This is a genomic window from Bradyrhizobium sp. LjRoot220, from assembly GCF_964252915.1.
GTDB lineage: Bacteria > Pseudomonadota > Alphaproteobacteria > Rhizobiales > Xanthobacteraceae > Bradyrhizobium.
Genome location: NZ_CAXUPS020000002.1, coordinates 1002985 through 1060655, shown reverse-complemented (window position 1 = coordinate 1060655; position 57671 = coordinate 1002985). Strand labels below are relative to the sequence as shown.

The following is a 57671-nucleotide window of genomic DNA, read 5'->3' as shown; positions in this document are numbered from 1 at the left end:
GAGAATCAGCGGGCGCCTGACAGCAAATCGTGAGGGTGATTCGGTCCGTCAGCCCCGGCGGGCCGAATCGCACTCCGCTTCTTTCCGTTTTTCGGAATTTTATCTTGACTTCTTCTCATTTTCCGAAATACAATGGCTGTAGGCTCAACAAATTCGGGCAGATTGAGAAGTATGCAGTATTTCGTCGTGATGATCGATTACGGCCGGCGCGGCCGCGAAGCTATTGTCGATCCTGAGATTACCCGGCGCGAGGTCATCTCGCGGATCGAGTCGGGCGAATACAAGAACATCAGCTTTATCCATGAAATCGTTGATTCCTCCGTCGAGGATATCACCGCGGACATTCTCGGCGAGGCCACCCTTCCCGATATCGGCACGTCGGGCGCCGATCTACAGGCCGACCAGTTCGATCGCCTGCGCGATTTGCGCAAGCACGAGACGGCATGAACTCTGGGCGGCATCAACCTCCGCTTTCAAAAGATTGTGATTGTCGACCAGGTTTAATTGCCGGAATCTTCCCTAGCTGTACTTCACGCAAAGTCTATTCGGACAGTGCAGACGATCACGCTACATAATCAATTCGATTCTCTCCGGCCTGCAAAGTTTTTACACTCCATGTATCCGTCAATGAAGGCCGAGATTGCCGCTCGCGATGGCGATCCCCGGCTTAGTCTGCTGCTTGGCATCGCGGCCTGGTTTCTATTTCTGGATCACATTCCGCATAACGTGGTCAGCGCGTTGACGCTCCGGAATTTTGGGTTCAGCGGCGCAACCGACTTGTTCGTGTTTGTCGGCGGCTATACCGCCGCGACCCTCTATGGAAAAATGATGCTGGAGCGTGGTTTCGTGGTCACCGCTACGCGCATCTTCAGGCGCGTATGGCAGCTATACGCCGCCTATGTCGTCCTGTTCGTGATCTATATCGACTTGATCGGATATGTCGCGAGGCAATCCGCTGCGCCCGAGCTCATCCACGAATTCAATGTCGCCGGCATCCTCGGCCATACGATCCGGACATTGATCTACGGCTTGCTGCTCCAGGCCAAACCGCTCAACCTCGATGTGTTGCAGCTCTTCATCGTCTTGATGGCATTTTTCCCAATCGTGTTGCTCGGAATGTTGCGCCGGCCGAACCTGACGGCAGCCGGATCAATCGCACTTTACCTCGCCGCCGGCAAATTCGACTGGAATCTGTCCTCATATCCGGACGGGCACTGGCACTTCAATCCGTTCTCCTGGCAGTTGCTGTTTGTGCTGGGCGCCTGGTTCGCTTTGGGTAGCGCGGGGCAAATGCGGGCAATTCGTTTGCTCCAGGATAGTCCGATCCTGCGCATGACGGCTTTGCTCTATCTGCTGTTCGCCTTGGTAGTGACCGTAGCGGGAAACTTGCCGCAGTTGACCGGGATCGTTCCGAACGCCTTGCTCCACTTTATCCTCCCCATTGAAAACGAAGATCTCGCGCCTTACAGGGTGCTTCACTTGCTGGCTCTTGCCTTTCTCTTCTCGTTTCCAGTCCCGAAAGATTGGCGTGGATTTCAGCGGCCAGCCCTGCGGCCGATTGTGAAGTGTGGCGAAGAATGGTTGCCGGTCTTCTGCGCCGGCGTATTCCTTTCCTTTGCCGGGCATTTCATCCTGATTACGGGGCCGAATTCAGTTGCAATGCATTTTCTGGTCAGTTTTGCCGGAATCGCAATCATGGTGGGCGTTGCCTATTATGCATCTTGGTCGAAACGGCAGGACTACAAGCCCGCATTTAGCTCGCGATATTAACCGGCGCGATACCCACATCGTTATGATGCGGCCATGAATAAATTGATTGGCATGCAAAATCGCGTTGCTCGACTTCCCAACGGATAGCGCCAGCCTCAATCCAGCGTCAACCCACGCGTCAGCCGCGCCTCGCTGTCGCGCAGCATCGCCGGATCGAGTTTCCCCTGAGAATACGCATCCTTGGCGCAAGCAAAGATACGGTAGAACTGCACACCGTCGAAGGCGACCAGCAGCAGATCGACGCCGGCGTTGAGCGCTTCAACCACTGCCGTGCAGACATTGTTCTGATAGATCGCGCCCATCACCAGATCATCGGTCATGATGACGCCCTGATAATTCCATTTCTTGCGAACGATCCCGTCAACGACAAGCCGGGAATGCGACGCCGCGCGGTCGGGATCCACAGCCGTCAGCGTCACATGGCCGATCATTAACTGCGCCCTGGAGCCCGCCAGCACATCCCGAAACGGCCGCCAGTCGGACGCCTCAAGCTCTGCCAGAGGTGTGTCCAGACCAGCACTGAAGTGATGGGTATCGGCACGAACCCGTCCCAGTCCCGGAAAGTGCTTGACGGTCGCGCCGACGCCGGAGGCCTCGAGCCCACGGACATACGACAGAGCGATGTCGGCCACGATGGCCGGATCATCTGAAATCGCGCGGTAGCCGATCAGCGTGTTGAAATCGAACCGGTTGCGCTTCGTGTCGGGTCGCAAATCCAGCACCGGCGCCAAATTGAGGTTGATGCCAAGCGCCGTCAGTTCCTGTCCATGAATTCGTCCGAACGCCCCTGCTTTCTCGGCGCGAGCATCCGGCGGAAGGGCTGCCAGCGTCGATAGCGCAGGCAATTTGGTCAAGGGCGGCGACAGATGCGAAACGATGCCGCCTTCCTGATCGGCCGCAACGATCAGAGGTGGCAGGCCGGCAGCGCGGCGTCTGTCCTGAAGCGCCGAAATTTCGGATCTCAGCGCCTCCGGTGCGCTTCGGACATTGTGTTTGGTGATGTAGATGCCGGCAATCAGGCCTCTCTCGGCCAAGGCAACCACTTCGGGGAATGACGAATACCCCACCATGAAATGCTGTCCGAGGTGTCGCGCCTGCGCGACGTCAGTCTGCAGAACGTTTCGCTTGCGCAGCTCGAATGAAGTGTGCGCGCACAGCATTGACAGCGAGGGCAGACACCACAGCAGGACCAGCAGCTTTCCCGCAATGCCGGGCCGGCGCCAGAGACCGCCACGAATCAGACAGGCGAGAACGGTAACGCTCACCACGACGAGAACGATGTTACCCGCACCACGCAGTGCAATCAGGTAGGGGTCGTTCTTGTTGGCTGCGGCAAAAACGAAAGCCGGCCCCGCGAACCAGACCAGAACGACGCCGAAACGTTTGATGATTTGCATGAAGGACGATGCCGCGCGTGTGACAAGGTGGGATCACCGCGTATTAAACTTGTCCATCCCGCGCGAGCGCATAAACGCTGCTGCACAGAAACTGCATAAAAATCCTGAACTCTTGCAGACGGCCTTCCCGGCATTTGCACAGCTGCCGCGCATAGTTCGGCCTGCAAACCGGTGACGCCTCGAATGTCCATTCCCTCACGTTTAGCCAATGATGGTTGGTGGCTCTGTAAGCCCCGTTCGGCGGCGCTGGTGTGCAATGTTTCCCTCCAGACAGGCAGCGCAACGATGGCTGAATCCTCTACGCCGGCACCCCATGCAGGCTCCATTCAGGAAAATGCTTTCCCGATGAGGCCGGCAATTGCGCTGGCTCTCGCGGCGTTGGCCGACTGGCTGTTCTACGGGCAGCGAACCGGAATATCCGCCGTCATTTTTGCCCTTGCGTTGACCGGCGCTGCGTTCCTCGCCAATTTCGCGAGGCTGAACAAAGCGCAGGTTCTGCCTGCGGGCCTCCTTGTGCTGTTTGGCGTCGTCCCGGCGGTCGAGGAATTCAACGCCGCTTCACTTTTCTTCATGGTCCTGGCGCTCGGTGTCGGCCTCTCGTTGGCGACAGATCGCAAACTGACCGGTGTCGGCGAGCAAGCCGCAGCGCTCCGCGAGCTTTATCTGATCGGTCCATTCAGATTGCTGCGGGACGCCATCGGCGCCTTCAATCTCCCGGCGCTGACGGCAGGTTTCGCCGTGTGGTTCGTTCCGGTGGCTCTCGGCGGCATCTTCGCATTGCTGTTCGTATCGGCCAATCCGCTGCTTGAGAAATGGATCAGCTTGCTGAACCCCGGCAGCGCCACCTCCTATATCAGCCCGGGTCGAGTGATGTTTTGGGCGGCCGCGTTGTCGCTCGTTTGGCCCTTTATCCATGTGCGATGGCGCCGCAAGTCCGAGGTGACGCCCGACTTGGCCGTGACGGTAACCGCGGCGCACGAGACGCCAGTTCAAGGCCTCGATTTCTTCGGTGTGGCGACCATCCTGCGTTCGCTGATCCTGTTCAATCTGCTGTTTGCGGTTCAAACCGCCATGGATGTATTTTTTCTCTGGGGCAACGCAGCGCTGCCGGCCGACATCAGTTATGCCGCCTATGCGCATCGCGGCGCCTATCCCCTGATTCTTACGGCGTTGCTGGCTGCGGGATTCGTACTGATCGCAATGAGACCCGGTGGCCCCGCCGAGCAGTCGAAGGTGATCCGGCCGCTCGTCTATCTGTGGGTCGCGCAGAACGTCCTGCTCGTTGCGTCATCGATCCTGCGACTCGATCTCTATGTGCAGATCTACCTGCTGACCTGGTGGCGCGTCGCGGCCTTTATCTGGATGCTGGTTGTCGCCTTCGGACTGCTGCTCATCGTCGCCCGCATCAAATTCAACCGTTCGAACGATTGGCTGATCCGCGCGAACCTCATCACTTTGACAGCAACGCTCTATGTCTGTTCGCTGGTCAATTTTCCCGCCATTATCGCCGACTACAATGTCGGCCATAGCCGGGAAGCCACGGGCAAGGGTGTCCCGGTCGACATGAATTATCTATTTCATCTCGGGCCCCAGGCCCTGCCGGCCATCGACAGGGCGATCGCCCTCCGCAGCTTCGATCCAAACCTTGTTTTCCGCCGCGACTACCTTGTAGAACAGCAACGTAAAGATGTGGCTTCCTGGCGCAGCTGGGGTTTTCGGAGCTGGCGGCTCCAGCGTACTCTGGACGCCCAACAGAAGAGCTCGGCCGCAAGCTGACGACGACCATTGTCCGGAGAGATGTTTGACGCACCGTATCCTCATTGTTGATGACGACCTGCACATTCGCGAGGTCATCCGGGTCGCGCTCCGGAAGGCCGGGATGACGGTGTTCGAGGCGCGCGACGGCAAGGAAGCCTTGACCCGCTTCGCCGCCGACAGGCCGGACCTCATCATTCTCGACATCGGCATGCCGGAGTTCGATGGACTGGATGTCTGCCGGGAGGTGCGAAAGTCATCGGACGTTCCGATCCTGTTTCTTTCAGCACGCGACGACGAAATCGACCGCGTGCTGGGTCTCGAGATCGGCGGCGATGACTACGTGACCAAACCCTTCAGCCCGCGCGAACTCGTCGCGCGGGTGAATGTCATCCTGCGCCGCACCTCCCTGCGCGGGTCGGACCCGAAGGCAATTGCGGCGCTTTCCCAGGGCGAACTCCTGGTCGATCCGGAACAGCATGTCGCGGCGTTCGCCGGCACACCACTTCGTCTCACCGCCATCGAGTTCGGAATCCTCCGGGCATTTCTGACCAGGCCGTCGGTGGTCTTCAGCCGCGAGCAGATCATGAATGCCGCCTATCAGCTCAATATCCAGGTGTCGGACCGCACCATCGACAGCCATATTCGCAATATCCGCGCCAAGCTGGCCGCGGTGAATTGCGACAATGTCATCGAGACCATCCACGGCGTCGGCTTCAAGCTCGGGCGATGCGAGCCGCAGGCATGATACCGCGGACCGGCGAGAAATGGCGGCCGTCGGTCGGAATGATTATTTTTGCCGCGCTGGCTGCCGTGGCCGCATTGCCTTTGGTCGGGCTGTTCTTCTTTCGGCTCTATGACAACCAGCTCATTCACCAGACCCAGGCCGAGCTGATCGCCCAAAGCAGGGTACTGGCCGCGGTCTACGCGCGGGAAGTGGAAGCCCGCCTCGATGCCGGGGTCGTCCTTGGCGCCGAACTCCCGCCCGAGGCGCGTCCTGTTCCGGAGGACCGGATGACGCCCATCCGCCCCGCACTCGACCTTGCCGCCGGCGCCGACCTGCTGCGACGGCGACCCGATGCACTTGCCGCCGGTGCGCCCGCATCTCAGGCCTATGTCGAGATCGGCGCGCGGCTGTTGCCGATCATCCTGGATACGCAGAAGGTGACACTGGCTGGATTCCGGATCCTCGATCCCCGCGGCGTCGTGATCGCCGGCCGCAACGAAGTAGGCCAATCGCTGGCCCACATCGAGGAGGTGGCGGCCGCGTTGCAGGGACAGTATCGCGCCGCGCTGCGGATTCGCGTCCCCGACAAGCCGCCGCCGCCAATCTACTCGATCAGCCGCGGCGTCGGCGTTCACGTGTTTTCGGCCATGCCCGTCGTCGTCAACAACCGCGTTGCCGGCGTCATCTACACCTCGAGGACGCCGAGCAACATCTTCGATCATCTCTATCAGGAGCGCGGCAAGTTCATCCTTGCGGGCTTCGCCGTCATCTTCGCCACTGTCATCATTGGCCTGGTGTTTTCCCGCACCATCACCCGGCCGATGCGCGAACTGGTCGATCGCGCCGCCCGTATCAGCCGCGGCGACCGCGACGCCTTTCAGCCCCTCGCCCATTACGGCACCCGCGAGTTTGCCCAGCTGTCGCACAGCTTTCTCGATATGGCCGAGCAACTGTCCCGGCGATCGGATTACATCGCGACCTTCTCGTCGCATCTCACCCATGAGCTGAAGTCGCCGCTGACGTCGATCAAGGGTGCCGCGGAACTCTTGCTGGATTCGCTGCAAAGCAAGACCGACAATCTCACGCGGATGGAGCAGAAGAATTTCGTATCGAATATTCTGGGCGACACCGAGCGCCTGGAAGCGATGACACAACGGCTGCGCGAACTGGCGCGCGCCGAAACCGCGCCGCAAAACGACCACACCGAATTGAGCCAGGTCGTCAGTGGATTGAGGAGCCGGTTCCCGACCCGCGCGATCGACGCCTCCGGCTGCCTGGAGCGCTCGATTGGCATGTCCAGCGAGAAGGCGCTGATCGTCCTGTCGCATCTGACCGACAACGCCATCCGCCACAATGCCCGGAACGTGCGGCTGGAAGCGTTCGATGAAGCTGCCACCATCACGATGACCGTGAGCAATGACGGCGACCCGATATCGGAAGCCAACCGGGAGAAGATATTCGACGCCTTTTTCACCACCCGCCGCGACACCGGCGGCACCGGAATGGGGCTCGCGATCGCCCAGGCCGTGATGAAGAGTCACGGTGGATCGATCCGGCTGTTGCCGACCGACAAGGGCGCCGCGTTCGAGCTGCAGTTTCCGGCAGCTTAAACCCGCTCGATAATAATCGCCGGCGCCATGCCGCCCGCCGCGCACATCGTTACCAGGCCGCGCTTGAGATCACGCCGCTCCAGTTCGTCGAGAACGGTGCCGATCAGGATCGAACCGGTCGCGCCGATGGGATGCCCGAGCGCGATCGATCCACCGTTGACATTGACCTTGTCGCGGTCGAGCTTGAGATCGCGGATGAATTTTTCGGCGACGACGGCAAAGGCCTCGTTGATCTCGAACAGATCGATATCGTCGAGCGTGAGGCCTGCCTTGGCCAGTACCTTGCGCGCCGCCGGCACCGGCGCATTCAGCATCAAGGTCGGGGAATCCCCCATGTTCGCCATCGCAACGACGCGCCCCCGCGGCTTCAGGCCGTATGCTTTGGCGTAATTCGGCGAAGCCAGCAAGATGGCTGCCGAGCCATCGACGACGCCGGAGGAATTGCCGGCATGGTGCATGAAGTTGATATCGAGATCGGGATATTTGTCGAGAATGAGGTTGCGATAGGTGGTGCCCTTGTCGTCGAGCGGATAGTCCGCGACCGCGGTAAAGGCCGGCTTCAGTTCCGCAAGTCCCTCGAGCGTGGTCTGCGGCCGCGGATATTCCTCGCGGTCCAGCGCAAGGCTGCCGTCCTCGCGATAAACAGGCACAAGGCTCTTGTCGAAATGACCGCCCTTGATGGCGGCGGCCGCGCGCTTCTGGCTCTCCACGCCGAGGGCATCGACATCCCGCCGCGAAATGCCCTCCAGCGTCGCCACCGCATCGGCACAGACGCCCTGATGCGACTGCGGGTGCCGGGCACGCAGACGGAGGTTGCCGTTGTCCATCATGAACGGCCCTTCGCCGCGGCGGCCCTCCATGGACATCATTTCGGTACCGCCCGCGATCACGAGATCTTCCGAGCCCGACATGATGGAATTGGCCGCCATGTTGACGCTGGTGATGCCGGAGCCGCAGAACCGGTCCAGCGTGACGCCGCTGGCGCGCACGTCATAGCCGGCGTCGAGCGCCGACATCCGGCCAAGGTCACCACTCTGCGCTCCGCGCTGCGAACTGGTGCCCCAGATGATGTCGTCGACATCTGCGGTATTGATGCCGGTGCGATCGGCCAGCGCCCGCAGCACCGTGGCGCCGAGTTGCTGCGGATGGATGCCGGCGAGTGCGCCCTTGCCGGCCTTGCCAATGCCACGCGGCGTCCTGCAGGCGTCGATGATCAGCGCGTCAACCATGGTGTTTTCCCTTGCGACTGTTGGTTGGCGCATTTGCCGCCGGTCAAGCCTCGGAGTCAATTCACTCCGTATACCCAGACCCATGCACCTCGGGCAGAGGTGGTCCATTCTAGCGCTCACGCTCTCTCCACGCGTCGTCCCGGCGAACGCCGGGACGCATAACCCCGGTCATCTGTTGTTGAAGGAAGTCGTCCACCATCGTGCTCAACAATTTCCGCCGCGGCGTATGGGTCCCGGCCTTCGCCGGGACGACGTGGATAGGTCATCGCAAATACAGCTTCACGATCTCGCGGCGCATCGCGCCCGAGGTTTGCCAGAAACTTCCCGCCCTCGAAGATAGAGGGCGCAGGGAAGACCGGGTGCGCGCTGCACCCGCGGTCTCGTGTGCGATTGTGCAAAACAAAAATGCACACGAGCATACAGGGCAGCGGTGAACACCCGGCCTTCCCTGCGCAATGGCTTTACGGCTTATAACGAGCTCTCCCCGGAGAACGGCTCTTTTGCCTCCGTAGCGCCCTGGGAGCTATTGCCTCCAGGTGCATTGACGCCAGCACCGCGGCGTCAGGACCACACGTCTTCGCCGTACGCTCCAGCACCTTTCGTCAAGGGCACCTTCGCGTCCACCGCAACCCGTCCAACGTCCGTGACGACGGCCGACGCCCTTCTGAGTAGGACGGGATGGCCAAGGATGTACCCCTGATTTGGCTTTCCGTAAAAGCGAAATTTTGCCCGACGGGCCAATTTGTCGCACGAAGAGTCATTGCCGCACAGTTTGTTGCCGTAGGGTAGGCAAAGCCACCGGGTCGCGCGAACGCGCGCCCGATGACAGGCTCCGCGTGCCCACCATTCGGACCAACGGTCGGATTAGATGGTGGGCACGGCGCAAGAGCGCCTTTGTCCACCCTACTTAACCCGCAGCGCAAGAATCTTCTCAGCCGCGCGCAGATGCGGCTTGTCGATCATCTTGCCGTCGATCTTGACCACGCCGGATGTTGGATTGTCATTGAAGGCTTTCACGATCTTCTCCGACCAGGCGATCTCTTCATCCGTCGGCAGGAAGGCGGCGTTGACGACGTCGACGTGCTTGGGGTGGATCACCGCCTTGGCGAGAAATCCATCCTGACGCGCGACAATCGATTCCTGCCGCAGGGCATCGAGGTCGTTGATGTCGGTGGCGATGGTATCGATGGCGACGACGCCGACGGCGGCGGCGCTGATCAGGCAGAGGTCGCGCGCCAGCAGAAACGGCCCGTGATAGCGGCCCGCGGTCCGATTGCGCGAGGCGCCCAGCGACGCCGCGAGATCCTCGGCACCCCACATCATGCCCCACAGCCGCGGGCTCATGTTCTCGAAGTCGAGCAACTTGAGCACGGCGCGCGCGGTCTCGGTTGCGACCGTCACGATCCGCGTGGTTCCCTGTTCGATACCAGCGGCGGCTTCAAACGCATCGAGGTACAGCGACAGTTTATTGACATCGGCAGCCCCGGCGCATTTCGGCAGCACCACGCCGTCGGGCCGCCCCGGGATCACGGCGGCGAGGTCGCCCAGCGTCATACCGGTATCGAGCGCGTTGATACGGACGTAAACCTTTTGCGCCGGGTTACGCGCGTCCAGCATCTCCCGCACGGTGCGCCGGGCACCGGCCTTCTCATCCGGCGCGATCGAATCTTCGAGATCGAGGATCAACGCATCCGCGGCGGTCTTCTTGGCATTTTCAAACTTGCGCAGGCTGTCGCCCGGAACGAACAGGAACGATCGCATCATCATGCCTTCGGTTTGCAATGCATCAGGCCGGTGCGGCGGCAACTGGCGACCACCTCCCCGCGCTGATTGGTCATGGTGTGTTCGAACTCGACGATCCCCTGCGCCGGCCGCGACTTGCTGGCGCGCTTGGAGACGATCCTGGTATGGGACTTCAGGGTGTCGCCGTGAAAAACCGGCTTTGGAAATTTGACGTCGGTCATGCCCAGATTGCCGATCGTCGTTCCCAGCGTCGTATCATAGACGCTCATGCCGATCATGATGCCGAGTGTATAAATGCTGTTGAACAGCCGCTGGCCGAATTCGGTATTCTCGGCGAAATGCGCATCGATATGCAGCGGCTGCGGATTCATCGTCAGCAGGCTGAACATCGTATTGTCCATCTCGGTGACGGTCCGGCTGAACTCATGGTGAAATTCCCGGCCGACCTCGAACTCCTCGAAATAAAGTCCCGCCATCAGCGTCCCCTGTAATTTGGCGTGCGTTTCTCGACAAACGCACTCAACCCTTCCTGACAATCTTCAGTCGTCGCCACAAGCGCAAAGCTCTCGGCTGCATTCTCGACCGAGCGGCGGAAATCGGCATCGATCGCGCGCATGAAGGCATCGCGGCCGATCTTCATCACGATCGGCGACTTGGCAGCCAGCTTCCGCGCAATCTCCCGGGCGCGATCGAGCGCGGTTCCCTTCGGCACGACCTCACTGAGGAGACCCATGCGAAACGCGGTGGCGGCATCAAACGGTTCGCCCAGAAACAACGGACCGAACGCCTGATGCTTTCCAACCAGCCGAGGCAACTGCACGAAGTGGATTGCCGGGATCAGCCCGACATCGATCTCGGGGTAGCCGAAGGTCGAGGCCTCGCCGGCGATGATCATGTCGCAGGAAATCGCAATCGTCATGCCGCCGGCTCGCACCGCACCGTCCACGGCGGCAATGGTCGGCTTGCCCATGCGGTACTGGGTGTCGTTGAGCGCGAAGTATAGCCGCTCGAGGAATTTCCTGGTCTCGATCCCGGGCTTGCCCCGGACGATATCGAGATCGAGCCCGGCACAAAATACCTTGTGCAGGCTGCCGATGATGACGGCCGATACCGACGGATCGTCCTTTGCCTTTTGCAAGGCCGCGAGCAGCGCATCGATCAGCGGCATGCTCAGCGCATTGACCGGCGGGCGGTCCAGCATGATTTCCGCGATCTTGTCGGAGACGGAGTAGCGAACGAGTTCAGCGCTCATGATAGTGGCTTTCTTATTGTCCGGCCCGACGCACCGCGCCGGCCGCGATCAAGTCATCGATGGTGTTGCGATCGAATCCGGCCTCGGTCAGAACCGCAACGCTATCCTGTCCGATATCCGGTGCGGGACATAGGTTGTCTTCGGAAAGACTGGCAATGCCCGGCGTGCGCGGCGTGTAAACCGGGCCGACGCCCGGCGTATCCTGGCACACTGAGGCGTTGGTCGCCTCGACGTGGGCGTTGCGCAGCCATTCACCCGGATTGAGGATCCGTTCGGCAATGAGATCGGCCGCATGCAATCGCGAAAGCCATGCCTCCGTCGGTTGCATCACGAAAACTTCGCGTAGCTGCGAGATCAGCGTGTCAGCCGAGTCGGCCCGGCTGGCAAAGTCGGCAAAGCGCGGATCCCCGGCCAGGTCCTCGCGCTCGATGGCGGTACACAGGCGCTTGTATTGCGGCTCATTGACCAGCGTCACCATCATCCAGCCGTCGCTGGTCTGATAAGAGCCCGCCGGCACGTTGAGCGCCCGCGGCGCGCCGCCCTCCAGAATATGCTCGGCGACCTTGTGGCCAAGCAGCGCCGCCGTCGATTGGCAGAGATTGACGTCGATCCAGCGGCCGGTGCCGACAGTCGCGCGCGCGAACAGCGTGGTGGCGATCGCCTGGAAAGCATACACGCCGGTCACGACATCGGAGACGGTCGTGCCGACCCGGTGCGGGGTCTTGTCGTTGCCAAGATTGATCGACACCAGGCCGGAGAATGCCTGCGCGACGGAATCCGAGCCGGGTCGCTTCGAGTAGGGACCGCTCTGCCCGAACGCACTCACGGACAGATAGATCAGGCCGGGATTGTCCCGCGCCAGTTCCTCGTAACCAATTCCAAGCCGCGCGGCGACGCCGGGACGAAAACCTTCGATCAGGACGTCGCAATCAATCGCCAGCCGCCGGGCGATGGCGATCGCGTCCTTGTGCTTCATATCGAGGCAGAGGCTGCGCTTGCCACGGTTATAGACCGCCGACAGCGTCGTGTGGTTTCCGTAGGTCGTTCCCAGAAAGCGCGACCAATCCCCCTCCGGCGGCTCGACCTTGATGACATCGGCGCCGTAGACGCCGAGCAGCATCGCGCAGTAGGGCGAGGCGATGCCCTGCCCGAAATCGAGCACCCGTAAGCCGCGGTACGGCGCCTCGTGCGTCGGCGATAGCGTGCGGTCGATAGCCATTTATTCTCCCGGAGATCAACCGTGTCTACCGTCATCCTGAGGTGCGCGCTCTTGCGCGCCTCGAAGGATAGACGCCCGTGGCCCATCCTTCGAGGCTCGCTCCGCTCGCTCCTCAGGATGACGCTGCCTTTAACCAGGGCATGTCATGCTCGAGCCGGCGCCTACAGCGCCAGATAGCGCTGCCGAATGTTGTCGTTGGCTTTCAGCTCTTCGATACCGGAGGTGTAGACGATCTGGCCCTTGTCGATAACCGTCGCGTGGCTGGCAAGGCCAAGGCAAAAATGCATGTTCTGTTCGGCGATCAAGACCGTGGCACCTGTGCCGCGGAGCTGCCGCAGCAGCTCGCCGATCCGCTGCACGATGATCGGCGCCAGCCCCTCGCTCGGCTCGTCCAGCAATAGCAAGGCCGGATTGCCCATCAGGGTGCGCGCAATCGCCAGCATCTGCTGTTCGCCGCCCGACAGCCGCCCCGCGATCCGGTGCCGCAGCGGCTGCAGCAGCGGAAACACATCGTAAACGCGCCGGATCGACCATTCATCCTGGCCGTCAGGGCCTTTCTTGGCACCGATCTCCAGATTGTCTTCGACCGTATGCTCGGGGAATATCTGGCGGTCCTCCGGCACGAAGCCGAGGCCGGCGCGGGCGATGTGGTACGGCTTCAGCCCGGACACGACCTTGCCTTGCAAGGTGACTTTGCCGCGCCGCGCCGGCGCCAGGCCCATGATCGCTTTCATCGTGGTCGACTTGCCGGCGCCGTTGCGGCCGAGCAGCGCCATGGTTTCGCCCTGGCGCACGGAGAGGCCAACGCCGAACAGGATCTGGCTGGTGCCGTAATAGACGTCGAGATCCTCGACCTGCACCACCGGCTGCGCGCTCATATCGCGGCTCCCGCGTGATGCTCGGTGCCGAGATAGGCCTCGATCACAGCCTCGTTGCGGCGGATCGCGTCGGGCTTGCCGGTGGCGAGAATCCTGCCGTAGCACAGCACGACGATTTCGGGCGCGATCTTGAACACGATGTCCATGTCGTGCTCGATGAACACCACCGTGATCTTCTGGGTCTCCCAGAGCTCCCTGACCTTGTCGATCATGCGCCAGCGCTCTTCGGTGCCCATGCCGGCGGTGGGCTCGTCGAGCAGCAGCACCTTGGGATCGAGCACCAGCGCCAGCGCGATATCGAGCAGCTTCTGGTCGCCATGCGACAGCGTCGCCGCCGTCCGGTTACGTTTACCGGCGAGCCCGAGCAATTCCATCGCGTGCTCGGCCCGATCGCGGGTTTCAGCCAACGGAAACCGCCGATGCATCACACCGGCGCGGCGCTGATCGGCGCCGACGGCGGCCAGCATCGTCTCCTGCACCGTGAGCGAGGGAAAAATACTGGCGACCTGGAATGCGCGTCCGATGCCGTGACGCACGATGTCGGGCGGCGAGTGTCCGGCGAGATCGACCCCGTTGAGCAGGATCTGGCCGGCATCCGGCTTCAGCGCGCCGGTGATCAGATTGAAGAAGGTGCTCTTGCCCGCACCGTTGGGGCCGATCACCGCGGTGAGCGAACCGTCGGTAAAATCGAGCGTAACATTATCCGTCGCCTTGACGCCGCCGAACGATTTTGAGAGTGCGCGAATCTCCAGCATGGCTAGCCGCGCTCCTGGGAACGTTCACGGCGCTGCGTGTACCATTCGATCGCGAAATCCATCAGACCCTTTCGCAAGCCGATCGCAAAGAACAGGATCACGATGCCGAGGACGATGCCGTGATACTCGGTCACACGGGTGACGGTATCGTTGAGAATCAGGAACAGGGCGGTGCCGACCATCGGCCCCAGGAATGTGGTCACGCCGCCGAGCATGTTGATGAAGATGGCCTCGCCCGAAATGGTCCAATAGGCGAATTCCGGGTAGGCTCCGGAGACGAACAGCGCCATGATAACGCCGCCGGTCGAGGCGAACAGCGCTGCGAGCACAAAGATCGTCAACTTGGCGCGCCAGACATCGATGCCGATAAAGCTCGCCCGCGTGGCGTTGTCACGGATCATGCGCAGCGTGTAGCCGAACGGCGACTGTGCGATCTGATGCATCAGGAACAGCCCGATCACCAGCAGCGCGCTGCTGGCAATGTAAAGATGCAAATGGTTCGACAGATCGATGCCCAGAAATGGCGGCCGGGGAATGCCGCCGCGCAATCCCTGATCGCCGCCGGTCAGCGTTACCCAGGACAGAATGGTGGAATGGATCAGCATCTGGAATGCCAGTGTCACGAAGGCGAAATAGATTTCCTTCAGCCGCACGCAAATGGCGCCAATGACGAGGGCGACGACAAACGTGATCGCCAGCGTCGCAACGAAAGCCACCGGGACGGCAACACCGGTCTTCTGCATCATTAGCCCGAAGCTGTAGGCGCCAAGGCCGAAGAACATGCCATGGCCAAACGAAGTCAGGCCGGTGTAGCCGATCAGAAGGTTGAGCGAGGTCGCGAACAGCCCGTAGGCCGCGCAGCGGATCACGAAATCGAGCAGAAATTTGCTGCTGGTGAGCATCGGCAGCAGGGCGAGCACGACAAAGACCGCAAGCGCAATCAGGGCAGCCCGATTGGGGCGCGGCTTTGCCTGGGTGCTGATGACGTCGAGCGCTTTGCCCGCTTGTTCGGCCTGCAAGTCGGTCATGCGACCTCCTTGCCGAACAGGCCGGTGGGCCGGGATACCAGCACGATCACCATGAACAGATACATCAGGCCTTCCGTGAACAAGGGAAAGCCGAGCGAACCAAACGAACGGATCATGCCGATCAGGATCGCACCGATCAACGCACCCAGAATCGAACCCATGCCGCCGATCACAGTCACGATGAAGGATTCGATCAGAACAGAAAATCCCATACCGGGCGTCAGCGAACGGACGGGTGCGGCGAGCGCGCCGGCCAAGCCTGCCAGCATGCCGCCGAGCGCGAACACGCCGCCATAGATCAGGCCGGTGTTGATGCCGAGCGCGGACACCATGCCCGGATTATGCGCCGCGGCACGGATCACCTTGCCGATCCGGGTGCGGGAAAGACCGAGGCCGAGAATGATCGCGGCGACCAGCGCGACGCCGATCAGCAGCAGATAATACGGCGGCACCACGCCGCCGGCGATGAACAGCGGCGGTACCTGGAACGCCGCCGGCATGCCCATCGACTTGAATTCCGGTCCCCAGATCATCCGTACGACATCGTCAAATATCAGCACGAAGGCGTAGCAGACGAGGACCTGCATCAACACGTCGCGGCCGTAGACCCGGCTCATGAAGACGCGTTCGAAGATCAAGCCTAGCAGCGCGGTGCCGGCCGCGCCGCACAGCATCGCCAGCGCAAAGCTGCCTGACAATTGATAGGCCGTCATCGCGAAATAGGCGCCGAACATGTAGAAGGCGCCGTGGCTGAAATTCACCACCTTAAGCACGCCGAAAATCAGCGTCAGCCCGACGGCGACGAGAAACAGCAACATGCCGATGATGAAGCCGCTGGTGGTTTGCGTCACCAGACAGGCGGAACTGGCAAGACAGCCGGTAAGCGCGTCGAGATCCAAGGGAAATATCCGTTACGGCGTGCGAGATGGTCGGCGCGCAGGAAACACCGGGCGATGAACGGAGACGGCTCACGCCGCCTCCGCTTTTTCGTCGATCGATCAGGCGTAGCCCTTGCTCTTCTTCCACTCGGCTTCGAGTTCGAGAATAGTCTTCCAGTCGCCCGGCTTGACCTCGGGAACATACGGCTCTTGCGGGATCGTCGTGCCCCAGCCGATCGCATAGCCGATCAGGGTCTGGTCCTCACCCCGCATCGTCACCGTGCCGTCGGCGCCGAACGGCGACTTGATCTTGAGGCCACGCATCGCCTCCGCAATCTTCTTGCCGTCGGCGGAATTCGCCTTCTTCGAAGCTTCGGCGAGCAACGTGATCGCGGTCGAGTTCTCCCACGACCAGTTGGTCGGGTACTCCTTGTATTTCGCTCTGTAGGCATCGCCCCAAGCCGCGTTCTCGGGCGTCGCAGGATAGGTCTTGATGTAGCGGTTGCCGGAATGAATGCCCTTCGGCAAATTCTTCACCACCGTGAGTGCGGTGTAGTCGGCCATGTTGACGGCGAACACCTCCATCTGGGTGAACAGCGCGTAGATGTTGGCCTGATCGATATAAGAGGTCAGGTCGCCGCCCCACAGGCAGGAATACAGCGCTTGCGGCTTGGCCTGCAGGATCTTGGTGACGACCTCGGTGTAATCAGGCTGAAACAGCTTTGGCCAGGACTCGCTGATGATCTCGACGTCCGGCGCAAAGCGCTTCAGGTACAGCGTGAACTCGCCCGTGGTGTCGCGGCCGTAGGCGTAGTCCGGAGAGCAGGTGGCCCATTTCTTCAGGCCCTTTGCCTTCGATATCGCGGCCGCGTAGCTGCCGCCGACGATCGAATCATGCACACCCTGGCGCGCGGTGCGGAATGCATTGGGAATGTGCTGTTTGGGATCGGCGGTCAGCGCCGAGGTTTCCGAATTGGTGTGAAGGCACAACACACCGAGATCGCGCGCGACTTCGTGCACGGCGAACGCTCCGGATGACGCCTCGGCATCGATCAGGATTTCGCAGCCGTCGGTATTGACCAATTCGCGCGCCACGCGGGCGGCTTCCTGCGGCTGTCCCTTGGAATCGCGAACCACCATCTCGATTTGCCGACCGGCCAGACCGCCGGCGGCGTTGACCTTCTCGACTTCCAGCATCACGCCATTGCGCGACGAGGTACCGAGCTGCGCCACCCGGCCGGAGAGAATCGTCGGCATGCCGACCTTGATGGTTTTGGCCTGCGCGCGCGCCACCCATGGAGTTGCGAACGTCACGGCACCGGCGCCCATCAGCGCCAATGTTGAACGGCGGCTAATGCCCGGTTTTCGGGTTCTCGTCATTGTTCCCTCCCTCTCGGGTTTGCGTTCCCAGATTCCTGGCCAAATCCCTGCCGGAGATCGTGTCGTCTCCGTACCCAAAGGATTTCAGAGCAAGGGGGGTGACGTCAAGCCAAAGATGAATTACGAGTCATAATTCATCTAACGCGAGATCGGGCCGGATCCGGCCGTTTGAACAGAGAAATGATCAATCTTTCGAGCTTCATCGCTTTTCACGCCAGGCGGACACCCGACCGCTGTGCGCTGAAATACCGCGGCGTGGATATCTCCTATGCCGACTTCGACCGCCGCATCGGCCGGGTTGGCGGCTGGCTGGCCGCGCACGCGATCGGCGCTGGCGATGTCGTCGCCGTGCTGATGAAGAACAGCACCGCGTTTCTCGAACTCGTGTTTGCGACCAGCCATATCGGCGCGGTGTTTCTGCCGATCAACTATCGGCTGTCGGCGGACGAGGTCGGTTACATCATCGGCAATTCCGGCGCGCGCATCCTGATCGCGGATGAAGAGTTGGCAGGCGTCGCCGCAGGTGACGCGCCGGTGGTGCTGCTCGACGAGGCCGCGCAATCCGGCGTCTCGCGGCTCGCACCTGACATCGCGCCCGCCCCGATGCATCCGCAGCAACCGCGCGACCTGATGCGATTGATGTACACGTCGGGCACCACGGACCGGCCCAAGGGCGTGATGCTCACCTATGAGAACATGTTCTGGAAGTCCGCTGACCAGACAATGGTGCTGGGACTGAACGCCGAGACGCGGTTGCTGGTGGTCGGCCCGCTCTACCATGTCGGCGCGCTCGACTTGCCGGGGATTGCCGTGCTCTGGCACGGCGGCATGCTTTCGATCCATCGCACCTTCGAACCCGAACAGGCGTTGGCGGCGATTGAAGCCGAGCGGCTGAACGCGGCCTGGTTCGCGCCTGTCATGACCACGGCGATCCTCACCTGCCGGGCCCGTGCACGCTACGACGTATCGAGCCTGCGATGGGCGATCGGCGGCGGCGAGAAAACACCGGAAGCGCGCATCCGCAGCTTCTCTGAATACTTTGAGAATGCCCGTTACATCGATGCGTACGGGCTGACCGAGACTTGCGGCGGCGACACTTTCATGGAAGCCGGCCGCGAGATCGACAAGATCGGCTCCACCGGCCGCGCCATCGCCCATGTCGAGATCGAAATCCGCGACGACGCCGGCAACCGCCTTCCGCCCGGCGAGAACGGCGAAATCTGCCTGCGCGGGCCGAAGATCACGCAGGGCTACTGGAAAGACCCCGAGAAGACCGCAGCCGCCTTCTTCGGTGATTGGTTCCGCAGCGGCGACGTCGGCTATCTCGACGAGGACGGGTTTCTTTATCTCACCGACCGCAAGAAGGACATGATCGTCTCCGGCGGCGAGAATATCGCGTCCTCCGAAGTCGAGCGGGTGATCTATGAATTGCCGCAGGTGCGCGAATGCGCCGTCATCGGCATGCCCGACGCGCGCTGGGGCGAGAAGCCTGTCGCGATCGTGGTGCTGGGAGAAGGCGCCGCGCTTGAACTGCCTGCCCTGACCGATCATTGCCGCGCCCGGCTCGCCGGCTTCAAGGTGCCGAAGCAGTTGATCATCCGCGACAGCCTGCCGCGCAATCCATCCGGCAAGGTGCTCAAGCGCGTGCTGCGCGCCGAACTGGAGACTCACGCATGACGCAGGCAACGCAAGCCAAATCCGGCAAGGTCGCAAAGCTCAACCGCGTCGAGCGCAACGCCTGGACCAAGCGCAGGATATTCGATGCCGCGACCAAGATCGTCGGCAAATACGGCTATGCCGAGGCCTCCGTCGCCCGGATCACCGAGGAAGCCGGCGTCGCGCAGGGCACGTTCTACAATCATTTCGAAAACCGCCAGGAACTGCTGGATCAGTTGCTGCCAACAATCGGCATCGACATGGTGCGCTTCATCCGCGCGCGCACCGGCACCGCGCAAACCGCGCGGCAGGAGATCGAACGCTTCAGTGCCTTCTTCGATTTCATCCGCGAGGTGCCGGAATTCCTGCGCATCCTCAACGAGGCCGAATTCTTTGCGCCGATCGGCTACCAGAAGCATTTCGACAACATCTCGACGGCCTATGTCCGTATCCTGAAGCGCGCGCGGCTTGCCGGCACGATCGACGGTTACAGCGATGAAGAGTTCGAAGCCATCGTTCAGATGTTGATGGGCGCGCGCGGCTATCTCAGCCGGCGGTATTCCTACTCGGGCGGAGCCGTCACGGCCGTGCCGGATCACGTCATCTCCGCCTACCGGAAGCTGATGACGCGCGGGCTTTTCAGTTCAGCCGACAAGGGCAACGATCATGAGCGCTGAGGGTATCATTCTCGTCACCGGCGGCAGCCGCGGCATTGGCGCTGCGACCGCCACGCTGCTGGCTCAGCACGGCCGGCGTGTCGTGATCACCGACATTGCGCCGGAGCCGCTTTCAGGCACCACAACGATGCTGTGGCCCGCGCCGTTCGATGTCGCCAGCGAGAGCGCCGTCGTCAGCGGCATCGCCGATATCGAGGCGGCTCACGGCCCGATCACAGGCCTCGTCAATGCCGCCGGTGTGTTCGGCAAGATGCATCCGGTCGAGCGGGTGCGGATGGATCAATGGGACCGCGAAGTCAATATCGACCTGCGCGGAACATTTCTGGTCGCCCGCAGCGTCGGCGTCAAAATGGCCGAGCGCCGGCATGGCGCCATCGTCAATGTCGCTTCGGTTGCGGGCATGACATCAGGTCCGATCCACGCCTATACCGCCGCCAAGGCCGGCGTCATTCAGATCACGCAGACGCTGGCCGCCGAATGGGGCCGCAGCGGCGTGCGGGTCAATGCCGTCTCTCCCGGCTTCACCCGGACCGTCGCGCTGGAAGCCGGCATTGCCTCGGGCGCGCTCAACAAGCGCCTGCTGGAAAGTCCGACCGCGATGAACCGGCTGGTCGAGCCCATTGAAGTGGCGCAGGCGATCGCGTGGCTTCTTTCACCCATGAGCAGCGGTGTCACCGGAATCAATCTGCCAGTCGATGCCGGATTTATCGCGGGCACCACCTGGGCCGCCTATGGCGGCCTGCGTGAAGCTCCGGGCGCGTAAAAGGGATAAGCGCATGAACATCGAAATGCCCCGCAAGACACTCGATCTCGAATCCGCGATCGCCGAGGGTGACATCCGCGTGCTGCTGATGGTGCTGGTCCACATGACCGGCGACGAGCGCTGGCTGAAGCCGCCATACCAGCCGCGGCGCGACGTCCGTCTGATTCCCGATCCCGAAGCCGGCTTGCCCCGCGACGTGCAGGACGAAATCCGCGCCGCCGTCGTCAAACTGTTCGCCAATGGCGAGCCGAAGCCGGTGATATCAGATCCCGGCGACGAATTGATGCTGCGGATGATGCGCGCGACGCTGGGCGAGAACGTCACACCGGAATATGCGCCCTTGATGCGCGAGGAAATGGGTTTTATTCCCCGCGACGCGCGCTGGACCACCGCTCCGGCCGGCGAGAAGCTGGCGCGGCAGCATGTCCTGATCGTCGGCGCCGGGGTTTGCGCGATCGCGCTGGGCGTCGCGCTTGGCCGGCTCGGCATTCCCTACACCATCGTCGAGAAGAACGCCGAGCTCGGCGGCACCTGGTACGTCAATCGCTACCCCGGTTGCGGCGTCGACACGCCGAATCATTCCTACTCCTTCTCGTTCGGCACGCGAAATCCGTGGACACGTTACTTCGCCCAGCGCCAGGAACTGCTCGACTATCTCAAGAAAGTCGCGCTCGAATACGACATTCGAAAGCACCTCCGGCTCAACACCGAGCTGACGTCCTCGCGCTGGGATGAGAGCAAGCGGCGCTGGATTTCAACGCTTAAGACAGTGCATGGCGAGGAGATTTTTGAATCGACGACGCTCGTCAGCGCGATCGGCCAGCTCAATGATCCCTCGCCCGCGCATTTCAAAGGTGAAGAGAACTTCAAAGGCCAGACCCTGCACTCCGCCTTGTGGTCGGACAACATCAAGTTCGACGGCAAGCACGTCGCTGTCATCGGCACCGGCGCCACCGCGATGCAGCTGGTGCCGTCGATTGCGGACCGCGTGGCGTCGCTGACCGTTTATCAACGCACGGCGCAATGGGCCCGGCCGGTCGCCGGCTATTCCGACCCGATCAGCGACGGCGCACAATGGCTGCTCGCGCATCTGCCGTTTTACGTGCAGTGGTATCGCTTCAACATGTTCTGGCGCTATGGCGACGGCCTGCTGCCGTTCCTGCGCAAGGATCCGAGCTGGCCGTATCCGGATCGCGCGGTGAACAAGGGCAACGACCGCCATCGCGAGGAACTGACGGACTTCATCCTTTCGGAACTGAAGGACCGTCCCGACCTGGTCGAGAAATGCGTGCCGACCTACCCGCCCTACGGCAAGCGCATCCTGCTCGACAATAACTGGTTCAAGACCCTGACCAAGCCGAATGTCGAACTGGTCACCGAGAAGATCGATCATTTCAGCCGTGACGGCATTGTCACGTCGGACGGCAAGTCGCGTCCGGCCGATATCATCGTGGTCTCGACCGGCTTCAAGGTCACCGAGATGGCCGCGCGCCTCAACATCACCGGGCGTGACGGCAAGGACCTCAGACAAGCCTGGGCCAACGATAACCCGACCGCCTATCTCGGACTCACCGTGCCGGATTTTCCAAACTTGTTCGTGATGCTCGGCCCTAACTCGGGACCCGCGCATGGCGGCAGCGTGATCTTTCAGTCGGAGTGCCAGAGCCGCTACATCAGCGCCTGCCTGGTGGAGATGATCGAACGCGACATCGCCGCCATCGATGTCCGCCACGACGCGCACGATCAGTACATCCAGAAAGTCGATGCCGAGCATGCCCAGCTGATCTGGTCTCATCCGGGCATGTCGACCTACTACCGCAACAGCCAGGGTCGGGTCTTTTCGGCGATGCCGTGGCGATTTGTGGACTATTGGGCGATGACTCACGATCCGGATTTCACCCACTATCGCCAGACCAGGGCGTGACCTCGATCTGTTTCAGGTTACGGCAAGCGCAGGGACCAATTCCCATCTGCTATCTGGCGGGATTATGCGCGGGAACCCACGCGTGATTTTGCACGGCGCAACTTGACACCTGACGATATCTGCCGCAGCATTTCGCCTGCTGCACCTGTCGGGGTAGCGGAGCGTTTGGCTCCCCGCTTCGCAGGCATCGGCGTCCGATCATGTGATCGAACTGCAAGCAGCGGATGCGGACAGATGTCCGTCGGCCCACTCTTGGAGAGGAGCATGACGCCACCGGCTCAGACCAGTGACCTTGCTCAACCGCAAGGTCTCGACGCAACTTGGTGAACAGCAGCTGCTAGCCATATTGCGCCGCTCTAAAATCCAAACATATCCGCAGGATCGAAGCGCAAAGGCCACGCGCTTGGCGATCATGATATACAACTGGTGCCTACCAGAAATCCTTCGCTAAAACGAAGATGCCGGGCCCCGCGATGCCTTAGATGCACCGGGGCCCATTCGTTTGCGTCGGTGACAACTTCCAACATTCGATGGGGCTTCTGCGGATTGCTTCCGCCGTTCGGATCGGAAAGAATTGTCCGATCGGATAGGGACCGGCGATGACCAAACCGCGCGTACGAATCTACACCGACTACAAGAGTCCCTACGCCTTCGTCGCCAACAAGCGGCTGTTCGAACTCGAGCAAGAATACGACGTCGAGCTGGAATGGCTGCCCTATACGCTGCGCGTCGCCGAGTTCATGGGCACCGTCGAGGAGCGTACGCCGCATTTCTGGCGCAAGGTGCGCTACGCCTATATGGACGCGCGGCGTTATGCCAACGCGCAGGGCCTCACCATGAAAGGGCCGCGACGCATCTATGACGCCTTCTACGCCAGCGCCGGCATGCTGTTCGCGCAACGTCATGGCCTGTTTCGTTCCTACCACGATACGGTGTTCCGGCGCTTCTGGAGCCATGATCTCGAAATCGACGAGCTGTCGGATATCTCTGACGTGATCGCATCGGTCGGCGGCTCTGCCAGCGAATTCGAAGCCTACATCCGCGGCCCGGCTCGGGCCGAACATGACCGCATCATCGACGAGGCCGAGGAGCTCGGCGTGTTCGGCGTGCCGACCATGGTCTTCAACGGCGAATTGTTCTGGGGCAGCGACCGCATCGACCTGCTGATCGAGCGCATCAGGGACCCTGACTCGATCGCTGCCGCGCTGGGAAGCCGGCACCGGAAATGATCCCGTTCGGCCCCTGTTGCCGAGGGGTTGATTGCCTACGCATGATGAAGTTGACTCGATAGCAACCACAAATGAGCTGCGCCCCCTCTCCCGCTTGCGGGGGAGGGCTGGGGTGGGGGCTCTCTCCGCGATACGACTCGTGGAGAGAGCCCCCACCCGTATCGCATCTATCGATGCGATACGACCTAAGAGCGAGCTTCGCTCGTCTCGACCCCGCAAGCGGGAGAGGTGCAGCGAGCCTGCCGCCAGACCGATTCAACCAAAATTCGTCATTCGCTAGCCAGCCATCAAATACGACCAGCACCCGGTGCGCTCCAGTATCGGCTGTAATGCCGCACGATCTTCCGCATCCAGCGCCGCAAACTTGTCGCGGAGCTGTTGCAAACACTTCACCTGATATTTGAACGGCGCCAGTGCGTAGGGCAGCCCCCAAACATTGATCTCCAGCCGGTCGAGACCCTTCTCGAAAGCTTTCGCATTGGCGACAAGGAATGGCAGATAGAGTTCGCCGGCAATTCCGAGCAGCGCCTCCGCCATTCCGCCGAGCGCCCGCTCGCGCGGATACCATTCGCCCTCAACGCCGGAAGCGTCATCCAGTCGCCGCACCCAGTGATCCGTGAACGGCGCTTTCGTGCGCATGATCCGCATCGGCGTCGGATCGGTCGCCATCTCGCTGAGCTGGCCGAACCAGGCGAAATCGGCGAGCGACGGCCGGCTGCCGAACAGATAGTTCGTCATGCCGACATGCGGCTCGAAGGCCGCGAGCATTCGCATGTAACTTTCTTCGAGCAGTGGCTTGTTCTCCGCGGTTGCACCGAGAATGACCATGCGTGAAATCTGCCGCTGGCGGAACTGCTCGACCTCTTCGGCGCTGCCGGTCGCGGCCTCCGACACCGACCACTCCTCGGCGGCCCAGCGCGAGACATAAGCCTGATCTTGCGGATCCCACCAGCGATACAGAAACAGCGGCTTGACCGCCCATTCATCGGCGAGGTCTTCGAGAAGGTCACAGACAAACGCGACCACCTTGTCATCAGGGATGACGGAACGCTCCCGATGACGGCGCTCCAGATCGTAGGCCAGCGTCGTGGTCTCGCCGTGAAACGTGCCGTCCGGATATTGCAACACCGGGATCAGGTTTGGCCGCAGATGCTCGGTCGCCTTCCGCCGCGCCTTGTTCATGATGACCCAATCGAAAGGAATCCGGCGATACCGCATCAGCGCCCGCAGCTTGATGGCATAAGGCGACGCGGTCGATCCGATCAGCCGATAGCGACCTTCATTCATGGCACTCACCTGGCGGAAACACTTGCCGTAATACTGGCATCGAAGCGCATTTGGCGCCAACGGCGCATTCGGATTTCGCCCGTCAGCCCTGCATTAAACCGGTACTGCTCGCCTTGCGGCGCAGCGAGTTCCGCAGCTATCCTGCCCGCCAATAATCCGGCCCCCCAATTCAATAACGGCCCGTTTGGAGCAACGCCATGAATCCTCCCGCCAGTTCGCCAGCCATCAAAGTCGTGAAATCGGTGCGGGAACAGGTGAGCGCGGAGGAGTGGCAGGCGCGGGTCGATCTGGCGGCCTGCTACCGTCTCACGGCGATGTACGGCATGACCGAGATGGTCGCCAACCATATCTCCTGCCGGGTACCGGGGACACACGACCAATTCCTGATCAACCCCTACGGGATGCTCTACGAAGAAATCGATGCATCATGCCTGATCAAGGTCGATGTCGAGGGCAACACGCTGTTCAATGCATCCGACTACGACGTCAACGTCGCCGGCTTCGTGATTCACAGCGCCATCCATATGGCCAAGCACGACATGGATTGCGTCGCGCATACGCACACGCCGGCAGGCATGGCGGTTTCGGCGATGGAATGCGGACTGCTGCCGCTGGCGCAGACTTCGATGAGGTTCCTCCACATCGCCTACCACGATTTCGAAGGCATCGCCGACGATGTCGACGAGCGTGCACGGCTGGTGAGAGACCTCGGCGATCATGAAGCCATGATCCTGCGCAATCACGGCCTGCTCGTCGTCGGCCGCACGGTGCCGTCCGCCTTCAACGTGCTGTTCCGGCTGGAACGGGCGTGCCAGGTGCAGGTGATGGCCTTGTCCTGCAACACCAAATTGACCTACCCGCCGCAAAGCGTGCTGGAGGAAACTTACGACAAGATGCGGCCGCGGGTCGACCGGCCGGCCCGCAATGGCGAACTCGCCTGGCCCGCATTGCTGCGCAAACTCGACCGCACCGATCCGTCCTACCGGAATTGAGGTTCCACCCGGCCCGTTGACGCTCCGCACGATCTTTGGGCGCGCCTTGCCTGTAATTTGATCGCACACACCGCCGCTAAATCGCCGATGCTTGCGGTCGATGAGGCGATGGGTGCGTCCCGATGAAGACGTTCATTCGAGTGGTTGAACTGTGGGTGCCGGACCGAACCCGCACGCGGCTGGAGTTCGGCGGCAGTCTTTGCAGCGAGGAATATGCGGAGTTCAAGGCGGTCAGTGAAAACGTGCTGTTCGCCTACGACGAAGGATTGCCCGGCAAGGCCTGGGCTTCCGGCCATCCGGTGATCCTCACCAAGTTCGCGAATTCCTACTTCAAGCGCACGGACGAGGCGATCGAGGCCGGATTGACCTGCGGTGTGGCGCTGCCGGTATTCGCCGGCGAATTCCTGATGGCTGTCATGGTGCTGTTCTGCGGTGACGACGAGAAGCACGTCGGCGCCATCGAGCTCTGGCACAATGATGCTGACGTCAGCCACGAAATGGGACTGGTCGACGGCTATTACGGCACCGCCGACATGTTCGAGTTCAATTCACGGCACACCAAGTTTCCGCGCGGTTTTGGCCTGCCCGGCCGGACCTGGAAAGCGGGCATGCCGCTGATCATCAAGGATCTGCACAATTCCAAGCGCTTCCTGCGCTGGGAAGAAGCTTCCGAAATCGGCATCAATTGCGGCGTCGGCATTCCCTACACGACCTCGCCGGACAAGACCTGGGTGATGACGTTCCTCTCCGCGCAGGCCACCCCGATCGCCAAGCGATTTGAAATCTGGGTGCCGGACGCGTCGCGCTTGGCACTGGTGTTTCAGTCCGGCGACTGCAGCAAGAACACCGAACTGGAATCGCTTTACGCGTCAAAGAGCATCGGCAAAGGCGAAGGCAGCATCGGCGGCGCCTGGGCGACCGGCATGCCGGCGATCAACGAGCATTTGAAGGTCGATGAATCGGTAGCGTCGCAGGCGGCGCGCGCCGCCGGCATGAATCAGATCGTGGTGCTGCCGGTGATCGAGAACGCCCTGCTCAAGGCCGTGCTCGCCTGGTATCTCTGAAGCGTGATGGGATTAGGTCGAATAGCCGCTGCGAAGGGAACTGCGCCCCCTCTCCCGCTTGCGGGGGAGGGTTGGGGTGGGGGCTCTCTCCGCGAGTCATCGTGTGGAGGGAGCCCCCACCCGCCGCGCTTCGCGCGTCGACCTCCCCCGCAAGCGGGAGAGGTGCAGCGAGTCTGCCGCCACACCGATTCAACTTGACTTCATCACCCCGCCTTGCGGCCGTGATGGCTGTGCAATTGCGAGGACAGCAGCCGTCGCCACTCGTTGAACTCCGGGCTTGCAATATCGCGCGGCCGCGGCAGATCGATGCTGTACTCGTTGTCGATCCGGCCCGGCCCGGGCGACATCACGACCACCCGGTCGGCCAGGAAGATGGCTTCCTCGATCGAGTGCGTCACGAAGAGAACGGTAAGGCCGGTTCGCGACCAGATCTCGACCAGTTCGTCCTGCAGCCGTTCGCGCGTCATCGCATCGAGCGCACCAAATGGCTCGTCCATCAGCACGATCTCGGCGTCGTTGGCCAGCACGCGCGCAATCGCCACGCGCTGCTTCATGCCGCCGGAAAGTTGATGCGGATAGACGTCCGCGAAATTCTGCAAACCCACGAGTTCGATGAAGCGATCGGACGTTTCACGAATTTCGGCCTTGGTCCGCCCCCGCGATTTCGGACCGAAGCCGATATTGTCGCGGACGTTGAGCCATGGAAACAGGCCGTAATCCTGAAATACCATGCCGCGGCTCGGGCCCGGGCCTGATATCGGCACATCCCACATCAGAACGTCGCCGTGTGTTGCGGCCTCGAAACCGGCGGCCATGCGCAACAGGGTGGATTTGCCGCAGCCGGAGGCGCCGATCAGGCAGATGAACTCACCCTTCTTCACCCGCAGATTGGCGCCACGCAGCGCCTCGATCGGCCGGCCGTTTTGTAAATAAGTCTTGCCGACGTTCTTCATTTCCAGGATCGGGGATTCAGCCATGCGACGGACTCCAGGCCAGCAACCGCCGACCGATCAGCATGACCAATTGATCGGACAGAAAACCGAAGGCGCCGATCACGATCATTCCTGAAATCACGATCTCGGTGCGCGACAGTTGACGGGCTTCCATGATGATGGCGCCGAGGCCGGTTTGCACGCCGGTCATTTCGCCGACGACGATCACGACCCAGGCAAATCCCAATCCAAGCCGCATACCGGTGAAGATCGACGGCAACGCAGCGGGCAACACGACACGGAAGAATTGCGCCGATTCGCTGCAGCCCAGCATCGAGGCCGCTTCGAACAATCGTGGCTCGACCGAGCGGACGCCAAAGATCGTGTTGACCAGGATCGGATAGAACGCGCCGAGAAACACCAGAAAGAACGCCGAGCGCGGCCCGAGCCCGAAGATGATCATCGCCAGCGGCAGCCAGGCCGTGACCGGAACGGGCCGGAGAATCTGGATGGTCGGATCGAGCAGTTGCCGGACCAGCGGCACGCGCCCGATCAGCATGCCGAGCGGCAACGCGACAGCCAGCGCCAGTGCAAAACCGCCATAGACACGACTGATCGAAGCCAGCAAATGGATGTGCAGGGTCTTGCTGTAAGCGTCGTCGTTGATGCCGCCAAAGGCGAGATCCTGCAGTTCAAGCCAGACTTCATGCGGCGGCGGGATCAGGCTGCCCGGCCGTCCCACCGTCGCAAAGTGCCAGACCGCCAGCATCGCCGCCGGAAAGGCCATGGCCAGCAGCAGGGGTCGCACGCGCGGCCACCAGATCGACAGCCATGACGCCTCGCGCACCGAAGCCGAGGCTTCTGCTGAAGCCGCGTTTTCCCCGGTGGGAGACGCGAGCGTGCTCACGTTCAGGTCGGCTTCACCGCATCGACGAATTTGGTGTCGATGAAGGTCGAAAAGTCCGGCAGCCGCTTGATCTGCTTCAACGCCAGCATGTGGTCGGCATAGATCTTCGATTGTTCGATCTGCTTGGCGTCAAGCCGCCAGGTCAGTTCGACATTCGGGACCGAGGCTTCGATGGCTTCCTTTTTCTGCCCGAGCTTGCTCGAGGCCATCGCTACCATGGCCGCCTTGTTGGTCGATGCGAAGTCGGTCGCACGCTGATGGATCCCCAGCATGACGCGGACAAGGTCCGGCTTCTCGGTGATCACATCGCGATGCGTGCCGAACACCATGTTGAGCGATCCCATCGCGGTCGAATAGGGATACTCTACCAGCGTGCCGACGCCGCTGGACAGCGAGACGCCGGGGCCGGGCTCGGCGCCGACATAGGCGTCGATGTCGCCGCGCGACAGCGCGATATGCATTTCGCTAAAGGAGACGCGAACCGGCTCGACATCCTTGATGGTCATGCCTTCCATCCGCAGTCGCTCCAGGAAGAATACTTCCTGCGTGGTGCCCGGAAAAACCGCGACGCGCTTGCCTTTGAGGTCCTTGAGCGCGGCGATCCCGGCGTCTTTCTTGGCGATGATCGCCATGCCGCGATTGCAGGTCGAGGCGATCACCACGACGGGTTCGCCGGCCGCGGCACCCAGCAGCGCGGCCGCGATGCCGAATGCGCCGAAATCCACCGATTTGGTCACGACCGCATTTTTGCATTCGGTCGGGGTTTCGAACGGCAGCACTTCGACCTTGTAGCCCGCCGGCACGAACTGATCGTAGAAATAGGGCGCGATGGAATGGATCAGCTTCAGCGCCCCGGCGCGGATGACGACCGGTTGGCCCTGTGCCCGTACGACCGCCGGGGCAGCCAAAAGTCCGGCGCCAAGGCCGGCCACGAACTCGCGCCGGCGGATCAAAAATGTCATGGATGCACTCCCCTGTTATCCAGAGAAATGCAAAATACGTGCCGCTTAGCGGCCGTTCGCGCCGTACGGGGGCGCAGATAGAAATCGCGAAAACAACCCCATGCAAAGAATGGCTGGGCTCCTGCTCTCGGCATCCCTACTACATGTGGCGGGTGCGCGCCTCAATTGGCGAGCGTTGCCGCGGGCGGACTTCCGGAATGGCTGACTTAAGTGGCAGTCCGACGCAACGTCCCAAAGAAGTCCCGCACTTCCCCGACAAACAGCTCCGGTTGCTCGAAGGCTGCGAAGTGACCGCCCTTCGGCATTTCACGCCAATGCCGGATATCCGTGTAGCTTCCTTCCATCCAGCGCCGCACCGGTGTGACGATCTCCTTGGGAAACACCGCGACGCCGCTCGGTATCGTGACGGTGTGCGGCGTCCGGCGTTTCGGCCCAAAGCTCTCCCAGTAGAGACGCGCCGATGAGGCGGCGGTCGCGGTCACCCAATACAGCATGACGTTGTCGAGCAGCTCGTCGCGGCCGAGGATGTTCTCGGGGTGCCCGTCGCAATCGGTCCAGGCCCAGAATTTTTCGAGGATCCAGGCCGCTTGGCCGCTCGGCGAGTCCGTCAGCCCATAGCCGAGGGTTTGCGGCCGGGTCGCTTGCTGCTTGGAATAACCGGAATCCCAATCGGCGTAGTATTTGATGCCCTGCAACGCCCGCGCCTCCTCGGGCGTCGGCTGTCCCTCCACGTTGGGCCGCGCCGCCATCGCCAGTGTGATGTGAATGCCGGCGCAATGTTCGCCATCCTGTGCGCCCAGCGCGGTCGTCACCGCCGATCCCCAGTCGCCGCCTTGCGCGCCATAACGCGCGTAGCCGAGGCGATCCATCAGCACCGCCCAGGCCGAGGCAATGCGATCGACACCCCAGCCGGTGCTGGTCGGTTTGGCCGAAAACCCGAAGCCGGGCAGCGAGGGACAAACGACGTGGAATGCGTCGGCAGCGTTGCCGCCAAAAGCGGTCGGATTGGTCAGCGGCTCGATCACCTTGTGGAATTCGACCACCGAACCCGGCCAGCCATGGGTGATGATCAGCGGCATCGCCTGCGGATGCGGCGAGCGGACGTGCAGGAAGTGAATATCGAGCCCGTCGATTTCCGTCGTGAATTGCGTAAAACGGTTGAGACGCACTTCGCGGGCGCGCCAGTCATATTCCTCGGCCCAGTACCGGCAAACCTCCTTGATCCATTTCAACGGCGCGCCCTGGCTCCAGTCGTCGACCAGTTCGGCCTCCGGCCAGCGCGTGTTCCGCAACCGCGACTTCAGATCGTCGAGCACATCGTCGCCGACCAAGATGCGATAGGGTTTGATTTCTGCGCTCATGGAGATTCTCACAATGCCGGGCCGCCAGCAGCAATTACCACCTGCTTCACATGCGTGGCATTATGCAGAGGCATCAGCTTGATGCAAATTGGCGGGTGGGTCGAGACGTTCCGCCGTCACACGGCGCCGGGCCCGTCAGGGCGCCAACCGGTACCTGAAAAATTCCAAAATCTCGTCGCGGGCTGCGATGGTTGGCTGGCCGGCTTGGTCGATCAGGTGGGCGGTCACGACGCTGTGCGGCGTCGTAACGTAGCGCTCGAAAAATGGCGGAACATCGCTGCTCGCCGCGCTGTCGGGTAGCACCCGGCCGATGAAGCGATCGCCGAGCGCTTCCTGATAGGCCGCAAAGCGCTGCGCCATACAAAACTTGTCGCCCTCAAAGCGATAGGCCAGCACGGTCAGATCTTCCCGATCGAGCCGCTCGCGCACCGCCTTGATTTCGTCCGGCGCGATTTCGATGCCAGCCGGATCGTTCAGCGGCAGTGAGGGCTGAGAGAGCACCGGCGCCAGCATCGACGGCTCCAGCATCATCGTCAGCGCGAAATTGCCCGTAAAACACATCCCGATGGCGCCGACGCCGGGGCCGCCGCATTCTTTATGCGCAAATCTCGCCAGCGACCGCAGCCATCGCGTCACCGGGCTTGATTGATTGGCGGCCAGGGCGCGAAACTCGGCGCTCACACAGGCACGCTGAAACACGGCGGCGCCCTCTTCCGGCGTCGGAACCGCGCCGTCTCGGCCGAACAGCGAAGGCATGTAGACGGTGAATCCGGCGTCACGAACCCAGCGGGCGAAACGCGCGACGTAAGGGCTGATGCCCGGCATCTCCGTCATCACGATGACCGCAGGCCCGGCGCCGGCGACATGCACCGCCTTCGCAATGCCATCGAGCGCGATCTCGCGACACTCGAAATCCTCGAGTGGGTCATCCTGCTTCATGGATCGGTTCGGCATTGGTGTGGCTCCCCGTAAAGAAACAGCGTCTTCCGACCTAATGGTGCATTTGTGCCGATCATTGCGATTCCAGCGGTCACCGGCTAGTGTCAAAAACGACATTGATCAGGGATTTTTTGCCATGACCAGGGTGACGGTCGTCGAGATCCAGGGCTGTTTGGCTTCGAGCGCAGGCATCACCCACGACGTGATGGCGGCCGCCAACCAGATCAGCAAGACGGGCAAGCGCGCTTTACCGTTCGATGTCACGACCGTGCGTCTGGGGCCACGCCCGAGCCGAGACAGGTTGCGCGGCACCGACCTCGTCATTGTCCCGGGTCTGGGCCTCGGAGTTGCGTCAGCGGACGAACTCGACGCAAAACTGAAGAGCCCGGCGTGCCGGCGTGCGTGCGATATGCTCGCTCAATCGTTCGAAGCCGGCGCCACGCTCGCTGCGGCGTGCGCAAGCACCTTCCTGCTCGCGGAAACAGGGCTACTGAACAACCGGCGGGCGACCACGACATGGTGGCTCGGCCCGCTGTTTCGCGAGCGCTATCCGATGGTCGAACTGGTGACCGACCGGATCGTCGTCGCCGACTGGCCTATCGCAACCGGCGGCGCGGCGATGGCGCAGATGGATCTGATGCTTGCCATCGTGGGCAAATTTGCCGGACCGAAGCTCGCCCACGCCTGCGCCAATTATCTGCTGCTGGACGAGCGTCGCTCCCAGGTACCGTTCATGGCGATCAATTACCTGGCGAGCCAGGACCCCAAAATCGCCAGCGCCGAAAAATGGGTGCGGAAAAATATCGCGCGTGATTTTGCGATGGACGAACTCGCGGAGGCCGTCGCGCTCGCGCCGCGCACGTTTGCCCGGCGCATCGCTGCGACCTGCGGCGTCACGCCCATTCAGTTCGTTCAACGCATCCGGCTTGAGACCGCAAGACTTTTGCTTGAGACCACGCGCCTGCCGGTTGACGAGATCGCCCGGCGGGTGGGTTATGCGGAGCCCTCCACCCTTCGGCGCCTGATCCGGCGCGACACCAAACATTCGCCCGGACACTTTCGTCCGGCGGTTTGAAGGCAGATCGCCTATCGCGTCATCCCCGGGATGAACGCAATTGCGTTCACCCGTAGGTGCGCTCGGCGGCGCAATTGCGCCGCTGGCTTGCGCGCCTCGAAGGATGAGAAGTGCCCGTGGCCCATCCTTCGAGGCTCGCCCAGCGGTGCAAGTGCACCGCAAGGCTCGCACCTCAGGATGAGGTGTGCCGATTAAGCGTCGTGCCGATGAGTTCGGCGCCCGCGTCGATTTCGGTTTCATTCCAGGCGGCGAATCCGAGAAACAGCCCGTGCTCGGCGGCTTTTCCGGTGAAATGACGGGAAAGCGGTCGCGCCGTCACTCCAATCGCGGCGAGATCGGCCACGAGACGGCAATCATCCGATCCGCCCTCCAGCCGGGCGAGAAGTTGCATGCCGCCGGCCGGCGGCGTGATGGCGAGCCTGTCGCCGGCCGCTGAAGTCAGCGCCTGCGTCAGCCGGTCGCGGCGGCCGCGATAGAGGCGGGTCATCCGGCGAATATGGGTTGCAAAGTCCCCATCACCGATAAACTCCGCCAGCGCGAGCTGCATCGCACCCATCACCATTTGGCCGGTATGCCGCTGCATTCTCTCGAATGTCTCAACGAGGCCGTCGGGCACGATCGCATAGCCGACGCGGATATCCGGCAACATCGGTTTCGAGAAGGTCCCGACGTAGAAGACGTTGCCGGTCGTATCGATACCCTGCAGCGCCACCACCGGCCGGCCGTCGAAGTGAAACTCGCTGTCGTAGTCGTCCTCGATGATCGCAGCATCCGCCTCCGCGGCGAATGCCAGCAGTTCCTGGCGCCGCTTGATCGGCATCAGCCTGCCCGTCGGGTATTGGTGCGACGGGGTGCAGAAGATCGCCCGAGGCCGCTCGGTCCGCCCCGCCAGGCGCAGTCCACTTGGATCGAGCGCAATTCCTTTGACCCGGGCACCCGTCGCCTCGAGCGCTACACGCGCGCCGCCATATCCCGGGCTTTCGATCCACGCCAGATCCCCCTCGTTGAGAACGACGCGGGAGATCAATTCGATCGCCGCCTGGGCCGACGACGTAATGATAAGTCTTCGCGCGTCAGCCTTGACGCCGCGATGCTCCACGAGATGACTGAGCAGCGCCGCGCGAAGCGCCGGATGATTGGCCCTGATTCCCGCCGCATGCCGGCTGAGGGCCGCACGGCGCAGACAGCGCGCCCACACTTCGTGTGGAAATTCGCGGGCATCGGCGAGCCCCGGAGCAAATGGCCGCGGACGGCCGCCTTCGTTGGTGAAGTGCCAGTCGGATCGGCTGACCTGCCTGGCCCAACGCGAGACCCGCATGAAGCCGGACCGCTGATGATCCGCAGGTTGCTCAGTGGAGATCAGCTGCATCTTCTCAACCGCCGCGACCACCGGGCGGCGTCCGCGCGCGACGACGATGTAACCTTCCACGGCCAGCTGATCGATGACCGATGAAACGGTGTTTCGCGAGACCTTGAAATCATCCGCCAGCACCCGGCTGGAGGGAAGCCGATATCCTTGCGGCAAGGCGCCCAACAAGATGGCGGTGCGCAGACGATCATAGATCTGACGTGTCAGGTGCCCGCCATCCTGCGGGGCGAACTTCAGATCGATCGTCCCGGAAAGCAGACTGGACAAAACTGGCTCCATGATTTTCCTGAAAATGGACCTGTTACTCATACCAGTCAAGGCTATGGTCCGATCTCACCAGGCCAACCGACGGAATCAGCATGCAGCCTCCTTTGTCGCGTCGCGGCGCACTCCTGCTGTTTGCGGTGATCGTGATGGCCTGGGGCCTGAACTGGACGCTTACCAAGACGCTCGTGCAAAGCGTCACGCCGCTATGGACGACGGCCATCCGCTCCGGCATCGCCACGGTGGCGCTGGCCGCGCTGCTTTGCGTGCGCGGCGAGATGATCGTGCCGCGCCGCGGCGACCTGCCCGTGGTGTTCGTCACTTCGATATTCCACCTGGTGGCGTTTTCGGCGCTGGTCGCTTACGGCCTGCAGTTCGCCGCCGTGGGCCGTTCGATCGTCCTTGGCTACACCACGCCGCTCTGGGTCATGCCCGCCGCCTGGCTGTTTCTGGGTGAGCGAATGACTCCATCACGTACGCTGGGAATGGCGGTTGGCCTGACTGGCCTCGCCGTCATGTTCAATCCGCTCGCCTTCAACTGGAATGACCCCCATCTGCTGGCCGGAAGCTGCTGCATATTGCTGGCCGCCTTGTGTTGGGCGGTCAGCATTGTGTACGTGCGCGCCCATCGCTGGATATCAACGCCGTTTCAGCTGGTGTTCTGGCAGATGCTGCTGGCCACGCTGGTGGTCTCGGTGCTGGCGCTCCTGAAGGATGGTGTGCCGCATCCGACATGGAGCGCGCAGCTGGTCGGGCTGTTTCTGTTCAGCGGGGTTTTTGGAACGGCGCTGGCCAATTGGGCAATGTCGACTGTCAATCGAAGCCTGCCTGCGGGTGTGACCTCGCTCGGGTTGCTGGCGACCCCCGTCGTCGGTGTCGCAAGCTCTGCGATCATTCTTGGTGAAGTGATCACGGCCGACCTGGTCGTCGCGATGCTGCTGATCCTGGGCGGCATTGCGATCGGCACGATCCCCCGCAGGGAAGTGGTTCCGGCCTAGGTACCAACCATGGTTGACATTCGCATTACTCCTGCAACGATATCGGCAACAGCCACAGGATCCTGCAAAAGCAGGACGGATGCCGGGCAGCAGGAAACGCAGCATGAAGCCATTCTGTCGTCGCGCCATTCTCGTCGCCTTCGGCGCCCTCTTGTTTGGCAGCGCCGCCTCGTCGCAGGATTATCCATCCCGTCCCGTCAAGATCGTCGTGCCGTTTCCGGCCGGCGGCTCCAATGACATCATCGCCCGCATCGTGGCGCAAAAACTCAATGAGCGGACCGGACAGACATTCCTGATCGAGAACCGCGCCGGCGCCGGCGGCAATATCGGCGCTGACGCGGTCGCGACGTCGGAGCCCGATGGCTACACGCTGCTGCTGACGGCCCCTCCGCCGCTCACCATCAACGCGGCGCTCTACAAGAACCTGCCGTATGATCCGGCGACGGCGTTCGCTCCGATCGCGCTGGTGGCCACAGTGCCGATCGTGCTTGCCGTGCATCCATCGATCCGAGCCAGCAATGTCAGGGACCTGATTGCGCTCGCCAAGGCAAAGCCTGGCACCATCACCTTTGGATCGTCGGGCAACGGCTCCACCAACCATCTTGCGGGCGAGTTGCTGAAGAGCATGACCGGCATCAATATCGTTCACCTCCCCTACAGGGGCGCAGCGCCCGCCATGAAGGATCTCATTGCGGGGCATATCCCCATGATGTTCGACAACATCCCGGCGGTGCTGCCGCAGGTTCAGAGCAAGACCATCAAGGTGATCGCGGTGGCCGGCGCCGCCCGCGCAAGCGCCCTCCCCGACGTGCCGACGGTCGCCGAATCCGGCGTGCCCGGCTTCGAGGCTTCCGCCTGGTTCGCCCTGGTCGCGCCTGCAAAGACCCCGGCGCCGGTGCTCGCGAAACTGGCGAGCGAGGTTGAGGCGATTTTGAGAATGCCGGAGGTGCAGAAACGCTTCACCGAACTCGGCGCCGAGCCGGCCAGTATCTCGGGCGCGGCCTTCGCAAGATTTCTCGCCGACGAGACGGCGAAATGGACGAAGATCATCCAATCGTCCGGCGCGACGGTAAACTAGCGGCGGACTCGTTAGCGTAACCGCATAGGCACGAGCGGAACGAAGCCAGATAATTCGCGTGAGATTGTCGTGACGAAGCCAGGAGTCAGGCTGCACGAGCGCCAGGAAATTTTAGCCGAAAGTCCAGCGGGCGTATCCCTCCATGGCGTCTGAAAAACTTCACGAAGTTTGTTGGTTCACTAAAGCCTGGCCTGATGGCAATAGCCTCCACCGTCAGGCCAGTTTGCGCCAGCAAGCGTTTCGCTTCCAGGATGAGGCGTTGCTCGATCACAGCCTTGGGCGGAGCGCCGCACGCGATGGTGCAAGCTCGGCGCAGTGACTTCGCGGAGCATCCGATAGCTTCGGCGTAGTGCTCAACGCTCCGCGTTTGCTTGAATTCTGCATCGACTGCTCGGCGGAATTTTTGGAAGGTCCTCTTGTGGGTATCCGTTATGGAAGGCGCGTCGCGCTTGACGTAATGGCCTGCGATCATGAGGAGCATGGCGTGCAGCAGGTGCTGGAAGATGGCGGCTGATACCCTGGAGTCATCTGCCTTGCTGTACGCTCGCCTTATGGCCGACATGACATTGGCGATATTCCCCAACGCATCAGACCGAAGCTCCGTGACGTCTTCAGTGGCGATATCGTCGATCAAGCTTGCAGATGCCGTTCCGCTCGAAACCGAGATCGAGGGAAAGATGAATTCTGGCGTGAAGAGCAGGACGTCGGCCTCCAGATCCTGGCCAAGAACGAACTGTTGAACTTGACCAGGGCGCGCATGGACAAGCGTGCCCGCCTTGCACGCCACACGACGAAAATCGAGAAAATGCTCCCCCTTGCCGGCAGTAAACAACATCAACAGGTGGAAACCGGGACGTTGCGGCGAGGCAAAGTGGCTGGGCGACACGCGCCCCAACAGTTCGGACAAGATGGACCGCGGTTCGCAAGAGTTGGGAGGGGACCTTTGATCGCTTCACCGAGATTTCAGTTTCGACGAAGGAGCCGCAAATACACATCGTGCAGAACGTCGCCTGGGTCGTCGGGGTAGAGATCGTTCAAGGGAAAACAAAAAGCGCAGACTCCGTAAGCTTTACCGCCTTCACGACCAACATGTACGAAAAGCGGAATGGCCATTGGTTGATGGTGTTGCACACCACGTCGCGAGTCCCGCAATAACCGACACTTTCGCTCATGGCTCTACGCCAACGGCGAAATGGACGAAGATCATCCAGTCGTCCGGCGCAACGGTGACCTGGAAGGAAAAGGCCCCAGCTCGGAGGCTGGCAAGAGCTGAGGCCAAGGTTTGCTGGATGAGATGCGTGAGATTCCAGCGGCGTGAGCATAGCCGCCCATCGCGCCCTCATCTATCTTCCGGTTGAGCTACCTCGGATTTTCCAAGCGCAGGGAGACTGGAACGGGGTAGGCTTCCAAGCTCTGGTTTTGCGCGAGAGTTATTGCCAATGCCTCGCTCCCCATCCATCGTGCCGCATCGCGGCGGCCGCGACGTCTATCTGGTGCTAAACGATTTTGGCAGGCTCGGACGCGCCTGGTGCGAGGCAGAAGAGGACGGCACCAGCCGCGAGGTGTTAATCCGCCGTCTCCTGGAAGACCACTTTAGCCATCCGGTGCGGATCGTTGCCTTCAATACCGCCGAGGGCTGGTCACGCGACGTCACGGTCGACATTGCCGACGAGTTGCGTCGGCGCTTTCCTGAATACGATGAGGTGCCGCGCTCTGTGCAGGAGTTCCTGGAAACCGCTGTCCGGCAGCACTGAGCTGTTCGCCCAAGAAACGCCGAGGTACCTCAATCGACCCAACTGCGCTGCCCGCACGGGCGCTCACGATGGCGCCGGGGCACGAGTTCACTATTGTTCGAACCAGCTTCAACCTCTCACCACAAGGCGGGCAGTTTTTCCGTCTCGCTTAGCTTTCCGCGAGACGTATCCGGCGCAGAAGGTCACATCGACGTCATTCGGACATCACGGCAGATCCGAAAAAGTGCCAGCAGCGGAAGCTCATGCGGTTCTCAAAGCATTGGCCAAGCGTGCAACGCCCAGTCGAATGTCCCGCTCCTCGAGTGCAGCGTACCCGAAAACGAACCCTGCTCTCCTTTTCGCGGCTGCTGCTCGCCCATGTCCATATAATTCGGAAACAGGATAGATGCCGACGCCGGCGGACCTCGCTTTCTTCGCCAACTGCTCTTCCTGTGTCGAACTGTACTTTCCAAACCAGGCGACCACATGGAGCCCGGCCTCCGAACCTTGAACCGTGACCGTGATGCCAAAATATTCGCTGAATGCATCGAGTAACGCGGCCCGACGCTGCGCGTTTTTCCGCCGTAGCTTTCTGATATGCCGCTCATAGGCACCCGATTGGATAAACTCCGCGAGAGCGGCTTGCTCCAGTGTCGGCGAGTGCCGGTCGGTGAGACGCTTCGCGGCACGGAAAGCGTCGACCAGTTCTGGCGGCAGCACGAGGTATCCCAGACGCAAAAGTGGAGAGAGCGTCTTTGAAATCGTCCCGAGATAGATTACGTGAGTGGCTTCATCGAACGCATGCAACGGTCGTATGGGCCGAATGTCGTATCGGTACTCGCCGTCGTAATCGTCCTCGACGATATAGGCCCCAGCATTGCCGGCCCAACGCAACAGTTGAGTCCGGCGCGATGCCGAAAGGACGTGACCCAACGGAAATTGATGCGAAGGCGTCACATAGCAAAGGCGAGCTTTGTTGATACGCTCGAGGAACTCCGTCCGCAGCCCTTCTTCATCGACGGACACGAATTCAGGTAAGGCGCCGACGCTCTCAAACACATGCCGGGCAGCCCAATAGCATGGAGTTTCGATCACAAACGGGTCACCGGGGTCGAGCAACAATCTGGCGCAAAGATCGAGCCCCTGCTGTGATCCATTGACGATGATGATCTGCTCATGGCTGCATCGCAAACTCCGGGCGCGCCACAAATACGCTTGGAGCGACGTTCGCAGCGCTATTGACCCTTCTGGCTCCTGATACCGAAGGGGGCGCGAACCCAACGTGATCGCGGCCTTCGTTAAAGCACGCCGCCACGCCAGCCTCGGAAAGTCGGCGGCGGCAATATCACCGTAGCGAAAGTCGATCGGCAGAGGCTCGCTCATGACCGGCGGCCCCCCCAAGTCGGCGACCTGCCTGGCGTAAGCCGATAGTCGAGCCGTTCTTGGCGTTCGTTTGCTGCTTTGCCGTAAGGAGCGGGCCACTCGGAGCGTCGGCGTGACCCATGACCGGCGCCCTTGTCCCGTCTCTATGAAGCCTTCCGCCAGAAGCTGCTCGTAGGCAGCAGTAACTGTCGTACGGGAAGCTCCGAATTCGTTGGCGAGGGTGCGCGTCGAAGGCAGCTTGTCGCTCGGGCCGTAAACGCCATCCTCTATCTGCGTTTTCAATGCCTGGTAGATTTGCCGCGCCCCATGTGGCCCAGGCAGCCTCTTGACGACATACTGGCCCACCATAAACACTCCAGACTGGTCCTTCTGGTGGTCCAGTATGTCGGGTAGAGCAGTACGCATCAACACCTAAACTGACGTCATCAGTTCTCACTCGGCACCGAGGAGCCTTGCCAATGTACATTCCGCCAGCGTTTCGCGTCGACGACATCGCCGATGTGCATCGGACCATGCGTGAAGCACGCTCGGCAACCCTTGTTACCGCGACGCAAGAAGGGCTTATCGGAACACCGCTCCCTATGCTTCTTAACGAAAACGAAGGTCCGAGCGGCACGCTTTATGCGCACGTGGCGAGAGCCAATCCTCAGTGGCAGCTGACGCCATCAGCTGAGGCGATGGCGATATTCGTTGGGCCGGAGGCCTACGTTTCTCCATCCTGGTACGCGACCAAACAGGAGACGCACAAGGTCGTGCCGACGTGGAACTATGTTGCCGTTCACGCCTATGGCCCTGTCGAGTTCTTCGACGATGCGGATCGGCTACTCGACGTGATAACGCGACTGACGGAATTGCACGAGCAACCGCGAAAGGATCGCTGGGCGGTGACGGACGCCCCGACTGATTTCATCAAAACGCAGCTCAGGGGAATTATCGGTTTGCGGATGCCGATTTCGAGGCTCGATGGCAAGCGCAAGATGAGTCAGAACCGCAACCTGGCGGATCGGGCAGGCGTCATTGATGGATTGTCCGAAAGCCATCGTCCAGAGGATCACATCGTGGCGTCTCTGATTCCCCAGGACTGACGTGCGTCGCGATCAAGCGTTAGGCGAATGCCCGACTGCCAGACTTCCCGCTGTTCATGGCAGCGGCGCTTTGGCGGACGCGATGAGGTCGCGGCCCAAGGAGTGGTTCATGGATGAGCCAGTGTTAAACCTGGACGGCGCCGTCCTTTCACCTCAAAAAGAGATCGTCCGCACGTTCTACAAGGAGATGTGGGATCGTGCGGACAAAAGTCTAATCCCTTCCATTTTCCATCCGGAATTCACGTTTCGCGGCTCGCTAGGTCCCTCGCTGGTCGGGCATGGCCAATTTGCCGAATACGTGGATTGGGTAACAACCGCCTTCGGCAACTACACCACGGACATGCTCGTTCTGGTCGAGGAACGCAATCGCGTAAGTGGTAAGATGCGCTTTCACGGCTACCATCGTCAGGAGGTGTTCGGGGTGGCTCCGAGCGGTCGCCATGTCTGGTGGACCGGGATGCCGATCTTCACGTTCGACGGCGCCAAGGTTCGGGACCTCTACGTACTCGGCGATATCTACGGTCTGATTGAGCGAATGCGCTCCGCAACATAGGACGTGACCGCACATGTCCGATCCGGGTTCATTCGGCGGCAGGAAATGTCGCGGTCGACGACTTCCGACCTTCCCCCAAATAACGGACATGGATCGTCAGATCGGTCACCTCCGAAACGTGCCGACAAGCGACACGGATCTGGGCAGACGAGAGGCCACCAATTGAGGCGGCGGCTTTTCTCGCGGCGGGCCTATATCGCTCTTAGCTCTAACGTCAGGCCGTCGCTTTTAGCTTTCCGCGAGACGTATCTGGTGCGGAAGATCACATTATCGACGTCATGCAGGGTGCGCCGCACGCTGCTTTCCGGCTGGAGTTCGATCCAGTCGGCACCGACCGCAAGCAAACCTTCGATTCAGGCCGAGTCAGCGCTTTGTGACGTCCATCACGGTGAAGCTAGCGCGCCAACCTAATCTGGCAATCGCAGATCAAGGGGACCCGCATGAATGCCACGCCTTCACAGACGCACTTGTATGGACTTGAGAAGATTGGTGGTCGTGTCGATGAACTGCAGCGCCTGCTGGGTCTTGCCGAAGGCCAGCGGGAAGCGCGTGCAGCGGTCCGACAATTGAACCAATCGCCTGCGTTCCTCCGCAAGGATGGTGTTCGACTTCTCGATCGCGAATTTGACGACGCCCTTCACCGGGCTGTTTTCGCCCATGTCGGTCATCTCTTTTTCGATGGTAATGAGATATTCGTAGCTCGAAAGCTCCTCGGAGATCTGAAGAAGCTCCCGGATCGTCGACGTGATGCACTCGGCATCGCCACTGGAAATATCCGCTCGTTTGGACGTCTGAACGAGATCACCCATCAGGTTCTGGAATAGCGGCTTTATGGCTTCGACTTTCTTGAAATCGCTTTCACTGAGGACACCGCTGCTCGCCACGTTCGGCGCCAGCATGAGCAGCGCGATGCCGAGGGCGAGCGGCCACACCCATCCGCGGCGCAGGCCGGCAACGCGAGGGCTGTCCGAGGCGCGAGCGGGCTTCATCCCGCCGCCCACCACTCTGCCTGTCAATTTCCGGACGGCGGTTACGCCCATTGGATCAGCCTCGAACATGCTCGACAAGCATAGTTCGCGATTGCCTGCGCTGCTAGGGCGGACCGGACCCGGCCTGCGTCATTTTTGCACGACCAACGCGCGTTCCGGCGCGGCCGGGCAGACCGGTTTGGTTGTTCTGCATCGGCTTTGGTGTATTATCCGCCCCGAGAGGAAAAGGGCTGTGCGTGATCGAAAAAATCAGCGACTGCTCGCGGCTGGGGCGGCCGTCCCCGGTTCGGTTACGGACCCGGGAAAATGACCGATCTGTCGCAGCGGACGTTTCGCGCCGTCGCGCTGCAGCGCGCCGCATCGCCCGAGCAGCTTGACCACCTCGTCCGCATCACCAGACCGTTCGACTGGATGCTGGTGTTTGCGATTTGCATCGCCCTGATCGCTGCCGTCACATGGGGCATCGTCGGGCGCGTTCCTACCCGCGCCGAAGGCCAGGGCATTCTGATCAGCGGCGGCGGCCGCGTCGTCGAGGCGTCCTCTGCCGCCTCCGGCAGGCTGGCCACCATCAGCGTCATGGTCGGTGACCGCGTCACCCAGGGGCAGCCGATCGCGGAGATCGTTCAAACCGACATTCAGCAACGTTATGCGGGCGCCGTCGAAGTCTTTCGCGAGAAGGAACGCCAGCACATCGACTTGGTCGAGAAGACCAAGCGTGAGCTGGCGTCAAAGGCACAGAATTTTGCGAAGCTCGAAGCAGCGTTCAACCAGGTCATCAAGGCGACCACGCAGCGCATCGAGTATCTGACCAACGACGTCAAGACCCTCGAGGATTTGATGGCCAAGGGATTGACCACGCGACGCACGCTCGAGGAGCGTCGCCGGGATCTCAACGACGCCCAGCAGCGAAAAGAAGACACGTTCAACGAAATCCTGAAGCTGCGGACGACACAGAGCGATCTGGAAACCCAGCGCGAACGCGAAAGCCAGACCTCCGAATTTGCCCTCAATGACGCCCGTCGGCAGATGGAGGCGACAGCGGGGCTGCTGACCCAGAATACCAAGATCGTCAGCCCGGTCGATGGTCGTGTGCTCGAAATCAAGGTCTCCGCAGGCGCCGTGCTTGCGGTCGGTGCACCCGTGGTCGCGATCGAAAGCGAAGGCCAGAAGCTGGAAGCATTGATCTACATTCCAGCCGAGCGCGGCAAGAACGTGAAGCTCGGAATGCCGGTTCGCATTGAACCCTCCACGGTGAAGCGCGAGGAATTCGGGACCATGGTCGGCACCGTCGTGACGATCTCGGATTTCCCGATGACGCCGCAAGGCATGGCAGCCGTACTTCACAACGAAAATCTCGTCAGTCGCTTTTCAAAGGAAGGAGCCGCCTACGCCGCAACCGTCAGCCTGGAGCCGGACCCCGAAACCGTCAGCGGTTACCGCTGGGCGGTTGGACAAGGGCCGCCCATCCGCCTCTCCAGCGGAACGCTGACGCGCGCGGAAATCACCACACGGCGGCAACGGCCGCTCGATCTGGTGGTGCCCCTGTTCAGGCGGTTGACCGGAATTGATGGATAGCGCCCCACCGCAGCAACCGCCTCCGCCCCAGTTCCGGCCGCCTTCGCTCTGGCACCGGTTTCGAAGGCTATTTTGGCGCAGGAACGTCAAGAAGACGCCGACCATCCTGCAGATGGAAGCCGTCGAGTGCGGCGCGGCGGCGCTGGCGATGGTGCTCGCCCACCACGGCGCGTGGATTCCGCTGGAGCAGCTGCGCGTTTCCTGCGGCGTCTCGCGCGACGGCAGCAAGGCCAGCAACATCGTCCGGGCGGCGCGCACCTTTGGCTTCGATGCCAAGGGTTTTCGCAAGGAGCCCACGACGCTGCACGAACTGCCGATGCCGTGCATCATCCATTGGAATTTCAACCATTTCGTGGTGCTCGAAGGGATCGACGGCAACGATGTTTACATCAACGATCCCGCGGTCGGACGCCGGCGCACCGACATGGCCGAACTCGATCTCGCCTTCACCGGCGTTGCGCTCACCATGGAGCCGACCGCGGATTTCAAGCGGTCGGGCAGCAAGCCGCAAGGGTTGCGATTGCTGCTGCGCGAATTGCGCTCCTCGAAGACCGCCGTCGGCCTGCTGGTCCTCGTCAGCCTGGCGCTGGTGGTGCCCGCCATCGTCGCTGCCGGCTTTTCAAAGATATTCGTCGACAACATCCTGATCCAGCGCACCAGCAGCTGGTTCATTCCGCTCTTGATCGGCATGGCCCTGACCGCGCTGATCCGCGCGCTGCTGACGCTGGTGCGCCAGTCGCTGTTGCTGCGGCTGCAGACCAAGCTCTCGGTCGTCATGGTCAGTCGTTTTCTCTGGCACGTCATGGCGCTGCCGGTCGAATTCTTCACCCAGCGCCACGCCGGCGATATCTCCAACCGCGTGGGCGCCAACGAGCAGATCGGCCGCCTGCTCTCGACCGGTGTCGCCTCCAACGCGCTTAATCTGACGTCGATCGTGTTCTTCGCCGCCGCCATGGCCATCTACGATCTCCCGCTGGCCATCATTGGCGTCAGCATGACGCTGGCGAATGTGCTGGCGTTGAAGTTCATCGGCGGACGTCGCGAAGATCTCAGCCGCAGTCTTGCGCTGGAGCAAGGCAAGCTGGTCGGCTCCACCGTCAGCGCCGTCCGCAGCATCGAAACCCTCAAGGCCAGCGGCCTGGAGGACGAGGCGTTCGGTCAATGGGCCGGCATTCAGGCCAAGGCGTTGAACGCCGAGCAGGAACTTGGCGCCTCCTCGGTCTATCTCGATATGCTGCCGACGCTGTTTACCGGATTGACCGTGGCAGCAATTCTTGGCGTCGGCGGCCTGCGCGTCATCGAGGGATCCCTGACCCTCGGAGGCCTCGTCGCTTTCCAATCCCTGATGGCAAGCTTCTCCGAACCGGTGACCGAACTCGTCAATTATTTCGGCAACGTGCAGACCATCAAGGGCGGGCTGGAGCGCCTCGAAGACGTCTACAATTATCCGCTCGGAAAGTCAGACAAGCCGACGGTGGCGCCCGAGCGCTTCCCGCCAAAGCTGACCGGCAGGGTCGAGCTCAGCGACATCAAATTCGGCTACTCGATCCTGGAGCCGCCGCTGCTGGACAACATCTCGATCGACATCCATCCGGGGTCGCGGGTGGCCCTCGTCGGCGCCTCGGGAAGCGGAAAATCGACGCTCGGAAAGCTGATTTGCGGTCTCTACAAACCCTGGGCAGGCGACGTTCGCATCGACGGATGGAACCTGCCGGAGATTCCGCCGCAGGTATTTGCGAATTCGATCACTTATGTCGATCAGGACATCTTCCTGTTCGAGGGAACGGCACGCGAAAACCTCACGCTGTGGGACTCGACCGTCACCGAGGCCGACCTTTCGCAGGCCCTCAAGGATGCCGTGATCCACGAGGACATCGCGACGCGGACGGGAAATTACGATTGCTATATCAATGAAGGCGGCACCAATTTCAGCGGCGGTCAGCGCCAGCGGATCGAGATCGCCCGGGCGCTGGTCTCCAATCCCTCCATCCTGGTGCTCGATGAGGCGACCGGCGCACTCGATCCGATCACCGAAAAGATCATCGATGACAATCTGCGGCGGCGCGGCTGCACCTGCATCATCATCGCGCACCGCCTCAGCACGATCCGTGACTGCGACGAGATCATCGTGTTGCAGCAAGGCAAGATCGTCGAACGGGGCACCCATGAGCAACTGATGGGCCTTCAGGGCGCGTACGCACGATTGGTGGCGCAGGAATGAGTGAATCGCTGCTCCAGCAGGCCCGCGCGATGGCCAATCATGACGGGACCGCCGATCCGGCGGGCCACATCGCATTCGATGGACGCCATCCAAAGCTGCTTGATCACCGCGGTTACGCACTCCAGGTCACCGCGGGGCATGTCGACGTCTTCGCTGTCCGGCTTGTCGAAGGCAGTACCGACGGCGCCCGGCACCATCTGTTTCGGGCCGAGAGCGGTGAGATCGTTCTCGACCTGCAAGAAGGCTTCACCCGGTCGGACCCGCAAATTCAAGTGCTCGCGGTCGGTAGCCCGGGCACCGAAGCGCAGCTTGTGCCGCGCATGGACGTTCAATCCCAGGACGCGGTCACCACCTGGATCAGGCGGCTTGCGCGGTTGATCGCCGGGCCCAATCCGAGCTGGGACATGCTCGAAGTCGCGAGCGACGGCGCGGCCGCCATCCCGCCAGGCGAACGGCGCCGCGGCCCGGCCCGCAGTATTGTCTGGGTTTCGCTGGAAGCCGGGGCGGCGAAGCCGATGGGGCTTGAACCATCGATTGCCCCTGGAAGTCCGGCGCTGCCGCTGACGTCAGGCATGTGGATCGAGGCAGGCCAATCGGGCTGCAGCGCATTTGGCAGCGAGGCGATGCCGGATGCGGACCAACTGTGGCGCGCCCTCGATCAATTCCATCTCGGCGTAGCCAGCTGCGTCCGGGAACATCTGGCCCGCGATGTCGAGCGGGAGGCACGGCGTCTCGTGCTTCGCACCGAACTGATGACGACGCAGACCGCGGAATCCTTTGAACGCCTCTCTGACGTCGTCGTCCAGCGCTCCGCCCACGCCGCAATGGCAACGGACTCGGCCGATCCCCTGTTCAACGCCTGCCGGATCGTCGTGGAAGCGATCCGGATGCCATTCGCCGTCCCACCCCGGTCCGGGCTGGCCCAAGGTGGGTTTACGGGTGCCGTCGAGATCGCGCGCGCGGCACGGCTGCGCGTGCGTCAGACGCTGTTGCGGGGCGAGTGGTGGACCGAGGACGCCGGGCCGCTGGTCGCCTGGCACGGCGCGGCACGAAATCCGGTGGCGCTGCTTCGCCGCGGCAATCGCCGCTATGTGATGCTCGACACAACGACGGGAACGCAGCGGCCGGTCGATCGGTCGGTCGCAATGGAGCTGGCGCCGGAGGCGGTATCGTTCTATCCGGCGCTTCCGGCCCGTCCACTTCGGTTCCGGGACCTGCTGACCTTTTCGTTCCGGCACTCCACCGGGAGCTTCCTTCGCATCGTGATTGCGATCGTCGCAATCGGGCTGCTGTCGCTGGTGACGCCGCTGATCACCAACCTCCTCGTCAATTCGGTGATCCCCCGCAGCGAACTCGATCAGCTCACATTCTGCGCCCTCGCCCTCGCCGTCACGGCCATCGCCATCGCCAGCATCCAGACGATGGAGGGGCTGGCGATGCTGAAGGTCGAAGGCCTGATGGATTGGCGGCTGCAGGCCGCGGTGATCGACCGGGTGCTCAGGCTGCCGACGTCGCTGTTTCGTGAGTACACCGTCGGCGATTTCGTCGACCGCTCGATGGGCATCGACGCGGCGCGCCGGGTCTTCACCGGGCGTGCGCTGCGCAGCATGCTGATGGGTGTGTTCGCCTGGTTCAGCATCGGCCTGATGCTCTACTATGATCTCAAGCTGGGGCTGATCGCGGTCTTGCTGACGCTGATCCGGGCGTTGCTGATCGTTGCCTCCAGCGCGCTCCGCCTCCATTACGAGAACAAGTATTCTGCCCAGCAGGGCAAGATCGGCGGTTTCGTGCTGCAACTGATCGCCGGCATCGGAAAGCTGCGCGTCGCCGACGCGACCGCGCGCGCGCTTGCCGTGTGGTCAAGGCAATTCGCCGCACAGAAGCGCAACTTCATCTCGTCGCAGAAGATCTCCAATGCGGTTGGCGTTTTCGAGACGGCGTATCCGCTGATCGCCACCCTCATCATTTTCGCGGCGGCGACCTACCTGAAGAGCAAGTTGCTGCTGGACGTCGGCGGCTTCCTGGCCTTCTTCTCCGCGTTCGGGCAGTCGATGGCTTCGATCGGCGCCTGGGCATCCGGTATCAGCGAAACGCTGACTGCGATCCCGCACATCACCCGGCTTCGGCCCTTGATTTCGGGCGCCGCCGAATTGTCGGACGAACGGAAATCCCCGGGCGAACTGTCCGGTAACATCGAGCTTTCGCGCGTGAACTTCCGCTATGCCGAGAGCGGTCCACTGGTGCTCGAGAATGTCTCCTTGAGAATCGCACAGGGCGAATACGTCGCCATCGTCGGCCCGTCGGGCAGCGGCAAGTCCTCGCTGTTCCGGCTGCTGCTGGGATTCGAGAAGCCGGAGTCCGGCACCGTATTCCTGGATGGAAAGGCGATCGACACGCTCGACATCAGCGCGGTACGGCGTCAGCTCGGCGTCGTGCTGCAAAACGGCAAGCTGACGACCGGCAGCCTCTACGACAATATCTGCGGCGGCGTGCAGCTGCCGCTCGACCAGGCCTGGGAAGCGGCGCGGCTCGCCGGGCTGGAAGACGACATCAAGGCGATGCCGATGGGCATGAACACCGTGGTCGCCGAAGGCGTCAATACGCTCTCCGGCGGCCAGCGGCAGCGGATCATGATCGCCCGCGCCGTCGCGCGCCGCCCGCGCATTCTGCTGTTCGACGAGGCGACGAGTGCGCTCGACAACCAGTCGCAGGCTATCGTCAGCAACTCGCTCGGCAACCTTAATGTGACGCGGATCGTGATTGCGCACCGGCTCTCCACCGTGCGCCAGGCGGATCGCATCATCGTGCTGGTCGACGGCAAGGTGGTGCAAAGCGGCAGCTATGATGAGCTTAGCAGCACGCCGGGAACGTTTGCTTCCTTTGCCAAGCGCCAGTTGCTTTAGTGATATGAATCACGCCGCTGAGGCATTCGTCGCGACGTGACTCCAGTCACTGCGCCAAGGCCCGTGCAGGCCGTAGCCTCCTGACCATAGACGAAGCGGATCATCCCTTCGCTAGACAGGAGACGACCATGAACCAAGAACTTCTCAATGACAAAGAGCTCTCCATCGTCAACGGCGGTAAACCTGCCGGGCACGGCAGCGGCACCGGTGGCGGCACGGGCGGCGGCGGCGGCAATGGCACCGGCGGCGGCGACGGCCTCGGCTGGCTCCGCAACCTCATCCGCAGCATCTTCAACTAAACGGAGGTGACGCACGGAAGAGACCGTCTCAACGGGCGGTCTCTTTTGTTTTTGCGGATCCACGGGCAGGGCAAACCATTCATTCGCCTACGAACGATTCCTTCCCTGAAAATGCCTGGCGGGCATGACGGTGCCACATCCCGTTTTGCTGTGCAGCATTGAACCGCCTTTGCCGGCCAGCCTGTCGGCGACTGTCGCGAAATAGCGCGGTTAACGCTGTGGGATCGGATATCGCTCGCCGTCGGACCCGGCTGGCGATAGCATCGCAGCCTCGCAGTGGAAGGCGCCGATGAGTAAGCCAGGGCCAGTATTTGCGTGGGGGAACGTGTCCGAGGACCTTGCGCTGTTCAAGGCGCTCACGCCGGAGCAGCGATTCAAGACCTTCGACGCCATGGTCCGGCAGGACCTGGTCCGCGGCGAACTGCTGGTGGCGCAAGGGGACCCCGCCGATTCCCTCTATATCGTCTTGCACGGCGCGCTTGCGGTACGCCGAACCGGCGACTCGCTGCCGATCGCCGAACTCCGCGCTGGAGAGTTGGTCGGTGAAATCGGGTTCTTCGCCAACCTTACCCGCACGGCCAACGTGATCGCCATCCGCGACACCAGCGTGCTGGTGCTGACACGGGCCGCCTACCAGAGCCTCGCGGAGAGCACGCCGGCGATCGCCGAGGCACTGCTTGCAGCGCTCGCACTTCGGTTTGCCAAACGCACAGAACACATTCCAACGACACGCACCTCGCCCATGGCGCGCACGGTGGCGCTGATCGATGGTGGACATGAGCCGATTCCAGACGCCTTTTATCGACGCATGCGCGAGACCCTCGCCGGGACCGACGCCCAGATTGTCGATCCCGCCCGCGTCAGTTCGATGTTTCCCGGGCGGGCGCTGGATGCCCCCGAAGTCACCGACTGGCTCAACAAGCTCGAACAGGTTTCGCCGCTCGTCATCTATCTCGGCAGCGGCGAGGTGCCGGCCTGGACGCGGAAGGCGATCCGGCAGGCCGACATGGTTGTATTGGCCTGTCGCGGCGATGCGCCTGCCGAAGGCCTGACCGAAATCGAAGCCTTCGCTTGCCAGGTCCATCCGGTGTCGGCGCGGCGCATCGTGCGCGTCCACGACCGGCGCAGCGGCGAAGTCAGCGGCACCGCGGCATGGCTCGCCCGCCTGCCCTGTTTCATGCACCACCACGTCGCGCTGGAAGATCAGGTCGACATCGACAGTTTGGTCCGTTTCCTGTCCGGGCGAGCGATCGGATTCGTGGCCGCAGGCGGAGGGAGTTTCGGATCCGCCCATGCCGGCATCTACAAGGCGTTTCGCGAACGCGGCGTGACGTTCGACATCTTTGTCGGCACCAGCGTCGGCTCGGCGATGGCGGCAGGTTTTGCAAAGAATTTCGAGGCGGACCACCTCGAACGCGGCGCGCACGAGATTTTTGTGAAGAGCCGCAGCTTCCGCCGCCCGACCTGGCCGCGATACGCGCTGCTGGATCACAAGGCGTTCGATCGCGCGCTCGCCGATCAATACGGCGCGCATTGCAGGATCGAGGATTGCTGGCGGCCTTTCGCGGCGGTTGCGACCAACCTTTCGACCCACTGCCTCGAACTGATCCAGTCCGGGTTGCTTTGGCAGGCGGTGCGCGCATCGAGCGCCATACCCGGACTGCTGCCGCCCTTCTACACCAAGGAAGGCGCGATGCTGGTCGACGGATGCCTGATCGACAATGTTCCACTGGATCCGATGCACCAACTGAAGAGCGGCCCCAACCTGGTGGTGCATTTCGGCGAACCCGCGGTGGAGACCTTTGACGTCGATTATGCGGCGCTGCCCGGCCGGCTGGAGCTGGCTGCCGCGATGCTGATGCCGTTCCGCAAAAAACTGCTTCCGGCGGCGCCAAACGCGGTCAATGTGCTGTGGCGAAGCCTCGTCGCCCATCAGCGCTACGATACAATCCCGGCCGCACCGCTCGATCACGTCATGCGGCCGCCGATTCCGGATGGAGTTGGGGTCACCGAATTCGAGCGCCACACCGAGATTTTTGACGCGGCCTATCTCTGGGCGCGAGGGCGCATCGCAGCGCTCGAAGCGGAAGGCAATTCCGCTGTTGCCGCCATTCTTGGACGCGGTGCGACGCCCAGGCCGTGAGCGCCCCATCTGTCACCTGGACAGCACGGCCCGCAACTCGGCGGCCAGCATGCGCGGAACGGGATCGCCGGGACACTCTGCGGCCAGTCCCTCAAACAGCTGCGCCGCGCCGGCCTTATCGCCCTCGATCAACCGATACGCCGCAAGATACCGTTCGCGCCAATCCGCCGACGTCTCCGGCGGCCACGGTTCAAAAACCTCGACGGGCACATCAAGGCCGCGCAATGACGTAACCCCGAGCGGTCTGAACAGGGTTGACGTGCATCGCGACGCCGCGAACGGGCCAACACAGATCGTCGATCCATAGCGCTTGTTCATCGCCTCCAGGCGCGCCGCCGAGTTGATGGAATCGCCATGGGCGGTGTAGTCGAGCTTCGACCTGATCCCGATGTCGCCGACGATCGCGACGCCGGTTTCGATACCGATGCGGGTGCGGCCCAAGCCGATCTCGGCGGGGCCGGGCCGCGACTGAAACTCCGTCGTCCAGATCCGCATCTCCAGGGCGCAGTCGAGCGCGCGTTGCGGATGATCGCTGAGATCGAGCGGCGCGTTGAAGAACGCGTGCACGGAATCCCCGACGATCTTGTCGACCATCCCGCCATGCTTCATTACAATGGCCGTCGTTCCTTCAATGTATTCGTCGAGCACGGCGACCAGTTGTTCGGGCCCTGCGCGATGCGTCATCGCGGTAAAACCCTCGATATCGGTGAACAGCGCGGTTATTTCACGCTTCTCGCCGTTCAGCTTCAGGAGACCCGGATTCTCGGCGATCCTTTTTACCACAGCGGGCGCCAGATGCTGCTCAAAGCGGCTGCGAATGCGCGCTTCGCGGCGGCTTACCAGAGCATAAGAGCTGACGGAAGCTGTCATAAAGACGAAAAGGCCTCCGATGGACGGCATCAAGGGATCGATCAACCGGTCGCCGAGCAGAGACGCGAGGATGGCCCCCGACCAAAGGATCAACAAAGCCGACAGGCCGACAACGGCCCCCAACACAGGCGACAGCGCCGACGCCGCAGCGACGGCGATCAATCCCATGATCAAGGTAAGAGCGAAGCCTAACGGCGTCGCTTGCGGCGCCCGGCGAGCGTAAATCTGCCGGATGGCATCGGCCTGAATCTCGACCGACGGGACAAGCGGATCAATCGCCGTTTCGCGCAATCCGCCCAGTTCCGGCGCCGACCCGCCGATCAGCACAATGGCTCCTGCCAGCCGCGCGCGCGCAGTAGCATTGTTGACGACGTCCAAAGCGGAGATCGTGCGCGCCTCCGGTTTGCGGATCTCGGCGCCGGCCAATCGCAACAGACCGTCACCGGGCAGCGGCACCTCGAGATCACCGACGATGATCCGCTGCGGGCTGGTATCGACGGAATAGGCCGGAGAACGCTGAAACAATCGGATCGCTTCCAGCGCCAGGCCCGGTCGCGTCGCTTCGCCGACCCCGACGAACAGCGGCACGCGCCTGATCTTGCCGTCCGCGTCTCCGGGCAATGAAAGCGCGCCAAGCCCTTTCGCCGCGTCGACCAGCGGCGGCATCGGACCGAGGCCGCCGGGCATGCGCCAGAGATCAAGCCCTATCGGGCGTCGCGCGAGAACCGGCACCCCCGGCACGGCTTCGGGCTTGTCGGCGTCGAGCACAAATCCGAGCGCCACTGGAATGCTCTTGATTGCTGCCGCGAAGCGTTTGTCGCCATCAGGGAGGTCGTTGGCGAGCGCGCCGATCTCCTGATTGCCGGTAAGCGCGCCGAGCTGCCGCGCCAACGCGGCCGGAGAGCGGGTGTCCGCCTGCGCAAACAGGATGTCGATCCCGACGACAGCCGGCTTGCCGCCGGCTACCGCTTCGACCAGGCGCGCCATCGTCTCGCGCGGCCACGGCCACGGCCCCAAGGCGTCAAGCGTGCGCCGGTCGATATCGACCACGATGACCGAAGCCGCTTTTGCAGTCCCTTCAAGCTTCGATCGGCGGATCAGCCGGTCGGCGGCAAGCACCGCGTCGAACGCCCTTTCGCGCGACACGTTCCGCCATTCCGTCGGCATCAGCAATACGCCCGCGAGAAACAGCACCAGCGCAAGGATTCCGGCAAGCAGGCCCGAGTGGGTCTTGCCGAGCTGGCTAAGCATGAGCCCCGTCGACTTCGGCGAGCTTCTGCGGATCGCAGAAGATGCGATCCAGCGTCCGGCCGATCGCGCCAACCTCCTCCAGCTTGCCGAGTGCCTCGTTGATCTTCGGGCGGCTGGCGCCGAGCAGCAAGGCGAGTTCGCCCTGCGACATGCCGAGATCCAGCGGTAGCCGCTTTCCCGGCACGGGCTTGCGATCGCCGATCGCGACCAGGAAGAAGCGCGCCAATCGGACATGCATCGGATGAAGCGCGATCGACTCGAGCTGCCCGCTGGTGTCCCGCAGCCGGCCGCAAAGGAACGATATCAGCCGCTCGGACAATACCGGCCGCGCGGTCCACAGCTTGCGAAAATCCTCCTTGTCGAGCCGGTAGGTCGTCACCGCGGTGAGAGCGGTCGCATCCGCGCTCCTTGTGCCGCCGTCGAGCGCTGCAATTTCACCCAGCAATTCGCCCGCTGTCGCGTGCCGGAAGCTCAGTTCGCGGCCATCCTCGGTGGCGATCGCCAGTCGCACACGTCCTTCGGCGACGAGATAGAGTCCCGTCGCGCGCTCGCCGCGCGTAAACAGCGCTTGTCCCTTCTTGAATTTGGCCTCGCGAAACGACGGAATGCAGGCCTCGATATCTTCGACGGCCAAGCCTTTGAACAGCTCTGTCTTCGACAGGAGCGAAACGAGAATATCTTTGCTGGACATTTATCGCCTGAATGAAAGGCCTCGGTTTGCAATTGATTTGACGTCAGGTCGGAAAATCTCTCCGCGTCTGCCAGTATCTCTATCGCCAAGCCTTCCGCATATACCGCCCGGAACCAAGTGGAGAAGCTAACTGACGCTGTCCAAGGCGCCGCGAATCCGTTCCGATCCCCACGCAACGGCTGGCGAGGGTTTTGCGCCCGGACTGTCCAGGTTTGTCCCCTGCCCCGCCTGCAGCACGACCTCGCTCCCGCCTCCGGAAACGGTGACCGAGCCGTGGTCGACAAACACGCCAAAAACGCCGTTGCTCGGGCCGGCAAAGAATTTTGTGCCGCGGACGGCGATGAGGCCGTAGGAACTCCTGATCTTCACTGGAACGGGGCGGCTCCCGCTCGGGCGGTCGAAAAGCATCGGACCGGACTGCAGCGTAATTTCACCGCCGGTCGTCGAAAGAAACTGGTCAATGACGAGTTTCGCTTTTTCGCCGAGCTTGATCGTCGTGTCTTCGCCGATCAACATCGTCAATCGGGAGGATGCGCCCGTGCCGACGCGATCGCCGACAAAAAGCGAGGACGCCTTTTCCAACGTCCGCTGCTGATTGCTGGCATCGGCAAACGCTTCGCCCTTGATCTCCTGGACACGGCCGGCAGGATCGGCGGCGCGCGATGGCGCATTGAGGACGGCAGCCGCAAACAGCGTGCCGACGAAGCCCAGGGCATCTCGTCGATCGAGCGGTTGCCCGAAATAGCGCCGTGATCGCTGAATTCCAGAACGCATCGTACAACCCGCTTCCATTGCGGGATTGATGCTAGCGGAGCCGCCAAGTGCAGGCAACCGGAAGCGAACAGCGGGCGCGCCGTGTCGTCGCGCAGCTCGATCTGCCGATCAACTCAACAGCCAATCGTAAACCAAATGGATGACATGCGGGGAGCGCGGCTGACGTTCGCAAGCCGGATCAGCTGCCCGCACGCGGGGAGAGGCCTCAGAATCTCCTCGCCAGTTCACCCCTCGCCTATAATCGTTTATTTTCAACACGTTAAATGGAACGAAGGGTCCAAACTTCGCCATTCCGGCCCTGTTCCCTCGGGAACAGCGCGTACAAGCGCGGCCCTCTATTCTCCAACCATCGACGAGAGGGAAGCGATAACCGCTTCCGGTCGAACCAGATGGAGAAAGTCATGGCCACCCAGTCCAGCAACACCCAACTCAGTGACAACGAACTCAATGCCGTCAGCGGCGGCCATCAGAAGTTTCACTATGAGACGATGAACGGCAGCACCTATGCCATCGGCCACATCAACGGCCGCACGGTGATGGTGAAGGTGGCGTAACAGGCCGGCGAAGGATCCGGCGCACTGCGCCGTATTCCAGCGGGTTCATGGTCCGCTTGATGCAGAAAGCGATGGGGCAGCAATTCGCTGCCCCATCCGTTGCGCTGTTTGAAAGCCCCTACCAACGATGTCAGCCGCGTCGTCCATCAGGCGCGCAGTGGTCGCCGCAACAGCAAATCCGCTGGTGCGCTAGCCGCGCACGAAGCGATTAGTCCCATGCCCAGGCGGAGAAGTCGTTCTCGAATTGCGGGACTTCCTTCCAGACGCCCTTCAGCTTCTTGCTCGCAATGGTGATCCATTGCGGCTGGAACATGAAGCCGGCGACCGCATCGGTTGCCAGCATACGCTGCGCGTCACCGATCAACTTGGCACGCTCGGCCTCCGCGGGTGTCGCCCTGATCTGCTGGTAGAGCGCGTTGAACGCATCGTTGTTATAGCCGAGATAATAGTCGGGCTCGGTTATCTTCACGAGATCGAACGGCTCGACATGCGAGACGATGGTGAGATCGAAATTGTGCGGGCCGTTACCGGCAAAGACCTGTGACAGCCACTGCGCCCATTCCACGTTCTCGATCTTGGCAATGATGCCGACCTTGGCGAGCTGGGCCGCGAGGATTTCTCCGCCGTTCCGCGCATAAGGCGGCGGCGGCAGCCTGAGGCTCAGCTCCAGGGGCGCCTTGACGCCCGCTTCTGCGAGCAGCTTCTTGGCTTTTTCGGGATCGTAAGGATTGATGCCGGTGGTGTCGACATAGCCCAGCGATCCCGGCGTATAGAAGCTGCCGATCGGCGAGCCAAAACCATCGACGGCGCCGTCGATCATCGCCTTGCGATCGATCGCGGCGAGAATGGCGCGGCGAACCCTGATATCATCGAGCGGCTTCCTCTTGTGGTTGATGCCGACGATAGTCTTGGCTTTGGAGCCGCCGATCAGCACATTGAAGCGCGGATCGGCCTTGAACTGCGCCACGCTGCGCGCCACCGCGGCGCGCGGAAACAAGTCGATGTCGCCCGACAGCAGCGCCGCGACCTGCGCGGAGGGATCGCCGATGAAGCGGATGGTCACCTTGGAAAGCTTGATCGCTGCGGCGTTGCGATAGTCGGGCCATTTGTTCAGGGTGATCGACGATCCCTTGGCCCAGGCGCCGAGCGTATAGGGTCCGGTGCCGACCGGCTGCGTCACATTGGTCGGCGCGCTCTTCGGCTCGACGATCGAACCGCCGGCCTGACCGAGCAGGAACGGCAGGTTCGGTTCGGAATATTTGATCGCGATCACGACCGTCTCCGCATCGGGCGCGGTGACTGACTCGAACGCCTGGTACAGGCTCTTGTCCTTGTTGGTGCTGGTCGGCGCCGCGTTGCGATCGAAGGAGAATTTTACCGCCGCAGAATCGAACGGTTCGCCGTTGTGGAATTTGACGCCCTTGCGGAGCTTGAATGTATAGGTCTTCAGGTCGTCCGACGCTTTCCAGCTCTCGGCGAGCAAGGGCGATACCGAACCGTCCTCGTTGATTTTGGTCAGCGTCTCATAGAGATTATAGAGCACCACCTC

Annotated in this window: 50 protein-coding genes (1 of these 50 running past the window's edge); 25 read left to right on the top strand and 25 right to left on the bottom strand. The window is 62.0% G+C overall.

Going from position 1 to position 57671, the window contains the following annotated elements; all coding sequences use genetic code 11:
- Nucleotides 1–171 precede the first annotated feature (171 nt).
- Nucleotides 172–447 (top strand): hypothetical protein, encoded by a 276-nt coding sequence (locus ACSQ84_RS13685; protein WP_436212166.1) that lies wholly within the window; start codon nt 172–174, stop codon nt 445–447.
- Between the two features lie 168 nt (nt 448–615).
- Nucleotides 616–1770, top strand: a complete 1155-nt coding sequence (locus ACSQ84_RS13680) for an OpgC domain-containing protein (protein ID WP_436212290.1) — start codon at nt 616–618, stop codon at nt 1768–1770.
- Nucleotides 1771–1865: 95 nt separating this feature from the next.
- Here ACSQ84_RS13680 and ACSQ84_RS13675 read toward each other — a convergent pair whose 3' ends face one another.
- A complete protein-coding gene (locus ACSQ84_RS13675) occupies nt 1866–3167 on the bottom strand; it encodes a glycoside hydrolase family 3 N-terminal domain-containing protein (protein ID WP_436212165.1) in 1302 nt (433 codons plus the stop codon).
- 183 nt (nt 3168–3350) lie between these two features.
- On the opposite strand from ACSQ84_RS13675, the gene ACSQ84_RS13670 reads away from it, so the two are divergent.
- From ACSQ84_RS13670 to ACSQ84_RS13660, 3 genes are read left to right on the top strand one after another with little or no spacing between them, the layout of a single operon-like run.
- Nucleotides 3351–4943 carry a DUF4153 domain-containing protein gene (locus ACSQ84_RS13670; RefSeq protein WP_436212164.1) on the top strand — a complete coding sequence of 531 codons (1593 nt, stop codon included), beginning with the start codon at nt 3351–3353 and terminating at the stop codon, nt 4941–4943.
- Nucleotides 4944–4968: 25 nt separating this feature from the next.
- Entirely contained in the window at nt 4969–5670 is a 702-nt protein-coding gene (locus tag ACSQ84_RS13665; protein WP_436212163.1) for a response regulator transcription factor, read from the top strand.
- Entirely contained in the window at nt 5667–7259 is a 1593-nt protein-coding gene (locus tag ACSQ84_RS13660) for an ATP-binding protein (RefSeq protein WP_436212162.1), read from the top strand. The genes ACSQ84_RS13665 and ACSQ84_RS13660 overlap by 4 nt, the downstream gene beginning before the upstream one ends.
- Here the strand turns inward: ACSQ84_RS13660 and ACSQ84_RS13655 are convergent.
- From ACSQ84_RS13655 to ACSQ84_RS13610, 10 genes are all read right to left on the bottom strand, one after another.
- Complete coding sequence (locus ACSQ84_RS13655) at nt 7256–8488, bottom strand: acetyl-CoA C-acetyltransferase (RefSeq protein WP_436212161.1); 1233 nt, start codon at nt 8486–8488, stop codon at nt 7256–7258. The two genes, ACSQ84_RS13660 and ACSQ84_RS13655, sit on opposite strands and share 4 nt — an antisense overlap.
- A 903-nt stretch (nt 8489–9391) precedes the next feature.
- A complete protein-coding gene (locus tag ACSQ84_RS13650) occupies nt 9392–10249 on the bottom strand; it encodes an HpcH/HpaI aldolase/citrate lyase family protein (protein ID WP_436212289.1) in 858 nt (285 codons plus the stop codon).
- A gap of 2 nt (nt 10250–10251) precedes the next feature.
- A complete protein-coding gene (locus tag ACSQ84_RS13645) occupies nt 10252–10707 on the bottom strand; it encodes a MaoC family dehydratase (protein ID WP_436212160.1) in 456 nt (151 codons plus the stop codon).
- A complete protein-coding gene (locus ACSQ84_RS13640) occupies nt 10707–11483 on the bottom strand; it encodes an enoyl-CoA hydratase/isomerase family protein (RefSeq protein ID WP_436212159.1) in 777 nt (258 codons plus the stop codon). The genes ACSQ84_RS13645 and ACSQ84_RS13640 overlap by 1 nt, the downstream gene beginning before the upstream one ends.
- A gap of 13 nt (nt 11484–11496) precedes the next feature.
- Nucleotides 11497–12702, bottom strand: coding sequence for a CaiB/BaiF CoA transferase family protein (locus ACSQ84_RS13635; RefSeq protein WP_436212158.1), 1206 nt, complete (start codon nt 12700–12702; stop codon nt 11497–11499).
- 161 nt (nt 12703–12863) lie between these two features.
- Nucleotides 12864–13580, bottom strand: a complete 717-nt coding sequence (locus ACSQ84_RS13630; protein ID WP_436212157.1) for an ABC transporter ATP-binding protein — start codon at nt 13578–13580, stop codon at nt 12864–12866.
- Entirely contained in the window at nt 13577–14335 is a 759-nt protein-coding gene (locus ACSQ84_RS13625; RefSeq protein ID WP_436212156.1) for an ABC transporter ATP-binding protein, read from the bottom strand. Before ACSQ84_RS13625 ends, ACSQ84_RS13630 begins: the two co-directional genes overlap by 4 nt.
- Nucleotides 14336–14337: 2 nt before the next feature.
- A complete protein-coding gene (locus tag ACSQ84_RS13620; RefSeq protein WP_436212155.1) occupies nt 14338–15363 on the bottom strand; it encodes a branched-chain amino acid ABC transporter permease in 1026 nt (341 codons plus the stop codon).
- Nucleotides 15360–16262 (bottom strand): branched-chain amino acid ABC transporter permease, encoded by a 903-nt coding sequence (locus ACSQ84_RS13615; protein WP_436212154.1) that lies wholly within the window; start codon nt 16260–16262, stop codon nt 15360–15362. Before ACSQ84_RS13615 ends, ACSQ84_RS13620 begins: the two co-directional genes overlap by 4 nt.
- Nucleotides 16263–16361: 99 nt before the next feature.
- On the bottom strand, nt 16362–17621 hold the full coding sequence (locus ACSQ84_RS13610; RefSeq protein WP_436212153.1) for an ABC transporter substrate-binding protein: 1260 nt from the start codon (nt 17619–17621) through the stop codon (nt 16362–16364).
- A gap of 180 nt (nt 17622–17801) precedes the next feature.
- Here ACSQ84_RS13610 and ACSQ84_RS13605 point away from each other — a divergent pair, with 180 nt between their 5' ends.
- The 5 genes from ACSQ84_RS13605 to ACSQ84_RS13585 all read left to right on the top strand — a co-directional run bounded on the left by ACSQ84_RS13605 (nt 17802) and on the right by ACSQ84_RS13585 (nt 23870).
- Nucleotides 17802–19298 carry an AMP-binding protein gene (locus ACSQ84_RS13605; protein WP_436212152.1) on the top strand — a complete coding sequence of 499 codons (1497 nt, stop codon included), beginning with the start codon at nt 17802–17804 and terminating at the stop codon, nt 19296–19298.
- The gene (locus tag ACSQ84_RS13600) at nt 19295–19954 is read left to right on the top strand and encodes a TetR/AcrR family transcriptional regulator (protein WP_436212151.1); all 660 of its coding nucleotides are present in this window, start codon (nt 19295–19297) and stop codon (nt 19952–19954) included. Before ACSQ84_RS13605 ends, ACSQ84_RS13600 begins: the two co-directional genes overlap by 4 nt.
- Nucleotides 19944–20717 (top strand): SDR family NAD(P)-dependent oxidoreductase, encoded by a 774-nt coding sequence (locus tag ACSQ84_RS13595; RefSeq protein WP_436212150.1) that lies wholly within the window; start codon nt 19944–19946, stop codon nt 20715–20717. Before ACSQ84_RS13600 ends, ACSQ84_RS13595 begins: the two co-directional genes overlap by 11 nt.
- Nucleotides 20718–20730: 13 nt before the next feature.
- Nucleotides 20731–22641: a flavin-containing monooxygenase gene (locus ACSQ84_RS13590; RefSeq protein WP_436212149.1), complete on the top strand. Its 1911-nt coding sequence runs from the start codon at nt 20731–20733 to the stop codon at nt 22639–22641.
- 599 nt (nt 22642–23240) lie between these two features.
- Nucleotides 23241–23870 (top strand): 2-hydroxychromene-2-carboxylate isomerase, encoded by a 630-nt coding sequence (locus ACSQ84_RS13585; protein ID WP_436212148.1) that lies wholly within the window; start codon nt 23241–23243, stop codon nt 23868–23870.
- A 276-nt stretch (nt 23871–24146) separates the two neighbouring features.
- On the opposite strand, the gene ACSQ84_RS13580 is transcribed toward ACSQ84_RS13585, so the two are convergent.
- A complete protein-coding gene (locus ACSQ84_RS13580; protein WP_436212147.1) occupies nt 24147–25157 on the bottom strand; it encodes a glutathione S-transferase N-terminal domain-containing protein in 1011 nt (336 codons plus the stop codon).
- A 197-nt stretch (nt 25158–25354) separates the two neighbouring features.
- Between ACSQ84_RS13580 and ACSQ84_RS13575 the strand changes: the two genes are divergently transcribed.
- Together ACSQ84_RS13575 and ACSQ84_RS13570 are read left to right on the top strand one after the other, a co-directional pair.
- Nucleotides 25355–26149 carry a class II aldolase/adducin family protein gene (locus tag ACSQ84_RS13575; protein ID WP_436212146.1) on the top strand — a complete coding sequence of 265 codons (795 nt, stop codon included), beginning with the start codon at nt 25355–25357 and terminating at the stop codon, nt 26147–26149.
- 122 nt (nt 26150–26271) lie between these two features.
- Complete coding sequence (locus ACSQ84_RS13570; RefSeq protein ID WP_436212145.1) at nt 26272–27213, top strand: GAF domain-containing protein; 942 nt, start codon at nt 26272–26274, stop codon at nt 27211–27213.
- A 203-nt stretch (nt 27214–27416) separates the two neighbouring features.
- Here ACSQ84_RS13570 and ACSQ84_RS13565 read toward each other — a convergent pair whose 3' ends face one another.
- The 5 genes from ACSQ84_RS13565 to ACSQ84_RS13545 all read right to left on the bottom strand — a co-directional run bounded on the left by ACSQ84_RS13565 (nt 27417) and on the right by ACSQ84_RS13545 (nt 32329).
- The gene (locus tag ACSQ84_RS13565; RefSeq protein WP_436212144.1) at nt 27417–28190 is read right to left on the bottom strand and encodes an ABC transporter ATP-binding protein; all 774 of its coding nucleotides are present in this window, start codon (nt 28188–28190) and stop codon (nt 27417–27419) included.
- Nucleotides 28183–28932 carry an ABC transporter permease gene (locus tag ACSQ84_RS13560; RefSeq protein ID WP_436212288.1) on the bottom strand — a complete coding sequence of 250 codons (750 nt, stop codon included), beginning with the start codon at nt 28930–28932 and terminating at the stop codon, nt 28183–28185. The genes ACSQ84_RS13565 and ACSQ84_RS13560 overlap by 8 nt, the downstream gene beginning before the upstream one ends.
- A 122-nt stretch (nt 28933–29054) precedes the next feature.
- The gene (locus tag ACSQ84_RS13555; protein ID WP_436212287.1) at nt 29055–30005 is read right to left on the bottom strand and encodes an ABC transporter substrate-binding protein; all 951 of its coding nucleotides are present in this window, start codon (nt 30003–30005) and stop codon (nt 29055–29057) included.
- Nucleotides 30006–30220: 215 nt separating this feature from the next.
- Entirely contained in the window at nt 30221–31375 is a 1155-nt protein-coding gene (locus ACSQ84_RS13550) for an epoxide hydrolase family protein (RefSeq protein ID WP_436212143.1), read from the bottom strand.
- Between the two features lie 135 nt (nt 31376–31510).
- Nucleotides 31511–32329, bottom strand: coding sequence for a dienelactone hydrolase family protein (locus tag ACSQ84_RS13545; protein WP_436212142.1), 819 nt, complete (start codon nt 32327–32329; stop codon nt 31511–31513).
- Here ACSQ84_RS13545 and ACSQ84_RS13540 point away from each other — a divergent pair.
- Nucleotides 32313–33389, top strand: coding sequence for a GlxA family transcriptional regulator (locus tag ACSQ84_RS13540; protein ID WP_436212141.1), 1077 nt, complete (start codon nt 32313–32315; stop codon nt 33387–33389). The genes ACSQ84_RS13545 and ACSQ84_RS13540 overlap by 17 nt on opposite strands.
- A 172-nt stretch (nt 33390–33561) precedes the next feature.
- On the opposite strand, the gene ACSQ84_RS13535 is transcribed toward ACSQ84_RS13540, so the two are convergent.
- Complete coding sequence (locus ACSQ84_RS13535) at nt 33562–35025, bottom strand: PLP-dependent aminotransferase family protein (protein WP_436212140.1); 1464 nt, start codon at nt 35023–35025, stop codon at nt 33562–33564.
- Between the two features lie 92 nt (nt 35026–35117).
- Here ACSQ84_RS13535 and ACSQ84_RS13530 point away from each other — a divergent pair, with 92 nt between their 5' ends.
- Nucleotides 35118–36020, top strand: coding sequence for a DMT family transporter (locus tag ACSQ84_RS13530; protein WP_436212139.1), 903 nt, complete (start codon nt 35118–35120; stop codon nt 36018–36020).
- A 103-nt stretch (nt 36021–36123) separates the two neighbouring features.
- Nucleotides 36124–37098 carry a Bug family tripartite tricarboxylate transporter substrate binding protein gene (locus ACSQ84_RS13525; protein ID WP_436212138.1) on the top strand — a complete coding sequence of 325 codons (975 nt, stop codon included), beginning with the start codon at nt 36124–36126 and terminating at the stop codon, nt 37096–37098.
- 85 nt (nt 37099–37183) lie between these two features.
- On the opposite strand, the gene ACSQ84_RS13520 is transcribed toward ACSQ84_RS13525, so the two are convergent.
- On the bottom strand, nt 37184–38005 hold the full coding sequence (locus tag ACSQ84_RS13520) for a helix-turn-helix domain-containing protein (RefSeq protein ID WP_436212137.1): 822 nt from the start codon (nt 38003–38005) through the stop codon (nt 37184–37186).
- 53 nt (nt 38006–38058) lie between these two features.
- On the opposite strand from ACSQ84_RS13520, the gene ACSQ84_RS13515 reads away from it, so the two are divergent.
- Entirely contained in the window at nt 38059–38253 is a 195-nt protein-coding gene (locus tag ACSQ84_RS13515) for a hypothetical protein (protein WP_436212286.1), read from the top strand.
- Nucleotides 38254–38537: 284 nt separating this feature from the next.
- A complete protein-coding gene (locus ACSQ84_RS13510) occupies nt 38538–38852 on the top strand; it encodes a hypothetical protein (protein ID WP_436212136.1) in 315 nt (104 codons plus the stop codon).
- Nucleotides 38853–39092: 240 nt separating this feature from the next.
- On the opposite strand, the gene ACSQ84_RS13505 is transcribed toward ACSQ84_RS13510, so the two are convergent.
- Entirely contained in the window at nt 39093–40562 is a 1470-nt protein-coding gene (locus ACSQ84_RS13505) for a PLP-dependent aminotransferase family protein (protein ID WP_436212135.1), read from the bottom strand.
- A 110-nt stretch (nt 40563–40672) separates the two neighbouring features.
- On the opposite strand from ACSQ84_RS13505, the gene ACSQ84_RS13500 reads away from it, so the two are divergent.
- Nucleotides 40673–41299 (top strand): FMN-binding negative transcriptional regulator, encoded by a 627-nt coding sequence (locus ACSQ84_RS13500; protein WP_436212134.1) that lies wholly within the window; start codon nt 40673–40675, stop codon nt 41297–41299.
- A 109-nt stretch (nt 41300–41408) separates the two neighbouring features.
- The gene (locus ACSQ84_RS13495; protein ID WP_436212133.1) at nt 41409–41852 is read left to right on the top strand and encodes an ester cyclase; all 444 of its coding nucleotides are present in this window, start codon (nt 41409–41411) and stop codon (nt 41850–41852) included.
- Nucleotides 41853–42307: 455 nt separating this feature from the next.
- On the opposite strand, the gene ACSQ84_RS13490 is transcribed toward ACSQ84_RS13495, so the two are convergent.
- A complete protein-coding gene (locus ACSQ84_RS13490; protein ID WP_436212132.1) occupies nt 42308–42910 on the bottom strand; it encodes a hypothetical protein in 603 nt (200 codons plus the stop codon).
- Between the two features lie 237 nt (nt 42911–43147).
- On the opposite strand from ACSQ84_RS13490, the gene ACSQ84_RS13485 reads away from it, so the two are divergent.
- The 5 genes from ACSQ84_RS13485 (at nt 43148) to ACSQ84_RS13465 (ending at nt 51982) form a co-directional block, all read left to right on the top strand.
- Nucleotides 43148–44416 carry an NHLP bacteriocin system secretion protein gene (locus tag ACSQ84_RS13485; RefSeq protein WP_436212131.1) on the top strand — a complete coding sequence of 423 codons (1269 nt, stop codon included), beginning with the start codon at nt 43148–43150 and terminating at the stop codon, nt 44414–44416.
- Nucleotides 44409–46637, top strand: coding sequence for an NHLP family bacteriocin export ABC transporter peptidase/permease/ATPase subunit (locus tag ACSQ84_RS13480; RefSeq protein WP_436212130.1), 2229 nt, complete (start codon nt 44409–44411; stop codon nt 46635–46637). Before ACSQ84_RS13485 ends, ACSQ84_RS13480 begins: the two co-directional genes overlap by 8 nt.
- Entirely contained in the window at nt 46634–49540 is a 2907-nt protein-coding gene (locus tag ACSQ84_RS13475; RefSeq protein ID WP_436212129.1) for an NHLP bacteriocin export ABC transporter permease/ATPase subunit, read from the top strand. The genes ACSQ84_RS13480 and ACSQ84_RS13475 overlap by 4 nt, the downstream gene beginning before the upstream one ends.
- Nucleotides 49541–49668: 128 nt before the next feature.
- On the top strand, nt 49669–49839 hold the full coding sequence (locus ACSQ84_RS13470) for a hypothetical protein (protein WP_436212128.1): 171 nt from the start codon (nt 49669–49671) through the stop codon (nt 49837–49839).
- Nucleotides 49840–50128: 289 nt separating this feature from the next.
- Nucleotides 50129–51982: a patatin-like phospholipase family protein gene (locus tag ACSQ84_RS13465; protein ID WP_436212127.1), complete on the top strand. Its 1854-nt coding sequence runs from the start codon at nt 50129–50131 to the stop codon at nt 51980–51982.
- Nucleotides 51983–51994: 12 nt separating this feature from the next.
- On the opposite strand, the gene ACSQ84_RS13460 is transcribed toward ACSQ84_RS13465, so the two are convergent.
- The 3 genes from ACSQ84_RS13460 to ACSQ84_RS13450 all read right to left on the bottom strand — a co-directional run bounded on the left by ACSQ84_RS13460 (nt 51995) and on the right by ACSQ84_RS13450 (nt 55625).
- Nucleotides 51995–54103 carry a CHASE2 domain-containing protein gene (locus ACSQ84_RS13460; RefSeq protein ID WP_436212126.1) on the bottom strand — a complete coding sequence of 703 codons (2109 nt, stop codon included), beginning with the start codon at nt 54101–54103 and terminating at the stop codon, nt 51995–51997.
- Nucleotides 54096–54794, bottom strand: a complete 699-nt coding sequence (locus tag ACSQ84_RS13455) for a Crp/Fnr family transcriptional regulator (protein WP_436212125.1) — start codon at nt 54792–54794, stop codon at nt 54096–54098. Before ACSQ84_RS13455 ends, ACSQ84_RS13460 begins: the two co-directional genes overlap by 8 nt.
- A 126-nt stretch (nt 54795–54920) precedes the next feature.
- On the bottom strand, nt 54921–55625 hold the full coding sequence (locus ACSQ84_RS13450; protein ID WP_436212124.1) for a FecR family protein: 705 nt from the start codon (nt 55623–55625) through the stop codon (nt 54921–54923).
- Between the two features lie 344 nt (nt 55626–55969).
- Between ACSQ84_RS13450 and ACSQ84_RS13445 the strand changes: the two genes are divergently transcribed.
- Entirely contained in the window at nt 55970–56122 is a 153-nt protein-coding gene (locus tag ACSQ84_RS13445; protein ID WP_436212123.1) for a bacteriocin, read from the top strand.
- Nucleotides 56123–56330: 208 nt separating this feature from the next.
- Here the strand turns inward: ACSQ84_RS13445 and ACSQ84_RS13440 are convergent, their stop codons facing one another.
- Nucleotides 56331–57671: the 3' portion of an ABC transporter substrate-binding protein gene (locus ACSQ84_RS13440; RefSeq protein ID WP_436212122.1), read on the bottom strand. It continues 156 nt past the right edge of the window; only the last 1341 of its 1497 coding nucleotides appear in the window; its start codon lies beyond the right edge, outside the window; its stop codon occupies nt 56331–56333.

Excerpts from the sequence above, each read along its gene's own strand:
- ACSQ84_RS13660 (WP_436212162.1), top strand. The coding sequence starts at position 5,667 with ATGATACCGCGGACCGGCGAGAAATGGCGGCCGTCGGTCGGAATGATT.
- ACSQ84_RS13575 (WP_436212146.1), top strand. The coding sequence starts at position 25,355 with ATGAATCCTCCCGCCAGTTCGCCAGCCATCAAAGTCGTGAAATCGGTG.
- ACSQ84_RS13675 (WP_436212165.1), bottom strand. The coding sequence starts at position 3,167 with ATGCAAATCATCAAACGTTTCGGCGTCGTTCTGGTCTGGTTCGCGGGG.
- ACSQ84_RS13480 (WP_436212130.1), top strand. The coding sequence starts at position 44,409 with ATGGATAGCGCCCCACCGCAGCAACCGCCTCCGCCCCAGTTCCGGCCG.
- ACSQ84_RS13495 (WP_436212133.1), top strand. The coding sequence starts at position 41,409 with ATGGATGAGCCAGTGTTAAACCTGGACGGCGCCGTCCTTTCACCTCAA.
- ACSQ84_RS13585 (WP_436212148.1), top strand. The coding sequence starts at position 23,241 with ATGACCAAACCGCGCGTACGAATCTACACCGACTACAAGAGTCCCTAC.
- ACSQ84_RS13560 (WP_436212288.1), bottom strand. The coding sequence starts at position 28,932 with ATGGCCTTTCCGGCGGCGATGCTGGCGGTCTGGCACTTTGCGACGGTG.
- ACSQ84_RS13565 (WP_436212144.1), bottom strand. The coding sequence starts at position 28,190 with ATGGCTGAATCCCCGATCCTGGAAATGAAGAACGTCGGCAAGACTTAT.
- ACSQ84_RS13465 (WP_436212127.1), top strand. The coding sequence starts at position 50,129 with ATGAGTAAGCCAGGGCCAGTATTTGCGTGGGGGAACGTGTCCGAGGAC.
- ACSQ84_RS13570 (WP_436212145.1), top strand. The coding sequence starts at position 26,272 with ATGAAGACGTTCATTCGAGTGGTTGAACTGTGGGTGCCGGACCGAACC.
- ACSQ84_RS13650 (WP_436212289.1), bottom strand. The coding sequence starts at position 10,249 with ATGCGATCGTTCCTGTTCGTTCCGGGCGACAGCCTGCGCAAGTTTGAA.
- ACSQ84_RS13505 (WP_436212135.1), bottom strand. The coding sequence starts at position 40,562 with ATGGTGGGCCAGTATGTCGTCAAGAGGCTGCCTGGGCCACATGGGGCG.
- ACSQ84_RS13590 (WP_436212149.1), top strand. The coding sequence starts at position 20,731 with ATGAACATCGAAATGCCCCGCAAGACACTCGATCTCGAATCCGCGATC.
- ACSQ84_RS13455 (WP_436212125.1), bottom strand. The coding sequence starts at position 54,794 with ATGTCCAGCAAAGATATTCTCGTTTCGCTCCTGTCGAAGACAGAGCTG.
- ACSQ84_RS13580 (WP_436212147.1), bottom strand. The coding sequence starts at position 25,157 with ATGAATGAAGGTCGCTATCGGCTGATCGGATCGACCGCGTCGCCTTAT.
- ACSQ84_RS13655 (WP_436212161.1), bottom strand. The coding sequence starts at position 8,488 with ATGGTTGACGCGCTGATCATCGACGCCTGCAGGACGCCGCGTGGCATT.
- ACSQ84_RS13640 (WP_436212159.1), bottom strand. The coding sequence starts at position 11,483 with ATGAGCGCTGAACTCGTTCGCTACTCCGTCTCCGACAAGATCGCGGAA.
- ACSQ84_RS13625 (WP_436212156.1), bottom strand. The coding sequence starts at position 14,335 with ATGCTGGAGATTCGCGCACTCTCAAAATCGTTCGGCGGCGTCAAGGCG.
- ACSQ84_RS13605 (WP_436212152.1), top strand. The coding sequence starts at position 17,802 with ATGATCAATCTTTCGAGCTTCATCGCTTTTCACGCCAGGCGGACACCC.
- ACSQ84_RS13525 (WP_436212138.1), top strand. The coding sequence starts at position 36,124 with ATGAAGCCATTCTGTCGTCGCGCCATTCTCGTCGCCTTCGGCGCCCTC.
- ACSQ84_RS13490 (WP_436212132.1), bottom strand. The coding sequence starts at position 42,910 with ATGTTCGAGGCTGATCCAATGGGCGTAACCGCCGTCCGGAAATTGACA.
- ACSQ84_RS13600 (WP_436212151.1), top strand. The coding sequence starts at position 19,295 with ATGACGCAGGCAACGCAAGCCAAATCCGGCAAGGTCGCAAAGCTCAAC.
- ACSQ84_RS13500 (WP_436212134.1), top strand. The coding sequence starts at position 40,673 with ATGTACATTCCGCCAGCGTTTCGCGTCGACGACATCGCCGATGTGCAT.
- ACSQ84_RS13445 (WP_436212123.1), top strand. The coding sequence starts at position 55,970 with ATGGCCACCCAGTCCAGCAACACCCAACTCAGTGACAACGAACTCAAT.
- ACSQ84_RS13545 (WP_436212142.1), bottom strand. The coding sequence starts at position 32,329 with ATGCCGAACCGATCCATGAAGCAGGATGACCCACTCGAGGATTTCGAG.
- ACSQ84_RS13460 (WP_436212126.1), bottom strand. The coding sequence starts at position 54,103 with ATGCTTAGCCAGCTCGGCAAGACCCACTCGGGCCTGCTTGCCGGAATC.
- ACSQ84_RS13595 (WP_436212150.1), top strand. The coding sequence starts at position 19,944 with ATGAGCGCTGAGGGTATCATTCTCGTCACCGGCGGCAGCCGCGGCATT.
- ACSQ84_RS13645 (WP_436212160.1), bottom strand. The coding sequence starts at position 10,707 with ATGGCGGGACTTTATTTCGAGGAGTTCGAGGTCGGCCGGGAATTTCAC.
- ACSQ84_RS13635 (WP_436212158.1), bottom strand. The coding sequence starts at position 12,702 with ATGGCTATCGACCGCACGCTATCGCCGACGCACGAGGCGCCGTACCGC.
- ACSQ84_RS13630 (WP_436212157.1), bottom strand. The coding sequence starts at position 13,580 with ATGAGCGCGCAGCCGGTGGTGCAGGTCGAGGATCTCGACGTCTATTAC.
- ACSQ84_RS13550 (WP_436212143.1), bottom strand. The coding sequence starts at position 31,375 with ATGAGCGCAGAAATCAAACCCTATCGCATCTTGGTCGGCGACGATGTG.
- ACSQ84_RS13620 (WP_436212155.1), bottom strand. The coding sequence starts at position 15,363 with ATGACCGACTTGCAGGCCGAACAAGCGGGCAAAGCGCTCGACGTCATC.
- ACSQ84_RS13475 (WP_436212129.1), top strand. The coding sequence starts at position 46,634 with ATGAGTGAATCGCTGCTCCAGCAGGCCCGCGCGATGGCCAATCATGAC.
- ACSQ84_RS13680 (WP_436212290.1), top strand. The coding sequence starts at position 616 with ATGTATCCGTCAATGAAGGCCGAGATTGCCGCTCGCGATGGCGATCCC.
- ACSQ84_RS13510 (WP_436212136.1), top strand. The coding sequence starts at position 38,538 with ATGCCTCGCTCCCCATCCATCGTGCCGCATCGCGGCGGCCGCGACGTC.
- ACSQ84_RS13685 (WP_436212166.1), top strand. The coding sequence starts at position 172 with ATGCAGTATTTCGTCGTGATGATCGATTACGGCCGGCGCGGCCGCGAA.
- ACSQ84_RS13610 (WP_436212153.1), bottom strand. The coding sequence starts at position 17,621 with ATGACGAGAACCCGAAAACCGGGCATTAGCCGCCGTTCAACATTGGCG.
- ACSQ84_RS13470 (WP_436212128.1), top strand. The coding sequence starts at position 49,669 with ATGAACCAAGAACTTCTCAATGACAAAGAGCTCTCCATCGTCAACGGC.
- ACSQ84_RS13530 (WP_436212139.1), top strand. The coding sequence starts at position 35,118 with ATGCAGCCTCCTTTGTCGCGTCGCGGCGCACTCCTGCTGTTTGCGGTG.
- ACSQ84_RS13485 (WP_436212131.1), top strand. The coding sequence starts at position 43,148 with ATGACCGATCTGTCGCAGCGGACGTTTCGCGCCGTCGCGCTGCAGCGC.
- ACSQ84_RS13670 (WP_436212164.1), top strand. The coding sequence starts at position 3,351 with ATGTCCATTCCCTCACGTTTAGCCAATGATGGTTGGTGGCTCTGTAAG.
- ACSQ84_RS13540 (WP_436212141.1), top strand. The coding sequence starts at position 32,313 with ATGGATCGGTTCGGCATTGGTGTGGCTCCCCGTAAAGAAACAGCGTCT.